38 protein-coding genes (1 of these 38 running past the window's edge) are annotated in these 57,671 nt (G+C 72.0%); 18 read left to right on the top strand and 20 right to left on the bottom strand.

Annotated features, from left to right (window positions below):
• Window positions 1–32 carry the 3' portion of a nuclear transport factor 2 family protein gene (locus tag ACFWPS_RS34390; protein WP_383712427.1) on the top strand. Its footprint begins 436 nt before the window's first position, so 32 of the gene's 468 nt are visible here — the last part of the coding sequence; its start codon lies beyond the left edge, outside the window; it ends in the stop codon at window positions 30–32.
• A gap of 175 nt (window positions 33–207) precedes the next feature.
• Window positions 208–1,737: an APC family permease gene (locus ACFWPS_RS34385; protein WP_383712424.1), complete on the top strand. Its 1,530-nt coding sequence runs from the start codon at window positions 208–210 to the stop codon at window positions 1,735–1,737.
• A gap of 16 nt (window positions 1,738–1,753) precedes the next feature.
• Here the strand turns inward: ACFWPS_RS34385 and ACFWPS_RS34380 are convergent, their stop codons facing one another.
• Together ACFWPS_RS34380 and ACFWPS_RS34375 are read right to left on the bottom strand one after the other, a co-directional pair.
• A complete protein-coding gene (locus ACFWPS_RS34380; RefSeq protein WP_383712422.1) occupies window positions 1,754–2,506 on the bottom strand; it encodes a YoaK family protein in 753 nt (250 codons plus the stop codon).
• Window positions 2,507–2,617: 111 nt separating this feature from the next.
• Complete coding sequence (locus ACFWPS_RS34375; protein WP_383712420.1) at window positions 2,618–3,553, bottom strand: LysR family transcriptional regulator; 936 nt, start codon at window positions 3,551–3,553, stop codon at window positions 2,618–2,620.
• A gap of 44 nt (window positions 3,554–3,597) precedes the next feature.
• Here ACFWPS_RS34375 and ACFWPS_RS34370 point away from each other — a divergent pair, with 44 nt between their 5' ends.
• Genes ACFWPS_RS34370 through ACFWPS_RS34360 form a run of 3 tightly spaced genes read left to right on the top strand, consistent with a single transcriptional unit; the run spans window position 3,598 to window position 5,884 of the window.
• Window positions 3,598–3,924, top strand: a complete 327-nt coding sequence (locus ACFWPS_RS34370; RefSeq protein WP_383712417.1) for a hypothetical protein — start codon at window positions 3,598–3,600, stop codon at window positions 3,922–3,924.
• 30 nt (window positions 3,925–3,954) lie between these two features.
• Window positions 3,955–4,917 (top strand): alpha/beta fold hydrolase, encoded by a 963-nt coding sequence (locus ACFWPS_RS34365; protein WP_383712414.1) that lies wholly within the window; start codon window positions 3,955–3,957, stop codon window positions 4,915–4,917.
• 52 nt (window positions 4,918–4,969) lie between these two features.
• Window positions 4,970–5,884 carry a squalene/phytoene synthase family protein gene (locus ACFWPS_RS34360; protein WP_383712411.1) on the top strand — a complete coding sequence of 305 codons (915 nt, stop codon included), beginning with the start codon at window positions 4,970–4,972 and terminating at the stop codon, window positions 5,882–5,884.
• A 12-nt stretch (window positions 5,885–5,896) separates the two neighbouring features.
• On the opposite strand, the gene ACFWPS_RS34355 is transcribed toward ACFWPS_RS34360, so the two are convergent.
• On the bottom strand, window positions 5,897–7,810 hold the full coding sequence (locus tag ACFWPS_RS34355; protein ID WP_383712409.1) for a glycoside hydrolase family 97 catalytic domain-containing protein: 1,914 nt from the start codon (window positions 7,808–7,810) through the stop codon (window positions 5,897–5,899).
• A gap of 25 nt (window positions 7,811–7,835) precedes the next feature.
• Window positions 7,836–10,151 carry a Tat pathway signal sequence domain protein gene (locus ACFWPS_RS34350; protein WP_383712406.1) on the bottom strand — a complete coding sequence of 772 codons (2,316 nt, stop codon included), beginning with the start codon at window positions 10,149–10,151 and terminating at the stop codon, window positions 7,836–7,838.
• A 241-nt stretch (window positions 10,152–10,392) separates the two neighbouring features.
• Here ACFWPS_RS34350 and ACFWPS_RS34345 point away from each other — a divergent pair, with 241 nt between their 5' ends.
• On the top strand, window positions 10,393–11,055 hold the full coding sequence (locus ACFWPS_RS34345) for a polysaccharide lyase family 7 protein (protein ID WP_383712403.1): 663 nt from the start codon (window positions 10,393–10,395) through the stop codon (window positions 11,053–11,055).
• Window positions 11,056–11,068: 13 nt separating this feature from the next.
• Here ACFWPS_RS34345 and ACFWPS_RS34340 read toward each other — a convergent pair whose 3' ends face one another.
• The gene (locus tag ACFWPS_RS34340; protein WP_383712401.1) at window positions 11,069–12,016 is read right to left on the bottom strand and encodes a ricin-type beta-trefoil lectin domain protein; all 948 of its coding nucleotides are present in this window, start codon (window positions 12,014–12,016) and stop codon (window positions 11,069–11,071) included.
• 304 nt (window positions 12,017–12,320) lie between these two features.
• Between ACFWPS_RS34340 and ACFWPS_RS34335 the strand changes: the two genes are divergently transcribed.
• From ACFWPS_RS34335 to ACFWPS_RS34325, 3 genes are read left to right on the top strand one after another with little or no spacing between them, the layout of a single operon-like run.
• Window positions 12,321–12,893: a sigma-70 family RNA polymerase sigma factor gene (locus tag ACFWPS_RS34335; RefSeq protein ID WP_383712398.1), complete on the top strand. Its 573-nt coding sequence runs from the start codon at window positions 12,321–12,323 to the stop codon at window positions 12,891–12,893.
• Window positions 12,890–14,068 carry a hypothetical protein gene (locus tag ACFWPS_RS34330; protein WP_383712395.1) on the top strand — a complete coding sequence of 393 codons (1,179 nt, stop codon included), beginning with the start codon at window positions 12,890–12,892 and terminating at the stop codon, window positions 14,066–14,068. The genes ACFWPS_RS34335 and ACFWPS_RS34330 overlap by 4 nt, the downstream gene beginning before the upstream one ends.
• A 59-nt stretch (window positions 14,069–14,127) precedes the next feature.
• Window positions 14,128–18,669 (top strand): FtsK/SpoIIIE domain-containing protein, encoded by a 4,542-nt coding sequence (locus ACFWPS_RS34325; RefSeq protein WP_383712393.1) that lies wholly within the window; start codon window positions 14,128–14,130, stop codon window positions 18,667–18,669.
• A 72-nt stretch (window positions 18,670–18,741) separates the two neighbouring features.
• On the opposite strand, the gene ACFWPS_RS34320 is transcribed toward ACFWPS_RS34325, so the two are convergent.
• Together ACFWPS_RS34320 and ACFWPS_RS34315 are read right to left on the bottom strand one after the other, a co-directional pair.
• Window positions 18,742–19,053: a hypothetical protein gene (locus ACFWPS_RS34320; RefSeq protein WP_046730425.1), complete on the bottom strand. Its 312-nt coding sequence runs from the start codon at window positions 19,051–19,053 to the stop codon at window positions 18,742–18,744.
• A gap of 46 nt (window positions 19,054–19,099) precedes the next feature.
• Window positions 19,100–19,957, bottom strand: coding sequence for a hypothetical protein (locus ACFWPS_RS34315; protein ID WP_383712390.1), 858 nt, complete (start codon window positions 19,955–19,957; stop codon window positions 19,100–19,102).
• 171 nt (window positions 19,958–20,128) lie between these two features.
• On the opposite strand from ACFWPS_RS34315, the gene ACFWPS_RS34310 reads away from it, so the two are divergent.
• The 3 genes from ACFWPS_RS34310 to ACFWPS_RS34300 all read left to right on the top strand — a co-directional run bounded on the left by ACFWPS_RS34310 (window position 20,129) and on the right by ACFWPS_RS34300 (window position 36,606).
• Window positions 20,129–33,412: a hypothetical protein gene (locus tag ACFWPS_RS34310; RefSeq protein ID WP_383712388.1), complete on the top strand. Its 13,284-nt coding sequence runs from the start codon at window positions 20,129–20,131 to the stop codon at window positions 33,410–33,412.
• A gap of 37 nt (window positions 33,413–33,449) precedes the next feature.
• Window positions 33,450–35,972, top strand: a complete 2,523-nt coding sequence (locus ACFWPS_RS34305; protein ID WP_383712385.1) for a right-handed parallel beta-helix repeat-containing protein — start codon at window positions 33,450–33,452, stop codon at window positions 35,970–35,972.
• A 61-nt stretch (window positions 35,973–36,033) separates the two neighbouring features.
• Window positions 36,034–36,606 carry a MarR family winged helix-turn-helix transcriptional regulator gene (locus ACFWPS_RS34300; RefSeq protein ID WP_383712383.1) on the top strand — a complete coding sequence of 191 codons (573 nt, stop codon included), beginning with the start codon at window positions 36,034–36,036 and terminating at the stop codon, window positions 36,604–36,606.
• Between the two features lie 40 nt (window positions 36,607–36,646).
• On the opposite strand, the gene ACFWPS_RS34295 is transcribed toward ACFWPS_RS34300, so the two are convergent.
• The 10 genes from ACFWPS_RS34295 to ACFWPS_RS34250 all read right to left on the bottom strand — a co-directional run bounded on the left by ACFWPS_RS34295 (window position 36,647) and on the right by ACFWPS_RS34250 (window position 46,811).
• A complete protein-coding gene (locus ACFWPS_RS34295; RefSeq protein ID WP_383712380.1) occupies window positions 36,647–37,357 on the bottom strand; it encodes a gamma-glutamyl-gamma-aminobutyrate hydrolase family protein in 711 nt (236 codons plus the stop codon).
• Entirely contained in the window at window positions 37,354–38,844 is a 1,491-nt protein-coding gene (locus ACFWPS_RS34290; protein WP_383712377.1) for an aldehyde dehydrogenase, read from the bottom strand. Before ACFWPS_RS34290 ends, ACFWPS_RS34295 begins: the two co-directional genes overlap by 4 nt.
• Window positions 38,845–38,904: 60 nt before the next feature.
• The gene (locus ACFWPS_RS34285) at window positions 38,905–40,350 is read right to left on the bottom strand and encodes an APC family permease (RefSeq protein ID WP_383712374.1); all 1,446 of its coding nucleotides are present in this window, start codon (window positions 40,348–40,350) and stop codon (window positions 38,905–38,907) included.
• A 186-nt stretch (window positions 40,351–40,536) separates the two neighbouring features.
• Complete coding sequence (locus ACFWPS_RS34280; RefSeq protein WP_383712371.1) at window positions 40,537–41,175, bottom strand: TetR/AcrR family transcriptional regulator; 639 nt, start codon at window positions 41,173–41,175, stop codon at window positions 40,537–40,539.
• Between the two features lie 43 nt (window positions 41,176–41,218).
• Window positions 41,219–42,073 carry a fumarylacetoacetate hydrolase family protein gene (locus ACFWPS_RS34275; protein ID WP_383712369.1) on the bottom strand — a complete coding sequence of 285 codons (855 nt, stop codon included), beginning with the start codon at window positions 42,071–42,073 and terminating at the stop codon, window positions 41,219–41,221.
• A gap of 10 nt (window positions 42,074–42,083) precedes the next feature.
• The gene (locus ACFWPS_RS34270; RefSeq protein WP_383712366.1) at window positions 42,084–43,019 is read right to left on the bottom strand and encodes a 3,4-dihydroxyphenylacetate 2,3-dioxygenase; all 936 of its coding nucleotides are present in this window, start codon (window positions 43,017–43,019) and stop codon (window positions 42,084–42,086) included.
• Window positions 43,012–44,472: an aldehyde dehydrogenase gene (locus ACFWPS_RS34265; protein WP_383712365.1), complete on the bottom strand. Its 1,461-nt coding sequence runs from the start codon at window positions 44,470–44,472 to the stop codon at window positions 43,012–43,014. Before ACFWPS_RS34265 ends, ACFWPS_RS34270 begins: the two co-directional genes overlap by 8 nt.
• 125 nt (window positions 44,473–44,597) lie before the next feature.
• The gene (locus tag ACFWPS_RS34260; RefSeq protein ID WP_383712362.1) at window positions 44,598–45,410 is read right to left on the bottom strand and encodes an acetoacetate decarboxylase family protein; all 813 of its coding nucleotides are present in this window, start codon (window positions 45,408–45,410) and stop codon (window positions 44,598–44,600) included.
• Between the two features lie 10 nt (window positions 45,411–45,420).
• Complete coding sequence (locus ACFWPS_RS34255) at window positions 45,421–46,620, bottom strand: NAD(P)/FAD-dependent oxidoreductase (RefSeq protein ID WP_383712360.1); 1,200 nt, start codon at window positions 46,618–46,620, stop codon at window positions 45,421–45,423.
• A 2-nt stretch (window positions 46,621–46,622) separates the two neighbouring features.
• Window positions 46,623–46,811, bottom strand: a complete 189-nt coding sequence (locus tag ACFWPS_RS34250) for a ferredoxin (protein ID WP_383712358.1) — start codon at window positions 46,809–46,811, stop codon at window positions 46,623–46,625.
• 354 nt (window positions 46,812–47,165) lie between these two features.
• On the opposite strand from ACFWPS_RS34250, the gene ACFWPS_RS34245 reads away from it, so the two are divergent.
• Together ACFWPS_RS34245 and ACFWPS_RS34240 are read left to right on the top strand one after the other, a co-directional pair.
• On the top strand, window positions 47,166–48,542 hold the full coding sequence (locus tag ACFWPS_RS34245; protein WP_383712356.1) for a glutamine synthetase family protein: 1,377 nt from the start codon (window positions 47,166–47,168) through the stop codon (window positions 48,540–48,542).
• 30 nt (window positions 48,543–48,572) lie between these two features.
• Window positions 48,573–49,847 carry a cytochrome P450 gene (locus ACFWPS_RS34240; RefSeq protein WP_383712353.1) on the top strand — a complete coding sequence of 425 codons (1,275 nt, stop codon included), beginning with the start codon at window positions 48,573–48,575 and terminating at the stop codon, window positions 49,845–49,847.
• A gap of 31 nt (window positions 49,848–49,878) precedes the next feature.
• On the opposite strand, the gene ACFWPS_RS34235 is transcribed toward ACFWPS_RS34240, so the two are convergent.
• Window positions 49,879–50,433 (bottom strand): cysteine hydrolase family protein, encoded by a 555-nt coding sequence (locus ACFWPS_RS34235; protein WP_383712350.1) that lies wholly within the window; start codon window positions 50,431–50,433, stop codon window positions 49,879–49,881.
• Between the two features lie 182 nt (window positions 50,434–50,615).
• On the opposite strand from ACFWPS_RS34235, the gene ACFWPS_RS34230 reads away from it, so the two are divergent.
• Window positions 50,616–51,230, top strand: coding sequence for a TetR/AcrR family transcriptional regulator (locus ACFWPS_RS34230; protein WP_383712347.1), 615 nt, complete (start codon window positions 50,616–50,618; stop codon window positions 51,228–51,230).
• A 56-nt stretch (window positions 51,231–51,286) separates the two neighbouring features.
• Here ACFWPS_RS34230 and ACFWPS_RS34225 read toward each other — a convergent pair whose 3' ends face one another.
• Window positions 51,287–51,925, bottom strand: a complete 639-nt coding sequence (locus tag ACFWPS_RS34225; RefSeq protein ID WP_383712345.1) for an HD domain-containing protein — start codon at window positions 51,923–51,925, stop codon at window positions 51,287–51,289.
• A gap of 103 nt (window positions 51,926–52,028) precedes the next feature.
• Here ACFWPS_RS34225 and ACFWPS_RS34220 point away from each other — a divergent pair, with 103 nt between their 5' ends.
• Window positions 52,029–53,006 carry a GlxA family transcriptional regulator gene (locus ACFWPS_RS34220; RefSeq protein ID WP_383712344.1) on the top strand — a complete coding sequence of 326 codons (978 nt, stop codon included), beginning with the start codon at window positions 52,029–52,031 and terminating at the stop codon, window positions 53,004–53,006.
• A 150-nt stretch (window positions 53,007–53,156) separates the two neighbouring features.
• Here ACFWPS_RS34220 and ACFWPS_RS34215 read toward each other — a convergent pair whose 3' ends face one another.
• Window positions 53,157–54,047 (bottom strand): NADP-dependent oxidoreductase, encoded by an 891-nt coding sequence (locus ACFWPS_RS34215; protein ID WP_383712341.1) that lies wholly within the window; start codon window positions 54,045–54,047, stop codon window positions 53,157–53,159.
• 125 nt (window positions 54,048–54,172) lie between these two features.
• Here ACFWPS_RS34215 and ACFWPS_RS34210 point away from each other — a divergent pair, with 125 nt between their 5' ends.
• Window positions 54,173–54,592, top strand: a complete 420-nt coding sequence (locus ACFWPS_RS34210) for a winged helix-turn-helix transcriptional regulator (RefSeq protein ID WP_383712338.1) — start codon at window positions 54,173–54,175, stop codon at window positions 54,590–54,592.
• 468 nt (window positions 54,593–55,060) lie between these two features.
• Complete coding sequence (locus ACFWPS_RS34205; RefSeq protein WP_383712336.1) at window positions 55,061–57,331, top strand: M4 family metallopeptidase; 2,271 nt, start codon at window positions 55,061–55,063, stop codon at window positions 57,329–57,331.
• Window positions 57,332–57,671 lie beyond the last annotated feature (340 nt).

Raw genomic sequence — 57,671 nt, 5'->3', positions numbered from 1 at the left:
ACTGGACGGAGACCCGCCCCTCGACGCCCTGAGCGGCGCGGGGAGGCAGAGCGGGCAGCTCAGGGCGCCGCGTTTCCGGGAGATTTCCGGGTGCTATGAGTGCCCAGAACGATGGTCACGACTTGGGACCGACCGCTTGTGTGCTTGTGCGGTGCGGCGGATCATTGGCCGAATTCCGCCCCTCACCCGAGCATGCAGGAGTTCCTGGTGACAGCTGGCCCCATCGCATCCGAGCCGGTCGACGCGCCGGCCGCTGCCCAGGCGGAACGGCAGAAGCTGCGCAAGCACTTCGGCCGTTTCGACATCCTGTTCTTCCTGCTGTGCACCATCGTCGGGGTGGACACCATCGGCGCCGTGGCCAAGAACGGCGCCGAGGCGTTCACCTGGCTGATCGTGCTGGCCGTGGTGTTCTTCGTGCCCTCCGCGCTGCTGATCGCCGAGCTCGGGGCCGCCTTCCCCGACGAGGGCGGACCGTACATCTGGACCAGCCGGGCCTTCGGGCGACTGGCCGGTGCCGTCAACAACTTCCTGTACTGGATCACCAACCCGGTGTGGCTGGGCGGCACCCTCGCCGTCTCCGCCGTCACGGCCTACACCACCTTCTTCAACGACGGGAAGGACCTGAGCACCCCCGCCTTCTACGTCTTCACCCTCGTCTTCGTCTGGGTGGGCGTGCTCGCCGCGATCCTCTCCTTCGACGTCGGCAAGTGGATCCCGACCATCGGCGCCTGGAGCCGGTTCGTGCTGCTGGGCCTGTTCACGGTCACGGTCGTGGTGTACGGGATCCAGCACGGTCTGCACGGCTTCGGCATCGGCGATTTCTCGCCGACCTACGCGGGGTTCGTCGGCCTGGTGCCGGTCCTGATGTTCAACTACGTCGGTTTCGAGCTGCCCAACACGGCCGGCGACGAGATGACGGACGCGCAGAAGGACGTCCCCTACGGCATCTTCCGCAGCGCCGTCCTCTCCGTCCTGCTCTACGCACTGCCGATCCTCGGCATCCTGCTCGTCCTGCCGGTCAAGGCGATCACCGGCCTCGGCGGCTTCGTCGACGCGATCCGGCAGGTCTTCACGGTGTACGGCGGCCATGTCGCCGCCGACGGCACGCCGACGCTCAGCGGGTTCGGCAGCGTGCTCGGGGACCTCGCCGCGATCATGTTCATCCTCACCGTGCTGTCCTCGGGCGTCACCTGGATCATGGGCTCGGACCGCGCCCTGGCCGTCTCCGGCTACGACGGCGCCGCGCCCCGCTTCCTCGGCGTGATCTCCAGCCGGTTCGGCACCCCGGTACGGGTGAACATCCTCAGCGGCCTGGTCTCCACCGGTGTCCTGATCCTGGCCCACCAGCTGACCAACGGCAGCGCGGCCAAGCTCTTCGGCGCGGTCCTCGGCCTCGCCGTGTCGACCACCCTCGTCAGCTACCTGGGCATCTTCCCGGCGCTCCCGTTCCTGCGCCGCAAGTACCCGGACACGCCCCGCCCCTACCGGGCCCCGTTCCCCTGGGTCATCAGCATCGTCCTCACCCTGCTCATCCTCTTCGCCAGCGTGCAGCTGATCGCGCCCGGCGCCGGTGACCACTGGTTCGGCGCCGACTACGTGCCGGACGGCTGGACCCACGCCGAGCGCGGGAAGTACCTGCTGACGGAGCTGGTGCCGCTCGTCGGATTCATGCTCCTCGGCGTCCTGTTCTGGGCGCTGGGGCGGCCGACCCGCCGGGCGGCGGCCGACGCGAAGTAGCGTCGGCGGCCCGTTGTCACAGCGGGTCGGTCCACCTCGCGTCCGAGCGGGTCAGGACGAACGCGTCCAGGGTGCAGCCCGCGAGCAGCACGGTGGCGAGCAGCAGCGGCAGGGCCGGGTCGCTGTGGCGGACGGCGAAGGCGCCGGCGAGGGCTCCGGCGAACATCGCCAGGATCGAGAGGGCGCGGCGGCCCGTCCTGCCGCCCCTGCCGCCGGCGGCCCTGCTGTCGGCGGCGATGCCGGTGATGGTCAGGGTCAGGACGGTCGTGGTCAGGTCGGGTACGGCGAGCGCACGGGCCGTCGCGTTCTGGATGCCCAGGGCCAGGCCGAGGAGTGCGATCAGCGAGTACCGGGTCCCGGCCGCGTCCAGCGGTCCGGTGTACCGGGCGACGACGTAGGCCGTCAGGACCAGGGCCGTCTCCAGGACGAGCGCCAGGTGCAGGACGCGGCCCCGGTGGGCCCGGCGGGCGTGCGCGATGCGGCCGCCCACCAGGGCGCCGGCTCCGAAGGCCGCCAGCGCGGCCAGCGAGGCGGCCAGCGAGAAGCCGGCGGCGCCCGCGACCGCGAAGCCGGAGAAGACGACGTTGCCGGTCATGTTGGCGACGAAGACATGGCCGAGCGCCAGGTAGCTGTAGGCGTCCACGAGGCCGGTGACCACGGTGAGGGCGAGCATCACCGGGGGCAGGGGGCCGTGCCGGTCGGCCGGGTCGGGCAGCACGGTGGCCCGCGCGTCACGCACTACGGGCCGGACCGCATCCTTGATCGACATGGTGGTCCATTCGGGTCGGGAACGGGGGCGCGCCTCGTGCGGTGCGTCCCCTCCAGCCTCCGGCCGACCCGGTCCCGCTGTCCAACATATGGATCCGCACGCAGCGATCGCTCATGCCGATCGATGGGCGGCGTGCCGGCCGAGCACGTCGAGGAAGGCCGCGCCGGCCGGTGCCAGCCGGGTGCTGTCGTAGACCACGCAGATGTGGTGCACGGCCTCGTCGTCCGTCAGGCGCAGCATCCGGGCGCCGCGGGGCAGGTCGTCGGCGGTGTCGAGGCCGAGCAGGGAGCCGGGGCCGACGACGGTGGAGCGGGGGACGACGGTGACGCCCACCCCGCGTACGGCGAGCCGGATCATGTCGTGGATCTGGCCGACCTCGAAGTGCCGGCCCGCCTCGACTCCCGCGCGGGCGAAGGCCGCCTCGACCTGCCGGCGCAGGCCGCTGCCGCGGGAGAACTGGATCAGCGGGTGACTGTCCGGCAGTTCGGCGAGGTCGATGGTCTCGCGGTCGGCGAGGGCGTGCTCGCGGGGTACGACGGCGACCAGCGGGGCGCTGCCCAGCATCCGGCGGTCCAGCCCCTCCGGCACCTGCCCGGGGCCGAGGCCGACCACGGCGACGTCGAGGGTGCCGGCGAGCACCGCGGCGGCCATCCGGGAGCTGGGCGCGTTCGTCACGCGCAGGTCGATGCCGGGGTAGCGGGCGCGGTACTCGGCCGCCACCTCCACCATGTCGAAGGACACGGCCATCGTCTGCACCAGGCCCAGCCGCAGCCGTCCACGGTGCAGCCCGGCCAGCGCGTCGAGGGCGGCCTGGGCGTTGTCGACGTCGGCCAGGATGCGCCGGGCCAGCGGTTCCAGCAGCTCGCCGGCGGCGGTGAGCCGTACCGACCGGCTCGTGCGGTTGAACAGCGGGACGCCGACGTCCTTCTCCAGCCGGGCGATCTGCTGGCTCAGCGCCGACTGCGCCACATGACAACGGGCGGCGGCCTGGGTGAAGTTGCGGGTGTCCGCGACCGCCAGGAAGTACTTGAGATGCCGCAGCTCCATGACATCAATCTCTCCCGGCGATGAATTCCCGTCAATCAATGCGCATGACAGATCCACCTCGGACGGGGTGCTGCACCCGGGCCCGCTGCTGGTCTTCCAGGGCGGCCAGGGCCCTCGCCGCCCCGCTGTGGGGCGCGCTGGCCCAGGGCACGGGGCTGTCAGCCGCCGCCCAGCACCACACCCGCCAGACGGTGACCGACCGGCGTTTCGAGGAACTGGCCCGCTCCTTCCTGCTGCCCGGCACCACGCCCGAGGCCACGCACGCCTTCGACGCCGCCGCCGTCGCCGCGGGGAAGGGCCACATACCGCCCGCGCCACCACCGCCGGCTCCGGAAGTGTCCCCCGCGTCCGGCGCCGGGCAGGACGGGTAGCCGAAGATCATTGCGCGTACGCTCGTGCACATGGTTCAGCATCGAATGGTCGACGTGAACGGGATCCGGCTGCACATCGCCGAGGAGGGTTCCGGCCCGCTGGTCGTGCTGCTGCACGGCTTCCCCGAGTCCTGGCACTCCTGGCAGCACCAGTTCGGCCCGCTGGCCTCGGCCGGCTTCCACGTGGTCGCCCCCGACCAGCGCGGGTACGGCAGCAGCGATCATCCCGCGGACGTCGAGGCGTACAGCATCTTCCACCTGGTCGGCGATGTCGTCGGGCTGATCCGGGAGTTGGGCGAGGAGCAGGCGTTCGTCGTCGGGCACGACTGGGGCGCGCCGGTGGCCTGGCACACCGCGCTGCTGCGGCCGGACCTGGTGCGCGGGGTGGCCGGGCTGAGTGTGCCGCCGCCGTTCCGCGGGGCGCAGCCGCCCCTGCAGACGATGGACAAGAGGTTCGGCGGCCGCTTCTACTGGAACTACTTCAACCGCCCGGGTGTCGCCGACGCCGAGTTCGGCCGCGACCCGCGCACCACGCTGCGGAAGTTCTTCACCATGGCGTCCGGGGAAGGCGCCGGCGGCGGTGAGGTCCGGCAGCCGCTGGTCGACCCCGAGCGGGGCTGGCTCGCGGACATGCCGGATCCGGAGACCCTGCCGGAGTGGTTCACGGAGGCGGACCTCGACGCCCTCACCGAGAGTTTCTCGCACGGTTTCACCGGCGCCCTCAACTGGTACCGCAATCTCGATCGCAACTGGGAACTGACCGCGCCCTGGCAGGGCGCCGTCGTCACCCCGCCCGCGCTGTACGTCTACGGCGACCGCGACCTGGTACCGGCGTTCCCGGGCACGCCCGAACTCATCGAGCGTCTCCCGGCCCTGATGCCCAACCTGGTGCGCGAGCCCCTCAAGCTGGCGGGCTGCGGGCACTGGACCCAGCAGGAGCGTCCGGACGAGGTGAACGCGGCGCTTCTCGACTTCCTCAAGTCCCTTTCCTGAGCCCCCTCGGCGGCCGGGCTCCGCTGTCCGCGGATACCTCTACGATCATCTGGTGAGCGCGTGGAACAAGACCCTGACCGCGGCCGGCATCACGGACCCGGAGCTGCGCCGGGACTACGGCACCCAGCGGCGGGTGGTGCGCCAGTACCGGCGCAGCGCCTACCTGGCCTGCCGAGTGCTGCTGCCGCCTGCCGTGCTGCCCCATGTGGTGGCCGCGACGGCCGTGATGCACCACGGGGACACTCTCCTGGACAGCGGCCCGAAGCCGGAGCGGGCGGTGGCCTGGGCCGCCTGGGAACGGCGGGTGCGTACCGCGCTGGAGACCGGCGCCAGTGACGATCCGCTGATCCGCACCCTGCTGCACACCATCGCCTCGTTTCCCCGGCACCGGGCGGCCGTGGAGTCGTATCTGACCACCGCCGCAGCCGAGTTGGACTTCGACGGCTTCGCGACGGAGGCCGACTACCAGGCCTATGTGGACGCCTACTCGTTGCCCGCCTTTCTGCCGATCGCCGGGCTGCTGGGGCCCGAGAGCGACACGGACGGGCGGTTCCGGGCGGGTTGCCGCACGCTCATCGACGGCAGCCAGCGGCTGGACTTCGTCAACGACCTGGCCGAGGACCTGCGGGAGGGACATCCGGGGATCCCGGCGGAGACTCTGAAGCGCTTCTCGGTCACGGTGGAGGACCTCGAAGCGGGCCGGGCCTCCGACGGGCTGCTCTCCCTCGTGGAGCACGAGGTCGAGACGGCCCGGACCGATCTGCGGTCGGGGCGGGAGGTGCTGGCTCTGATGCCGCCGCCCCACCGGCCGATGGTCAGCGCCCTCATCGAGATCGAGCTGATGACCGCCGAGGCGGTACTGGCCCGCGGTGCGGGGGTGCTGCGGGGTTCGGCGTCACCGTCCACGGCGGGCACTCTCAAGCTGTTGCTCGGTGCCCGCCGGGCGGCGGTGCGCGCTCAGCGATAGGGCGGTGCGCGCTCAGCGGTAGCAGGTGGTGACGCCCGGGTGCCAGGGGCAGGCGATCCCGGCGAAGCCGCCGTTGGCGACCACGTCGACGCTCAACTCGTCACCACCGCGCAGTACTTGCCGGTCCTGGACGAGTCCGTCGGCGCCGTCCCGGACCGTCTCCACCAGCCAGCGTCCCCGGCCGATGGTCAGCGGCACGGTGGCGGTGTGGGCGGCACCGGCGTACACCCCGCCGATGAACCAGCGGTCCCCGCTGCGGCGGGCGAGCACGGCTTCCTGTCCGGGGCTGCCGGCGAGCAGCCGGGTGTCGTCCCAGGCGGCGGGCTCCTGGTCCATGAAGTCCCGGGCGAGCGGCCGTTGGTTGTACGACTCGGGGGTGCCCGCGAACATCTGGAGCCCCGACTCGTAGACGACGGTGAGCCCGGCCTCGGCCGCGTCCGAGTTCGGGCGCAGGCCGACGCGCTGGAAGCCGCCGGGGGTGAAGTCCATGGAGCCGATGACGTTGCGGGTGAAGGGCAGGGTGGTGAGGTGGGCGGCGGTGTTGGTGCGCTTCTCCTCGCCGCCGACGGCCTCCATGCTCATCACCTGGGGCCAGGTGCGCTGGATGCCCTTGGGCAGGGTGGCGCCGTGGAAGTCGACCATGAGGTGGTGTGCGGCGGTGTCCGCGAGGATGGTGTCATACCACTGGAACATGGACTGCGCCTCGGAGTTCATGAAGTCGATCTTGACTCCCTTGACGCCCCAGCGCTCCAGCGTGGGTAGCCACTGGGCGCGTTCCTCGGGGGTGTCGAGGTCGCGCTGGTGGATCCAGACGATGATCCCGACGCCCTTGGCCCGTGCGTAGTCGACGAGTTCGGGCATCCAGCTGTCGGTCTGCCAGTCGGGATCGGTGACGTCCCACTCGTCCTTCTTGAAGTACCAGCCGGAGTCCACGGCCTCGTAGGGCCAGTGGTGTGCGGCCGCGTAGTCGACGTAGGCCTTCTGCGCGTCGAGGCTCTGCCCCGCGGTGCGGCCGCCGGCCAGCCAGGTCCACAGCACGGTGCCTGGGCGGATCCAGGAGGTGTCGGCGACCTTGGAGGCGGGGGCGAGGTCGTCGGTGAGGGTGGACCGGGTGACGGTGGCGAGGTCGCCGGTGATCACGGCCCGCCAGGGGGTGGTGAGGGGCCCGTCGGTGTGGACCTGGCTGTCGGCGAGCTTGATGCGATACGTGCCCGTGCCCTGGGTGTGGGCGAGCCGGGCGCCGGAGTAGGTGCCGGCGAGGTCGGACTCGGCGAGCAGGGCGTAGCCGCCGTCGGTGGCGAACAGGGCCTGGTCCGAGTACTCGCCGGTCGGAGCGGTCGCGGCGGTGTAGTGGTTGAACTGACCCTCGTTGTCGACCCGGTAGGTGCTGAGCCAGGCGCCCGCGTCCGCCGGCAGGTTGAACGCGGAGGTCTCCCCGAGGACGTCGCCGTACCCGGCGGGCAGCACGTACCGGTAGGCGATGCCGTCGGCGGCGGCGCGGACGACGAGGTCGAGCCGGGCGCCGGCGGCGGTGGCGAAGGACAGCCGGGTCTCGTTCATGCGCACCCGGCGGTCCAGGCGCTTGCCGGACTTCGCCCGGTAACGCTCCTCGACCGTACGGTCCTTGCGGTGCAGGAGGCGCAACCCCTGGGAGAGATCGGCCTGTTGGGTGACGATGCCGACGGGCGACGGCTCGATGACGGTACGGCCGTCACGGGAGACCGTGAGGCTGAGACTGCCGGTGGTGTCGTCGAGGGCTATCCGGGCGCGGGGCGCGTGCGCCGCCTCGGCCACGGTCCAGGCAGACGGCTGCCGCGGCTCGGCCCGTGCGGGCGCAGTCGCGGTCGCGGTCGCGGTCGCAAGAAGGGTGGCCGCCAGCCCGGTACAGAGGGCGGTGGCCATGGTTCTGGTGAGGGGAACGGCCATGAGAACCCTGCCTTCCGGTCGGTGGTTACGGCAGTCCCCACGCCGCGCCCGGTTCGCTGACGGCGACGGGGGCGATCACGAGGTCGGGGCGGGAGCCGGAGTGCACGAGGACCTCGCGGCCGCGGGGCAGGTCGATGGCGAGGGTGCCGTCACCGAGGTCGTGGGTGCGGGCCGGGGTGCCGTCGTCGAGCAGGACGGTGAGGGGGCCGGTCAGGCCGTGCCGGAGTTTGAGCGGCTCGCCGGCCAGGCTGCGGATCCGGATGAACCGGGTGGTGCCCGCCTTGCGCACCGCGCTGACCAGGAAGGCGCCCTGGGTGCGGAAGTCGTGCAGGGTGAGGTCCGCCCAGGCGGTCGGAACGGCCGGGAAGACCCGGATGATCCCGCCCCAGCTCTGGCAGAACATGTCGTGCAGGGACTGCGAGGCGGACAGCGGGGTCTCGATGACCGGACCGGCCTCGGTGTAGTGGGTGTTGGCCCGGCAGGGGTAGCGGGTTGTGGGGTCGAAGAACTTCCGCAGGTAGCCGATGGCGGTGTCGCCGTCGCCGGTCATCGCGTACATCGAGGCGGCCCCGGTGTAGCTGTAGCCGCGGTGGGCGCCGGTCAGCGCGTGCCAGCGGACGACGGACCTGGTGATCAGGTCGCGGTTCTCGGGCTGGTCCCAGTTGACGAGGTACAGCGGGTACACCATCAGCAGATGCGAGTAGTGCCGGTGGGACTGGTCGTACGGGGTGTCGGCGCCGATCATGAAGCCATTGGCGTCGACCGGGTACGGGGTGAGCCGGGCCAGCACCTCCTGCCAGCGGGGCTTCAACTCGTCGTCGACGCCGAGCAGTTCGGCGGCGTCGAGGAGCGTCTGGCAGCCCCAGCGGATGAGGGCCAGGTCGTAGTTGGTGTCCTGCGGCGGGACGACCGGGTATTCGGGTGAAAGCGTGCTCGGCAGGTGCAGCTTGCCGTCGCTGCCCGGGGTGAGGAAGTGCCAGTAGTAGTTGATCGTGCGGCGCAGCAGCGGGTAGATCGTGTCGCGGAGGAGGGACTTGTCCATGGAGTGGCGGTAGGACAGCCAGACGTTGTGCAGGGCCCAGGTGAGGTCGCCGGTCTCGGCGCCGGTGCCCGGTCGTCCCACCTCGCGGTTGGCGAACATGTCGGAGCTGCGGCCGACGCCGGAGCTGTCCGAGCGGTAGGCGGTCGGCACGTTGGCGGTGAGCTGTTCCTGGTTCTGGCGCAGGGTGGTGGCGAGGGAGTCCAGTTCCGGGTGGTTGAAGGCGTGGATCAGCCAGTATTCGAGCTGGACGTTGAGGTTCCACCAGACGGCCGGCCAGGGGGTGGGCTCCAGCCAGGGGCCGGAAGTGGCCATGACCGGGCCGTCGGCGCGGCTGGCGGAGGCGACCTTGTAGAGCTGGATCCAGTGGAAGCTCTGCAGCCGCTGGTCGGGGAAGGAGACGAAGCTCTTGCGGTAGAAGGCGTGCCACCAGCGGGTGTGGCGTCGTCTGAGGGTGCTGTATGACATAGCACTCCCCAGGTTCCGCCGGGAGTCGGCCTCCGCGGCGGTGTCGGAGGGGAAGCTGTGGCCGACACTCAGCAGCAGTTCGTCGCCGGTACGGCGACAGGAGGTGGCCGTCTGGCCGCCGCCGGTGAGAGGTTGGAGGACCTGCTCGGTGCCGTCGGCCGTGGTCCGGGTGGTCCAGGGCGGGTTGGCGGTGTAGCCGGCGGGTGGTGACTCCTGGATCTTCCGGGGGCTGATCGCCTCCTCCGGGTGGAAGGTCCAGGTGACGCGCTCGCCGCCGGCGGCCGTGGCGCGTACCGCGAGGACCTCGTCGTGGATGAGGGCCGCGAGGGTGAGGGTGCCGGCGGTGGTGGTGACGGTGCCGGTGAGTTCGGCGTTCCACAGGCTCAGCCGCCAGTCGACGGCGGTGATGGTGCCGGCCGGTTCGAGGGTCAGGTGTCCGACGGGCAGGCGGGCGGTGCCCCAGCCGCTGCCGAACTCCGGGCGGTGGTCCTGGACCCGGCCGTGCTGGACGGTGAGGCGGATCTGGTTGGCGCCCGGTTCCTGGTAGACCATGCTGCCGAGCAGCCCGTCACCGAGGAACGGCCCCTCGTACCAGAGCGTCGGCAGCCTGCTCCACAGCAGGTCCTGGCCGCGCAGGAAACGGTCCCAGGCGCGGTCGGTGGTCATGGTGTCGCGGAGTTTCCAAGGGCGTGCGGCGGCCCCGGCGTCGGCCGGTCCTCCCGCCGGTGCCGCGTGGGCGGTGCCGGGCAGGGCCGCGACCGCCGCGCCGCCCAGGGCGGTGCCGAGCACGGCTCTGCGGGGCACCGGTAAGCGGTTCTCCGGGTGCGAGGTCATCATCGTCCTCCATACCTGACGGATCATCGATACATCGGGTGTATCGGGGAACCTAGGCACCCAACTTGCACCTGTCAACAGCTCCAACATCGCCGAGATCGCGCCGACTTGGCTTGCCCAATGGGTTTGAGCTTCGTGTTCACATCAATAACTTCGACCCAAGTCCTTGACTCATCCGATGTATTGGAGTTGCCTGCGGTCGCGTCATCTCTCTCGGCTCCACCACCGGAAAGGACAGTCGATGAACCGGAGATCCTTCTTACGGGCCGGCACCGGAGCACTGGTCGCCCTCCCCCTGACCGATGCCGTGGCCGTCGCGGCCGTCGCCCCTACCGACGGGTGGACGCAGACCTCGTTCACCTACAGCTGGCAGAAGCCCTGGAACCTGGACCTCGGCGACCGGCACAGCTCCAGCGGGGGCGCCGAGCGCATGTGGGTGTACGCCACCGACGAGCCTTTCGAGGAGGGCAGCGACACCGATCCGCGTACCGAGATGCGCTGGAAGGTCGACTACAGCACGGGCGACCACATGTGGGACGCCGACGTGTATCTGCCGTCCGGCACCGACGGCGCGACCTTCGTCCAGATCCTGCGCACCGTGCACCCCTCGGGCACCCCGGCCACGGACATCATGCTCGACGTCTACGACACCGGAGGGGGCACCGTGCGGCGCTACGACGGCACGGTGCTCAGGACAGCCGCGTACGACGCCTGGTTCAACGTGAAGATCGCCCACCAGGCGAGCACCGGGACCGGGACCCTCAAGGTCTACTTCGACGACTCCCTGGTCCTGACCGTCGCCGACCGGGGTCCGGCCACCCGCTACTTCAAGAACGGCGTCTACAACCACGGTTCCGGCCGTGCGGAGGCCCGTTTCCGCAACCTCCGCTACTGGACCAGGTGACCGGCCGCGGCCGTCAGCTCTTGTGCCACTTCTGGTTGGGGGTGCCGGCGCAGGTCCACAGCTGGAGCTTGGTGCCGTTGGCCGTGCCGTTGTCGGTGACGTCCACGCACTTGTCGGCCAGGGCACTGACCAGGTCGCCCTGCGCGCTGAGGTAGAACAGCTGGGCGCGGTTGCCGCTGCACTTGGCGACCTGGATCGCGGTTCCGTTCGCGGTGTTGGCCCAGGCCAGGTCCATGCACAGGCCGAGCGAGCGGATGGTGCCGTCCGACTGGAAGACCCACTTCTGCTTGGCGGCGCCCGAGCAGTCCAGGATCTCCAGCCGGGTGCCGTCCCCGCCCGCGTCGGTGACGTCGATGCACCGGCCGGATCCGGTGCCGACGAGCTTCACGCCGGGGACGGTGGTGCTCTTCGTACCGCTGCTTCCCGACGAGGAACTGCCGGACGAGGACTGTCCGGACGAGGAGGACTTGGAGCCGCCGGACTTCGAACCGGAGGACCCGGAGGACGTGGAGCCCGAGTCCGAGTTCGAACCGGAGCTGACGGAGCCCCCTCCCGACTGCTGCCCGGTCGAGCCGGTGCCCGTGCCGCCGGCCGACCCGGAGCCGCCGGAGGTGGTCTTCTCGGGCTTGTGGGAAGGAGTCTGCGACGGCGTCGGGGACGAGGACGGCGACGGGGACACGGATTCGGTGGTGCCGGCCAGCGTCGTCGGCTCGCCCGCCGCCACCACGGCGGCCGGTGTGGTGTCCGGGTCGGGGAAGAGGTCCACCCGGCTCAGCAGCGGCACGGCCAGGGCGGCGACGACGGTGAGCCCGGCCGCCGCGCCGACGGTCGCCCACACCCGCACGCCCGGCACGAGCCCGCGGCGGGGCACGGCGGGACGGCGGGCGAAGGTGTCGCTGAAACGTCCCGCCGGAGTGCCGGGCCGTTCCGCCGAGGGCCGGGGTTTACGAAGGGGCGGCACGTCGTCTCCTGAAGGTCTCGTGAAGGTCTCGGAACACCCGGAACATGCAGGGCACAGGAACAGTAACCAAGGCACGGCACCGATCCGTCCGCCCGCCCACGAAGATCCCGCCGAACGTCACCTTCCGTCCACCTGCGCGGAGTTGCCTGTGACGAATCTGTTGAAGTCCGGGGCAGGCGCGACTTCGGGAACTGGCGTTATTCGCGCTAGCGTTCGTGCCTGACACGATTCACAGTGACACAGAGCAACCCGGCAAGACGGCAGAACAGCACAACAGCAACACCGACACCGGAAGGCGGAGGCCGTGAGCCTCATCGACCATGAACGTGCCGACGGCGCGGACCGGACGCTCGGCCTCCTCCTCGCGGAGCGCGACAGCCTGCGCCGCTTCGTGACTGGCATGATGGGGCGCGACCCCCACGGCGCGGAGGACGTCGTCCAGGAAACCCTGTTGCGAGCCTGGCAGTCGGCCGGACGGCTGGACTGGCGGGACCGGCCCATCCGGATGTGGCTGTTCCGGGTGGCCCGCAACCTCGTGGCCGACGGCCGGCGCCGGGACCGGAGCATCCCGGTGGGGATCACGGCGGCGGACTTCGGCAGCGCCGCCCCCGCGCCGGTGCCCGACCACGCCGAACAGGTCGGTGACCGCCGGGTGCTGGTCTCCGCCCTGCGCACCCTCGCTCCCGCACACCGGGAGGCCGTCGCCCGCGTCCATCTGCTGGGCCAGCCGGGCCACGACGTGGCCCGCCAGCTCGGGCTGCCCCCGGGCACCGTCAAGTCCCGTACCCATCACGGCATCCGCGCGCTGCGCGCCACCCTCGAATCCCACGGCTGCCGCCCGGCCGGGACCGAGCATCTCCGGGGAGAGACGCGATGACCTCCGACACCATCACCACCTTGCTCGGCCTCGTCGGCGTCCTGGTGCTGGTCCTCGCCGTCACGCACTGGCTGGTCCGGCGCGGCGGCGGCTGGAAGGCCCTGTGGCGCCGGCTCGGGCGTGAGATCGGCCTGACCGTGAAGGCCTTCACGGGTCCGGTCCGCACGGAGCTGCGTTACCGGCGCGGTCTGCGCCTGCTGGTTCGGCTGCTGCGCGACCCGGCCGTCTGGGCCGACGCCGAGCGCGCCACGGCGCTGGCCGCGGCCGTCCGGCCCGGGGTCCGGCCCTACGGCGTGCTGGCCGGTCCGGAGTGGATGGCCGTGCTGGTCGCGGCGGACGGCGACGCGCTGCGCGAGCCGCCGGAGCCCTGGGCGGCGGACGAGAGCGACCGGCGGCTGTGGTGGATCGACCGCGCCGACCTGACGGACGACGGCACGGAGTCCGCCGTGCCGCTGCTGGTGTGCGTGGGGCACGACATGGGCCATGCCGTGCTGCTCGACGTGCGTTCCGGTCCGCCCGCGCTGTCCGTGTACGGCCCGCCGCGCGCCGCCCGTTCGGCCCGCGCCGTGCTCCAGGCCCTGGCCGCGCAGCTGGACGCCCGGCTGCCGGAGGGCCGGGTCGCCATCGCCGCCGGGGTGCACCCGCGGCATCCGGGGATGCCGGCCGCGGCGGCGGTCGGACAGCCCGGCATCGAGGTCGCGGTGTGCGCCGACCCCTTGGAGCGGCCGCTGCCGTCCGGTGTCCGGCTGCTGAGCCTGGGCGTGGCCCGGGGCCGGACCCGGCTGCTGGAGATCGCCCCGGACGCGGTGCTCACGGTGCACGGCGCGCCCGCCGCCGCCCGGGTCGACGTGCTGCCGCTGTCGCGGGCCGTGGCCCGGACGCTGGCCGCGCTGCCGCCGTGCCCGGACCTGCCGTCCGACGAGGCCGTGGGACAGGCGGACACCCTGGCCGTGACCGACCCCGATCTGCTGCCGGACGAGCCGGACCTCGACGCCGGCGCGGCCCCCGTCGCCGGGCCGACCGGGGTCTCGGCGACCCGCCCGGCCCCCGCGCCCGAGCCGGCCGCCGCGCCGGTGCCCGCTCCGGCCGCCGCCGTCGAGAGCGACGACGACTTCGCGGAACCGAGCACCTCCGGGGCGGCCGGGGTCTCCGCGACCTCGCCGCAGGCTCTGTGACGGCCTGACCGCCGTACCCGTCCCCCGATCCCGTACGAACGAACGCCCGGCTGGGAGCCGTGAACCTCACCATCACCACCGTGGACGCCACGGACGGACAGCGCCGCGACCACCAGGTCCGGCTGCCCTCGAACGCCACCGTCGGCGATCTCGCCGCCGCCCTGACCCACGACGAGGCCGCCGCCACCGGCGGCGCGGACTGGGCGGCGGCCGGTGCGCCGCCGGCCCGGAACCTCTACGCCGGTGACCACCGGCTCGATCCCGGCACGCCGGTGTCCGGCAGCGGGATCCGGGACGGCGGACTGGTCGGGCTCGGCGGCCCGGCCCGCCCGGCCGACCTGGTCCGGGTCCAGGACGACGGCGAGCAGGACGGAGTGCTCGCCGAGGTGCACCTGGTCTCCGGGCCCGGTGCCGGGCGCACCTGGCGGCTCGGTCCCGGCAGCCACGAGATCGGCACCGACCCGCTGTGCGCCCTGCGGCTCGACGCCGCCGACGGGGTGCCGGAGAACGGGCTGTGGGTGACGGTCGGCGCGGACGGCACCGCGGCCTGGCAGCGCATCGACACCGACCCCGGGGCCGCCGTGCGGGCCCGGCTGGCCTCGCCGCCGCCCGATGACGTCATCACCCAGCTGCGCCGGCCCCGCCCGCAGCCGCCGCGCGAACGCCCGGCGGGGCCCGGCCCGGTACCGTGGCCGGCCGGTGAGGACCTGACGGTGGGTCCGGTGCTGCTCCGGATGAGCGGCCCGGTCGAGGCGGACGCGGCCGTCACGCCGTCCGCCGACGGCTATGGCGTGGACTACAACCGGCCGCCGCGGATCGCCCCGCACCTGGACGCCGAGCGGGTCCGGCTGCCGCAGCCGCCGTCGCCGCCGCAGAAGCGGCCGTTCCCGACCGTGATGATGATCTCCCCGATCGTCCTCGGTCTGTTCATGGTCAGCATCTTCAAGTCGTACTACTTCCTGGTGTTCCTGTTCCTCAGCCCGATGATGATGCTGTCGAACTGGGCGACCGGCCGCCGTGCGGCCCGCAAGCAGTTCCTGGAGTCGGAGGCGGCCTACGAGCGGCGCCGTGAGGTCCTGGAGGAGCAGGTCCGGGACGCGGTGGTGGGCGAGCGTCGGGTGCGGGACAAGACCGGCCCGGACCCGGCGGCCGTGGCCCTGATCGCCACCGGTCCCGGCGGCCGGCTCTGGGAGCGGCGCCGCCGCGACCCCGACCATCTGGTGCTGCGCCTGGGCACGGTGGACCAGCCGTCGGTCCGGGAGCTTGAGGACCCGGCGCGGGACGAGAACCACCGCTCGATCCGCTGGAACATCCCCGACACGCCGATCGGCGTCGACATCACCGCGCACGGGGTGGTGGGCGTCGCGGGTCCGGCCGCCGAGGTGCAGCCGCTGGCCCGCTGGCTGGTGGCGCAGGCCGTTGTGCTGCACAGCCCGCGCGACCTGAGGATCGTCGTCCTGACCGAGCCGGACCGGGTGGCGGACTGGGCGTGGACGCGCTGGCTGCCGCATCTCAAGCCCGGTACGGCCGGTGGTCCCGTCGTCCTGATCGGCAACGACCCGGAGTCCACCGCCGCCCGGATCAGCGAACTCGTCTCCCAGGTCCAGTCGCGCCGCCGGCAGGCCGGCAACGAGCGTGACGTGGTCTTCACCGACCCGGACGTGCTGGTGATCGCGGACGGGGCGCGGCGGCTGCGCGACGTGCCCGGCATGGTGCAGGTGCTGACCGACGGCCCGCGGGTGCGGATCTTCAGCTTCTGTCTCGACGAGCAGGAGCGGCTGCTGCCCGAGGAGAGCACGGGCGTCGTGCTCGCCGCCGACGGACGGCTGACCCTGCGGCGGCCCGGCGCGCCCGACCTGCCCGCGGTGCGCGCCGACCGGGTCTCCCCCGAGTGGTGCGAGCAACTGGCCCGTGCGCTGGCCCCGATCCGGGACGTCAGCCCCGAGCACGACGCCGGACTGCCGCAGCGGGTGCGGCTCCTGGACCTCCTTGACCAGGAACCGCCCAACGCACAGGCCCTGTTGGACCGCTGGCAGACCGACCCCGCCTCCACGTCCTTCCTCATCGGCACCGGTTTCGACGGCCCGCTCTCCCTGGACCTGGTGCAGGACGGACCGCACGGCCTGGTCGCCGGTACGACGGGTTCCGGCAAGTCGGAGCTGCTGCAGACGTTCGTGGCCTCGCTGGCCGCCGCCAACCGGCCCGACGAACTCACCTTCGTGCTGGTCGACTACAAGGGCGGCAGCGCCTTCAAGGAGTGCGCGAGCCTGCCGCATACCCTCGGCATGGTCACCGACCTCGACGCCCACCTGGTGGAGCGGGCCCTGGAGTCGCTCGGCGCCGAACTGCGGCGCCGGGAGCAGGTGCTGGCCGCCGCCGACGCCAAGGACCACCCCGAGTACCGGGCCAAGCGGGCCGCCGACCCCTCGCTGGCCCCGCTGCCGCGACTGCTGCTGGTCATCGACGAGTTCGCCACATTGGTCCGCGAAGTCCCCGACTTCGTGCCCGGGCTGATCAGTATCGCGCAGCGCGGCCGTTCGCTCGGCATCCACCTGATCCTGGCCACGCAGCGCCCGGCCGGTGTGGTGACGGGTGACATCCGCGCCAACACCAACCTGCGGATCGCACTGCGGGTCACCGACATGACCGAGAGCCAGGACATCATCGACGTCAAGGACGCCGTCGACATCTCGTCCGGCACCCCCGGGCGGGCCCTGGTGCGGCGGGGGCCGAAGCGGGCGGACCCGTTCCAGACCGCCTGGGTGGGCGCGGAGCGGCCCCGGGAGACCCCGGCCGCCGCGGCCGAGCCGGAGGTCGGTCCCCGCAAGCCGGTGCGCGCGGTGGACGTGGGCTGGGACGCGCTCGGCCGCCCCGCCGAACTGCCCGCCGAGACGCGGACGGTGACGGTCGCCTCCGCGCAGGGCCCGGCCCCGACCGACCTGCAGGTGCTCGTCGAGGAGATCCGCACCGCGGCCGACCTGCTCGACGACTTCACCGCGCAGCCCAGCCCCTGGCTGCCCCCGCTCCAGCGCGAACTGACCCTGGCGGACCTGGACGAGCTCGGCGCCACCCGCGAGGGCCGGCTGGTGATCCCGTACGCCCTGGAGGACGTGCCGCAGCTCCAGCAGCGCCGGGTGGCCGTGGCCGACCTGGCCACCTTCGGGCACCTGTACGTCATCGGGGCGCCGCGCTCGGGCCGTACCCAGGTGCTGCGGACCATCGCCGGGTCGGCGGCGCGGGCGGCGAGCACCGCCGACGTGCACATCTACGGCATCGACGCGGGCGGCGGCGGACTCACCGCGCTCGGTGCGCTGCCGCACTGCGGTGGCGTGGTCTCCCGGCACGACCTGGAGCGGCTGGGCCGGATGCTGCACCGCCTGAACCGGGAACTGACCGAGCGGCAGGACCTGGCGCAGACGCACAGCGCGACCGGCATCGCCGAGCTGCGCAAGCTGCTGCCCAAGGCCGAACGGCCCGCGCACATCCTGCTGTTCATCGACGGCTGGGACTCGCTCTCGGTCATCATCGACGAGCACGACCACGGCCAGCTGGTGCAGGAGGTGACCCGGCTCATCCGCGAGGGTGCCGCCGCGGGCATCCATGTCATCGCGACCTCCGAACGCTCGCTGCTGGGCGGGCGGATGGCCGCGCACAACGACCACAAGCTGCTGCTGCGGCAGGGCGACCGCAGTGACTACCAGGCGGTCGGCATGATGCCGAACAAGATCCCGGCCGACATCCCGCCGGGCCGTGGCTGGCACGTGCTCAGCGGCACCGAGACCCAGGTGGCGCAGCTGGCGGCCGGCGGCGGCACCGAGCAGGCCGAGGCGCTGCGCACGATCGGCGAGGCCGCCCGCAAGCGGGACGCCCAGGTGCCCGAGGCCCGGCGGCCGTTCCAGGTCGCGGTGCTGCCGCGCTCGGTGGAGTTCGCCGAGGCCTACGAGAAGGTCGCGCAGACCGACCGGCGGCCGATGTGGGGACTGCTCGGCGTCGGCGGCGACGAGGGCGGCCCGGTCGGCATCGACCTGGCGGGCTCCGCCTCGGCGTTCGGGGTGTTCGGCCCGGCCGGGTCGGGGCGCAGCAACACGCTCGCCTCGATCGCGGTGTCCCTGCTGGCCGGCGGTACCTCGCTGGTCGTGGTCACCCCGCGCGAGTCGCCGCTGCGCGCCCTGGAGCGGCACGCGACGGCCACCGTGCTCACCGAGAACGACCCGTCGGCGGACACCGTGCAGGCGGCGCTGGACGCGCTGCCGGGGCCGAAGGTGGTGGTGATCGACGACGCCGACCTGATCACCAACTCTGCGGCGGACAAGCTCCTCAAGGAGATCGCCGTCTCGGGCCGCGACCGGGGTCTGGGGCTGGTCTACGCGGCTTCGGCGGAGGGGTTCCAGAGCGGGATGAGCGGCTGGACGCTCGCGGCCCGCCGGGCGCGGCGCGGTCTGCTGCTCGCGCCGAAGAACCTCACCGAGGGCGACCTGGTCGGCGTACGGCTGATGCCGAGCGTGGTCCGGGCGACGACGCACCCGGGCCGGGCGTGGACGGCCGGTCCGAGCGGTGCGCTGCTCGCCCTCCAGGTCCCGCTCACCCCGCTGCGGGCCTGACCACGCCCGCCGCACCGCACGAGAAGGGGCCCTCCCGGGAAGTCCGGGAGGTCCTCTTCTCGCGTACGGGCGTTACGAGTTGTTCTGCAGGCTGCTGCTGATGCCCTGGTCGAACTGGATCGCGTTCTCCTTGATGCCGTTGAACATCTCCGAGAAGTCGTTGATGCCCTTCACGGCGGCCAGGAGGCTGGTGTCGAAGTTGTTGTAGGTCGTGCGGATGACCTCGCTGGACTGCTGGAAGACCATGCCGTCGTCGACGAGGGTGTTGACCCGGTTGCGCAGGTTGCTGAGCACCGGCAGCAGGTTCTCGTGGGCGTCGTGCAGCAGGCTCACGACCTCCTCGATCTTGTGGTAGTCGAGGTTGATGCCGTTGTAGCTGGCCATGGGGGTCCTGTCCGTTCCTGTCGGTCTCGATGCGGTTGTCGGGTGGTCACCAGGCGGCGGGTGTGGAGTTGTAGTCGTCGTTCCCGCCGCCGCCGTCGTCGTCGGTGTTGCCGCCCACCTGCTGCCAGTCCGGCTGGTTGCCGTTGGCGTCCTTGGGGCCGCGGGTGTACTCGGTGCGGTCGCCGTCGCTGCCGGTGGTCACCATCGTGCCGCTGCCGTCGGAGTTGAGGTTGGTCTCCGAGTGCACGGTGCTGCCGTCCGGGTACGAGGTGTCCGTGGTGTAGTGGTTGCCGTCGCTGGAGTAGTTGGTGACCGAGGTGTAGGTCTTGCCGTCGTAGGTGACGGTGGACTCCTCCTTGATCACATGGCGCTGGTCGTCGAGCGTGAGGTGCGTGTGGACGCTGCCGCGGTCGGTGGTGATCGTCTGGTCCAGCGGCGGGGCGCCGGGGTCGGTGGCGGAGCAGAAGTCCGGCATCTTGCCGTCCGGGCCGGGCACGCACTGGTCGAGGTGGGACTGCTTGTAGTCCCACAGGTCCTTGTCCCGGAAGTAGTTCTGCAGTCCCAGGTTGCTGCCGGTGATGCCCATGCCCTGGGCCAGTTCGGAGTCGAACGACAGGAACGCCTCGCCCACCGAGCCGAAGGCGCCCGCCAGTTCCTTGAGGCCCTTGTCCGCGTGGGACATGGTGCTGCTCGCGTTGGAGTAGAAACCCGAGAGCGCGTCGGCCAGGGTCTGGTCGCCGAGGACCGTCACGGCCTCGGTGGAGGTGTATCCGTCGTAGTCCGTCTGGCCCAGCCGGGAGAACGTGCTGTTGTCGAGGAGCGGACCGATGTCGCCGGCCAGGTTCTCCAGGTCCCGTTTGGCGTCGTTGAGCACGTTGTATTCGATTTTCAGGCCATCGGCCATGCATGGGCCTCCCAGTCGTGACTCCGGTCAGTTGGACCACGCCGCACGCGCCCCGCCGGTTCACCCGGGACGGCGGCTGTAACCCAGATCACGTGAACCGCGGCGGCCGCTGTGGCGTGGTCAGTTGGGGAGTGACCGCCCCGAGCCCCGCAGCTTCCGGGAGGAACCCGTATGCCACGCCCGAGCGACTGGAACGCGATCGGGCTGGACAGCGATCCCACGCCGGGCGAGCCCGACCAGATCCGGACGCTGTCCACCGAGCTCAACCACCTGGGTTCCGAGGCCCGGCGCATCAGCACGGCGATCGACGCGGTCATGAACACCGCCGGTGACAGCGTCTTCGTCGGCGAGGCCGCGGACGCCCTGCGCGGCAAGGTCAACGACCGGCTGCGCGGGCACATCGAGGACGTGGCGCAGTCCTTCGAGAGCGCGGCGACCGCACTGAACACCTGGGCGGACAAACTGGTCGACCTCCAGTCCCGTGCCGACGGCGCGCTCAACTCGGGCCGCGGGCTGTCCGAGGACGACCCGGACCGGGAGACCTACGCCTCCACGGCCCGGCAGGCCGGCACCGAGCACGGCGAGGGTGCCTCCGCCGCGGCAGGCAGCATCTCGGGGGTCTCCAACATCCAGCTGCCGATCTCCGAGTGCCAGATCTTCTGGGAGGCGTTCCAGTGGCTGGCGATCATCCTGATCATTCCGGCGCTGATCTTCGGCGGCCCGATCGCGCTGCTCGCCCTCGGCGTCAACCTCACCCTCTTCATCAAGACGATCGTCGACTTCGCCAACGGCAACGCCAGCTTCCTCGACCTGTTCCTGGCCGGGCTGGGCATCCTGGCGCCCACCACCAAGGCGCTGCCGATCTTCCAGATCATCAAGGGCGTCGCGACGAGCGCGTTCGCCAAGGGCTTCGCCAACATCGCCCGCGGCACCTTCCAGGCGCTGCGGAACCTGTTCACCAACGGCTTCCGCCCCACCACCCTGCTGCTCGGGCTCAAGGACCTGGTGCGGCTCGGCAGCACCTGGGTCTACAAGGGCGGCCTGTGGGTGCTGGACGGCATCCACAACCTGCCCAACGTCATCAGTCACGGCGTCAACTCCCTGAGTCTGACGGTCGTGCAGGGCTTCAAGGCGATCCCCGGGTTCGTGCGGGGGCTGCCCGAGACGCTCTCCCGGGGCTGGCAGGCCACCAAGGAGTGGGTGGGCCAGGAGTTCGGTGGCACCAAGTGGCTGCGGATCCTCCTGCCGGTGGACGCGGCGGAGATCGGCGAGTACGGCTTCGCGCGCGCCCTGCGCATCGGTCTCTTCGACCGCGGTGTGCTCGGCCAGCACGTCTTCGGCGCCCCGATCACCAGCGGCATCGGCCGTACGATCAGCTCGGTCCCGGTCGACCCGCGTACCGTCGACGCCTTGGTCGACATGCCCCGCATCCAGCTGAACGAGGTGCGGTTCGGGGCGGGTTCCGGGCAGAGCAGCATCCGCAACCTCGACCTCAACATCCCGAGCACGCATCTGGACGTCACCTCCACCCTGCGGCCGCCGTCCCTGAACCTCGGTGACGTCGGCGCGATCGCCCACCGCGGCAACTTCGGCGTCCACGCGGCGCGCACGGTGGACGCGCTGGTCGACATGCCGCATGTGCAGCTCGGCAGCGTGCGCGTGGAGAACTTCGGCGCGCTGGGCGGGCACGGGGAGCTCGGGGTGAGTGCCGGCGCCATGCCGACCATCACCACCGCCTCGGGCCTGCACGTGCCCGCCTCGGCCGGGGTCCCCGGCGCCACCCACGGCATCACCAACACGCCGGTCACCACCGTCTCCGGGGGCGCCCACACCACGCTCACCGGGCTGCCCCCGACGCCCACGAACCTCACCTCCCACGCGGACGTGCTGCTGCCGGGCGGCGCGCACAACACCACCCACGGGCCGACCGGCACGGTTCTCACCGGCACCCACGGCACGCCGCCGCCGGTGGCGGCCACGCTCGGCGACCTGTCGACCGCCAACCCGACCGCGGGCACCCTGCACTCGGCGTTCACCGGCACCCCGGGCGTGGGCACCGTGCACGCGCCGGGCACCCCCGGTATCGGCGCCGCCCACACCACGCTGACCGGCACCCCGGGCACGAACATCGCCCACACCGCGCTCGACTCAGCCCCGGCGCCCGGCGCCCCGCACGACGTGACGGCCCCGCACAGCCTGCTCACCGGCCCCACGACGGTCGCGCACCCCTCCCCGACCGGCCTCGGACACGGCGGGCCGGGCAACGTCGACGCCGGGGTCTCGGCCTTCGACCTGCTGGCCGGAACCCGTCACAACACCCCGCACACCCCCGTGTCACCCGGCACCGGCGACGCCCTCGCCGAGCGCACCACCAGCGCCCTCAACGCCAACCAGACCCGCCTCCACCTCGACGAACTCGTCCACCAGCCGGGCTCGCCGCGTCCCGGCACCCCGGCGGAGCGGCTCCCGCACGGCTCGCCGTCCCCGACGCCCGGGACACCGGACCGGCTCACGATCACCCCGGCCACCCCGGACCGCCTGACGACGAGCCCGGCCACCCCCGACCGGCTGACGACGAGCCCGGCCAACCCCATCACCTCCGACCGGCTCCCCGTCAACGGCGGCACCCACGAGCCTGCCCCCACGCCCGTCGGCGGCTCCGGGCACCTGGGCCCCGACGGCGACCACAGCCGCTCGGCCCTCGACCTCGTCGACACCGGCCGCAGCGCCCGCACCACCGACGGCCCCGCCTTCGCCGGCGCGCCCGCCCACACGGACGCCGACAAGGGCCTGGCGGGCTCGGCCAACGGCACCTCCGCGCATGTCCCCGAGAACCTGCCGACCCACGCCGCCCCCACGCCGCCCGACACCCGCACCCCGCCGCCGGGCCACTCCTCTCCCACGCCGGCCGCCCACACCGCCGACACCACCGGCGCCTTCGACGACCTGCTCAAGGACCGCGACGTCGTCAGGGTGCCCGGCGACCATCAGCTCGCGGTCAGGACACCGAGCGGCGGCACGCCCGAACTCCACGGCAGCGCGGTCGAGTCGGGCCTGTACACCGTGGAGAAGCAGGGCACGGGCTTCGTCGTACGACAGTTGGACGCCGTCGGCGGCACCGTGGCGCACAGCTGGACGTTCAAGCGGCTGGGCCGCTTCCGTCTCGCCGAGGAGACCGTGCGGTTCGGCGACGGTCCGTTCGGCGGGGTGAGCGTCAAGGTCGCGGGCAGGTCCGTGGACTCAGTGAGCGACGGCGCCGGCACCTGGCCGGCGAAGCTGGGCGGCGAGGACGAGATCGTCGTCGCCTCCACCTCCGGCACCCATGTCTACAGCCGCTCCACCGGCGACCTGCTGCGCTCCGCCACCCCGGACGTCACGCTGCCCCCGCGCCCGGCCGGCCTCACCGGCACGTCCGCGGACAGCTGGGACGCCGCCGCCCACGCGGCCCGCGGCCACATGGGCAAGGCCGCCGCCGACAACGAGACCAAGCTGTTCATGCAGGGCGTCATCGGCGGCGCGTTCACCTCGAAGAAGGGGTACGGCGGCTTCGTCAACCCCAGTGCCCTGGAGGCCAACCCCGGCCTGGTCGGGAAGGTCAAGCAGTTCAACAAGGTCGCCGGCGACCTGATGTTCGAGGGTCCCAACCAGCGCATGACCGTGTGGCGGGGCGTGTCCATGGACCCGCGGGCCGCCCAGGCCGACGTGTTCGTCGAGCGGCTGCCCGCCTCCACCTCCAACCAGCTCGGCTTCCAGGCGGAATGGGCGAAGAACGGCGTCAACAGCAACCGCGTCGTCTTCGAGATCGAGGTCCCGGCCGACCACGGCAAGCTCGCCATGGCCTACCCGCCCGGCTACACCAAGGCCGCCGACGACGCCCTCGCGCTCAACCAGGACCAGTGGGAGATCACTCTCTCCCCGACCCGGCTGCACCGCACCGGCCCGGCCCGCGTCGAGGACGGCATCACCGTCATCCCGGTGCGAGCCGAGCAGATCCCGGAGGGCCAGCTCGACAGTCTCATCAACGAGAAGTGGTCCGGGCTGCCCTCGGGCGAGGCGTTCGAGGACTTCGGCCGCGCCTTCGGGCAGGACGCGATGCGCCGCTGGGAGGGCCTCGGCGACGCGCTCGTACGGGAGGGCGGTGACGGCCCGAACGTGAAGACGTTCACCGTCGGCCGGCCCGGCCACGCGGACGAGATGACCATCACCGTCACCCACAAGGTGGACGACAACGCGGTCTCCGTCACGATCACCGGCGGCGACCGCACCTTCACCAGAGAGTGGAGCGGCACCGGCTTCAACGACTTCGCCGCCGACCTGCGCGGCCACGTCCTGCACAACAACGAACTGCTCAGCTCCCTGCCGACGCCCACCTCATGGGGCAGGGAGCTGCCGAGCCCGGCCCACCCCACCTCTGCGCACACCGACACGCCCGTCCCCAGCCCGACCCGGTCCACCCCCGACACCACACCCACGCCGCGCCCGGACACCGCACACGCCGGTGGTCAGGAGCTGCCCGGGCGCGGGCCCCGGCTCACCCCGGCCGAGATCGAGCAGGCGTGGTTCCGGGACGGCGAACGCGTCGACGCGCTCTTCGGCCACCTGGACGACCCGTTGCGCGGGGCCCGCCGCGAGGCCTGGCGGGACCATGTGCAGGCGCGGTACGACCTGGGCCGGGCCGAGGATCTGGTGCCGCACAACGGGCACGCGGGCAGCTCCCGCGGCCCGACGCCCGACGAGATCCGCGCCCGCGAGAACGTCGACGCCGCCCAGCAGCGGTACGACGCCACGCACCACCGGCTGACCGAACTCGGGGTCGACCCGGTGCGGATGGAGGCCGATCTCGGCGCCCTGCGTCAGCTCAGCCTGCAGGAACGGCCCCGGCTGCTCGGCGGCATGGTCACCACGGCGAACGACGCGCCTCCCCCGCCCGCGACCGCCGCCCCCGCCGTCCACGGCGAGGATGGCGCGGCCTCCGTGACCCCGCCCAGGCGGCTCAACGAGATCCTGGCCGACCAGACCAAGGCCCATCAGGAACTGCAGCAGGCGGAGATCCAGCACGCGCAGCCCGCCAAGGGCAAGATCGCGGAAGCCAAGACGAACCTGGACGCGGCGGACACCAGGTTCAAGGGCGTCACCCGCGAACTCGACGAGGCGCTCCAGCACGAACTCGACAACCGTCTGCTCTCCCAGCGTGAACTGAACCTGCTCGTCGACCAGTTCGCGGGCGCCGGCGACATCGACCGGGCCCTGAAGCTGCAGACCCACGCACGGAACCTGGACGCCGCCTCCCGCGGCGCGGGCGACGGTCCGGTCCGCGCGGACCAGTTCATCCGGACCGGCGAGGAGATCCGGTCCCAGTCGGTCACCGTCCGGCGGCTCGCCAACGAACTCGAGTCCCTGGTGAAGGCGGGCAGGACTCCGCACAGCGAGCTGAAGGGCCTGGCCGAGGGGCTGGAGCAGGCCGCCAAGGACCTGGACGCGGCCCTCCAGGGCCATGTCACGGACGCCGCCCGCTTCGGGGGCACCTACACGCTGCGCAACGAGCACACGCCCGTCTCCGCCGTGGCCCACCACCTCGCCGAGCTGGTCGACGACGCCGTCAAAGCGGCGAAGCCGGGCGACAACCTCGTGCTCAAGGGTTTCCTCGGCACCGACGCCTCCGTCGAGCGGATTCAGCGCGGCATCCCGGACCTCCTGCGGCGCTATCGCGCGAACCAGGCGTTCGGCGAGGTGCACACCGGAGAGCAGTGGAAGGCGGTACTGCCCGGGACCGAGGCCCAGTGGCGGAGGGTGTTCGAGGACTTCGACGGCTTCGACAAGCTGTCCAGGTCCCAGCAGCACGACTTCGTTCGCAAGCTGTCCGAGAAGAACATCACGGACCTGCGTGCCGACTTCGACAACCTGCTGAAGGACCTGCCGGAGGCGGACCGCCTGAAGTTCCGGCAGCTGCGGGACAGGCTCCAGGACCTGCCGTACCGGATCAAGCACGCCACTCCGGCCTACCACGCCATCGCCAACAGCGGTGTGATGTCCTCCCAGGGCGACCTGGCCCGACGGGGCGTCAGGTTCCTCGCGTCCGGGAAGAGTTCGGCGAAGAACATCTCCAACCTGGGCAACGACGACTTCGTGTTCTTCCGCATGGAGGTCGGCGACAAGCCGATGGCGACCCGGTACGGGCCGACCACACTCGTCTTCGACGCCAAGGTCCTGGAGGAGAAGGGCGGCTGGGTCTCGCTCCACGACCAGCTGCACCCGCTGGACCGCGACACGATGAACCAGCTGAAGTTCGGCGACGACGTCGTCCGCCGCGCGAAGTACGACGACGGCTTCGACGCGGTGGGCAAGCGGGGCCGCTGGACGTACGAGTACCCCGACCACAGCACTCGGCAGGTCTCCTTCGAGCAGGAGGTCTTCCACGGCGAGCACGTGCAGGAGGCGCTCGCCCTGTCGGTGGTGCGCGAGGTCCATCTCATCGGGGGTGCCTTCAAGGACGACGTCTTCAGGCTGCTCGCCGACGCCGCCCGTCCGGAGGAACTGGGCTCGGTCGTCTCCAAGCTGTACCGCCCCGAGGCGAAGTTCGGCTCGGGGCTGCCCATCAACCCGCTCGGCAGCCATGCGACGAGCGAATGGCCGTCGCCGCTGGCGGTCCACGACGCGGAGGGCGACGGACGCTATCTCGCCGACGGCACGGTCGACCCGGCCGCACGGGCCGCCGGCAAGGCCTTCGACGAGGCCTCGGACCGGATGCGGCAGGCGGAGAACGCCGTCAAGACCACCAACGACAAGGGGCTGCGCTACAACCTCAACAAGGCGAAGCCGCACGCCGAGCAGTCGGTCAAGCTGACCCAGGACTTCCACGCGGCCGCCGTCGGCGAACGCAAGGACATGGCGAAGACCCTGCTCGACCAGCGCGAGCAGCTCCTCAAGGACATCAACACCCGCCTCGACGACCTGAAGTCACAGGCCAAACCCGAGGGCGCGACGCCGCAGCCCCGGCCGGGCAAGAACCAGGGCGCCGGGACCTCCTCGTCGACCGCCGGGGCGAACGGCCCCAACGTCAGCGAACTTCCGCAGTCGGCCGAGGACGCGCTCAAGTCCGTAGAGGGCATCACCGACCATATGAAGAAGATGATCCGGGCGCTCGGCAACTCGGACGGCTTCCGGTCCCTGCCCGACTCCAAGGTCGGCGCACAGACCACGGCGGCCGTCGACCTGGGCAGAACGGCCTTCGACAAGGCCTTCAAGCACCTCTTCAGGGCAGGACTGGTCAAGGGTGACACCACAGGCCTGCACTTCACGGACGAGGGCCGCCGGCTGTTCCTGCCGCCGGGCGGCGACGCCAAGACAGCAGCGCCGTCCGGGTCCGGTGCGACCGACGTTCATACGGCCCCGGCCGACGTCCGACCTCAGCTCCCCCACACCCAGTTGGGCCCGGACACCAAGGCCCCCGCCGTCACCGGCGACAGCCTCCCGTCCCACAGCCAGGACACCAACTCCCCGGCACCGCACAGCCTCGGCACCGACTCCCCGGCACCCCACCACGCCGAGCCGGACACCATGTCGCCGACGTCCCACGACCTGGACACCAAGTCCCCGGCGCCGCACGACCTCGACACCAAGTCCCCGGCACCCCACGGCACCGACACGCAGTCGCCGGTACCGCCCCGCATCGCCGACAGCGAGACGCGCACGCCCCACCTCACGGACACGGACACCACCCCGCCCCACCCCACGGAAACCGACAAGGCCGCACCTCACCTCGACGACGTCCACCCGGCAACGCCCCACCATGGCGACGACGGCGACTTCGCCTCGATGCCCCCGAGGGACGACACACGGCTCGGCGGCGGGTCCACGCGGCCGCTCGGTGACGCCGTCCTCGATGACGTGCTCAGGCCGCCCCGGCGGACCGGCGACACCACCGCGACACCGGCGCCCGGCACCGCTCACCAGACCGCGCCCGACCTCCTCGACCGGGCCGCGTTCCGCCGAAACACGTACCGGGAGCACGGCATCCGCGCCCGCTCGCAGATCCGGCACGTCGATCGCGCTCTCGACGCCTTCCACCGCGTCCCCGCCGACCAGTTGGCGCAGCGGGCCCAGTCCCTCGACAACCTGGGCGACGCCGCACAGCGCTTCCTGCGGGACCGCCCGGACTCCGTTCGCCGCGCCGGAGTGGAACAACTGCTGCACCAGGTGCGGGCCGAGGCGAACGCCTACCGGCTGCTCGACGACTTCCGGCGGCTCGGCGGCGACGGGGACGGGTTGGCCGGCCGCGTCCGTACCGCGCTCGCCGACGGCGGCACGACCCCGCACACGCAGACCAGGCTCCAGACGATGCTCGACGGCATGGACAGGTCCGCGCAGGCCCGGCGGCAGATCGACGCGCTGAGTCTGCTGGACGGCACGCCGCCGCTCCGGAACACCGGTGACACCACCCTCGCCGTACCCTCCCGGCAGCCCGGGGAGACGCCGTGGGCCGCGGAGTCGGTGCGGATCGACGAGCTCCTGGGCGGCGACGGCAGGCCCTTCCGGGAGGCCTGGGTCGAGCTGTCGTCCGCCCGGGTCGAACTGAACCGGGTCGAGGATCTGCGCGGCGCACCGGGTGGAGCCGGCACGTCGCGGGGTCTCAGTGAATACGACGTGCAGCTCAACCACGAACTGACCTCCGCCCAGGAGCGGTTCCGCACCGCCTACACGAACCTGGAGGACCTCGGGATCCATCCGACCGAGATCGAGGCCCGGATCCAGGAGATCCAGCTGGGGGCCACCCGCCGCGGCGCGACGCTCGGCGCGGGCCAGTTCGACACGCTGCCCGACACCGCCCCACCCGGGGTCAACCACATCGCTCTCAACAACTCGGGCGTGAGCGGGCCGAACGGCCTGAACATCGAGCGGAGCGTGGGCCAGGACAACGCGGTGACGCTGCGGGTGGTCGACACGCAGTTGCACCCGGACCCGGCGCGCACGGTCGTCGCCCGGCCGGACGGCGGTTTCGACGTCCGGCACACTCAGTCGGACACCGTCGACACCTACACCGCCAACGGCGACCGGATCGCCTACGACATCCCGCTGCACGGGGCCGACGGCAGGCCGACGGGGCTGCGTCTGCACACGGACATCAACGGCCACGGGACGCCCCAGGCCCTGACGGTGCACGGTCCCGGAGCGGAGCGGCTGACCGCCTTCCCGCTGCCCGGCGACGCGACGCGGATCACCCATCTGGACACCGGCGTCACGCAGCGCGTGGACGCCCTGGGCCACCGGCTCGACGAGGGCATCCAGCTCACCGGCCGGGACGGCGTCCCCGCCCCGGCCGACCGGGTGTGGGTCACCGACGGCGCCGACGTCCATGTCACCGATCTCGCGGGCAACCGTCTGGACCTGCGGGTGCAGGACCTCGGTCACGGGAACGGCGTCAGAGTCACCGACGAGACGACCGGGGTGTCCGTACGCCACGACGGTCAGGGCCGTCTCCAGGAGACCGGTGTCTCGCTGACCGACCCGCGGGGCACGCGCGGGGAGCGGTTCCTGGCCGACGACGGCGCGGGCCGCTTCACGCTGACCGATCCGTCCGGTGTCCGGCAGCCCCAGACGGTCACCGTGCTGCCCGGCGGATCCGGCTTCCGGGTGACCGACGAGGCGAGCGGCGCGACCAGCAGGTTCACGGCCGACGGCCGCTATCAGGACACCGGCCTCGCCCTGTTCGACCCGGCGGCGAACGCGCGCAGCGGGCGGATCGTCGTACCGGACGGCGCGGGCGGTCACCGTCTCACCGACGCGGCGGGGCAGCCGCTGCCCCAGCGGGTGGTCGCGGTCGGCGGCAACCGGCCCCGCACGATCGACCACGTCACCGGCGAGTCCGTGCTGCACGACGCCCAGGGCCGCCCGGTGAGCACCTCGACCGCGCTCGCCGACCCGGCAGGCGGACCGCGCGGCACCCGGTTCGCCGAGCCGGACGGGGCCGGCGGCCACCGCCTCACCGACGCCGACGGCCACCGCCTGCCCGGCACCGTCACGGCACTCCCGAACAACGGCGGTTTCCGCACCGTCCACGACGCCGGTCACCGCACCTTCGCGCCCAATGGCGACCTCGCGGGCGACGGGCTGCGGCTGACCGGACGGGACGGCGCGCCGGCCGGGCATCTCGACCGGCCGCTCGGCGCAGCTCCGCACTGGCTGGACGACGCGTTCGCGCCGGACCCGGCACGGGCGGTCACCTTCGACCCGGCGGGCCGCATCGAGATCGCCCGCCCCGGCGGCGGCCGGCAGGTCTTCGACCAGAACACCGGACGGTTCGCCGAGGAGACGGTCCCGCTGCCCGGCGGCGGTCACCAAACCACTCTGGCCGACGGGACGTTCACCCGGTACGACGCCCAGAGCGCCGTCACGGCCACCGGCACCCCGCTGCCCGTGGGACACGGCGGACGCCACCTCGTCGTCGCTCCGCCGACCGCGCAGCACCCCGGCGCCTGGCTGGAGGACGCGGCGGGCGGCAGGCTCGCGCGCTGGGGCGCCACCCAGCGGGGCGACGGCACCACCCGGATCGTGTTCGACGACCGGACCAGCCCGCGGCACGGCGAGTTCGTGCACCTGGCCGCCGACGGCAACGTGGCCCGGCAGGGCTTCAACGTGCTGGACAACGGGCGGCGCACGGACTACCGGTACGTCGTCGACCACGCCACGGGCACCTGGGAGCGGACCACCAGGTCAGGCGCGCCCGTGGCGGCCGGGTCCTTCCATCACGGCACCGCCGACCTGTCCGGCGCCGCGGGCGGCCACATCAAGCTGCTCAGCTCGACCAAGAAGGAGGTGCCGGTCTTCGAACGCCGGGTGCTGCCCGGTGCCTCCGGCGACGTCGTCGACTCCTTCCGGCGGACCGACACGATCGACTTCGCTCGCACCAACCCCCGTACCCACTGGGTGCGCTGGGACGACACCGGCACTCCGGTCGGCACGGGCAGCCGGCACTACGACACGGCGGGCACCGGCTGGCGCGACACCGACGGCTGGGGCCGCACGGTGCGCGAGTACCGCGACGGGCTGCAGAAGTTCAACGGCCGGACCGGCCACACCCTGGGCATCGACAACGGCAACGGGGCCTGGACCTGGCACCGTTACGACGGCGACGGCAAGGTGATCGCCTCGGGGCCGCGGACCCGGGAGCGCATAGGCAGCGGCTGGACCGACCGCACCGCGGACGGCCGGATCGCCCAGCAGCAGTGGGGCATGGCCGAATGGCCCGAGCGGGCCGGCCAGTACCAGGAACACGTCCTGAACCCGGCCGACGGCTCGCTCCGCGCCACCTGGGAACGGCACTCCCCGCACGGCAAGGAGGTCGGCAAGCACGAGGCTTTCGGCGACGGTTTCCTGACCACCGACCGCTGGCGCGAGCAGCGCCCGCCCACCTGGGTCCGCACCCGCTGGCTGGCCGGCGCCGAGCACACCCGGCCGCCGTACGCCCATGTCAGGGGCGACGACACCTACCAGCTGTTCACCTGGACGAAGGAGGCGGGCGACGGCGCCACCACCTCCGGGGTGCGGTACGTCGGGATGGACGGGAGCGCGCTGGACCTGGCGGCCGACGGCACCTTCGCGCGCTTCAGCGGCAAGCTGCACGACGGCACGTCCCTGAAGGTCGGCGACCACGCGGCGCGCCCCGGCCATCCCCCGGCCAACCCGGGCGACCACCCGTGGCAGGCCGGCGACCTCAGGGGCTACCGCCAACCGCTCGCGAACGACCCGCAGGGCAGGCTCTGGCAGGACGTCCACCAGGACGCCGACGGGGTCACCCGCACCGCCCGCGAGGGCCGCCCGGACGGGGTCGTGCGGGAGTTCACCGGTGACCGCACCTGGGTGGACCGCGACCCGCACGGCAACCTCGTCGGGCAGAGCCACGCCAACCCGGACCGCACCGCCGGACGCGTCATCCAGGGCTCCGGCCGCGCCGACTCGGGCCGCTGGACCTGGCGTGAGCTGGATGCCCAGGACACCGAACTCGGCCACGGCCGACGGGAGTTCTTCCGTGGCTCGAACGACTCGCGGCTGCCCTGGGACGACTCCTACCGGGACTACGACGGCAACGGGAACCTGGTCCGCGAGCGCCGGATGCTGGACTCCGGCCGGTACGTCGACGCCTGGCGGGACAACCAGGGCGACTGGCACGTCAGTACGCACGAACGCAACGGCACGCCCGTCGCCGTGGGCAACGGCGAGCAGGTCCGCCGCTGGTGGAACGGCCACGCCTGGCAGGACCGGTGGACGGACGGCGCCCGCCACTTCCGTGACGAGCTGCGCGTGCCCGGCCAGGCCGCGCCCACCGTCCTTCGCGAGACCCCGGTGCACAACGGCGGACCGCTGCGGGTGCGGGCGTACAGCACGACCGTCACGCAGAACACCCCAGCGGGCTCGGTCTGGAAGGAGTTCGACCACGGCAGTGTGGTGCGGGAGCGCAAGGCCGACGGCGGCGGGTTCCTGGAGACCGACGCCTGGCGCGGCCAGTGGAACCGTTACAACAGGAACGGTGATCTGATCGCCCAACGCACCGACAGCGGCCTGGTGTTCGAGCGGGACACGTTCAACACCTGGCGGCTGGTCGGCAACGAGTACGACTTCCGAGGCGCGCTGACGGAGATCCGCGGCTGGGGCCGTACGACCCGTGAGGCCCAGCGCATGCCGTGGTCCGGCACGGTCCTGCCCGACGGCGACGCGGCGCTGCGCGAGGCGCGTTACGAGCCGTACTGGCAGTCCGTGGCCAAGAAGGCGGCGCTGGAGTTCGGCCAGGAGTTCATCCTGGAGTTCGGCGCGAACCTCGCCGTCAACGGGATCGTGGCCGCCGTCCAGAACAAGCCGTTCACCGGCAAGGACGCACTGAAGTCGTTCGCCAACGCGGCGGTCGGCGCGACCATCAAGACCGGTCTGAGCACCGCGGTGCACGAGAACCGGGCCCTCGGGTTCGAGAAGCTCGGCCAGTTCAAAGCGGGCATCGCCAACATCGACGGCGGAAAGCCGTGGACCCGGCGTCCGCTCAACCACGACAAGACCTGGGTCAACGAGTGGGCGGGCAACGAGACGCCGACCCGCTGGCGGGGCGGCATGTACGACTTCTCGTTCGGTGTCATGAGCAGTGCGCTGTCCGGCTGGGTCAACGGCAGCATGAACGCGGCCGTGTGGGGCGTGACCGACGCGGACGGGCAGACCGTGAAGCTGCACGGCGGGGACGCGGTCTGGGAGGGCGGGATCAACGCCGCCGCCTCGGTCACCACGGCGGCCACCACCGGACTCGTCAAGAACGTCTTCGTGATGAGTACCGGCAGCCGGCTCTTCCACCGCCAGGGCTTCGCCGACTTCTGGATCCAGCTACCCTTCAAGATCTTCGAGAAGACGATCCAGTCGCTGTACCTGACCAGTACGTATCGTGCGAGCATCAACCCGACGTACTACCAGGCACCGTGACCGGGCAGCGGCGAGCACCGAGGACTGAGGAACGTAGATGACCACCCGTCACACCGTGGCGCCCAAGGGGCAGGGCGGCCGGGGCGCGTACCGGACCATCGGCGAGGCGATACGCGCCGCCTCGCCCGGCGATCTGGTGGTGATCGCCCCCGGCACCTGGACCGAGAACCTGGTCCTGGACCGCGCGGTGGTTCTCACGGCGGAGCACGGCCGGGGCAGCGTGGTGATCGCGGCGCCGCCCGGTGAGGCGCCCGCGGTGACCGTGGACGGGCCGGACTGCGCCCTGCACAACATCACGGTGTGGGGCTCGGACGCCGGCCTGCCCGCCGTGAGCGTGTCGCCGGGCGCCGGGCTGGTCCTCGAGGAGTGCTCGGTGGAGGGCGGCCGGGTCCAGGTGAAGGGCCCGGAGGACGAGGAGGGCGGTACGACGGCCGTCGTGCTGCGCCGCTGCCGCCTGGAGGGGGCCAGGCTGGCCGGTCTGCACCTGGCGGGCGGTGTCCGCGCCCGTCTGGAGGACACGGCGGTGACCGGCGTCGACGGCACGGGCGTGGTGCTGTCCGGCACGGCGAGCCTGGACGCCGTACGGTTGCGGCTGGAGCGTACGACCGGGTCCGGGATGCGGCTGCGCGGCCGGTCCCGGCTGCGGCTGACCGACTCGGTACTGGCGGGCAGCGGCCGGGCGGGGCTGCTCCTGGAGGACTCGACGCAGGCCACGGCCGGGGAGTCGCGGATCGAGACCCCCGGGGCGGCGGGGGTGCATCTGACCGGTTCGGCGCGGGCCGAGCTGACCGACTGCCGGATCCGGGGGGCGGCCGCCAGCGGGCTGGTCGTGCAGGAGACCGCGCGGCTCAGCGCCTCGGGCTGCTCCGTCGCCGACGCGGGCGCCAACGGGCTCCTGGTCACGGGTTCGGCCGAGGCGGACCTGGCCGACTGCCGGATCGACCGGAGCACCTTCAGCGCGGTGCACCTGGCCGGTTCGGCCGTCGGGCGGCTCGCCGACTGCCGGGTGCGGGGCGGCTCCGAGCACGGGGTGCACGCCACGGGCGAGGCCCGGATCGAGCTGACCGACTGCGGGATCACCGACGTCGCCATGACCGGGGTCAGCGTCCTGGAACGGGCGGTGGCCACGCTCACCGGCTGCCGGGTCGCCGGGTCCGCCGCCGGGATCGGCATCGGCTCGCCCGCCGGCAGCACGGTCGCGGACACCACGGTGACCGGAACGAAGGAGATCGGCGTGCAGGTCGCCAAGGGGGCGGCCGTCTCCCTCGCCGGAATCCGGATCAGCGGCGCGGGGGCGGCCGGCCTGGTGGTCGACGAGGGTGCCGAGGCGACGGTGACCGGCGGCCGGGTCGAGGACTGCGCGGGCTCCGGCGCCGTCGTGTGGACCGGCGCCAGGCCGGAGGTCACAGGTCTGCACATCGACCGGCCGGGCAAGAACGGGGTGTTCCTGGCCGAGGGCGCGGGCGGCACGTTCACCTCGCTCGACGTCACCCGGGCGGGTTTCCCGGCCCTGCACGTCGCCAAGGGCGCCGACCCTGTCTTCCGGCACTGCCGGATCCGGGACTGCGCGGAGGCGCTGGGCACCGACGAGGGCGCCAAGCCGGTCCTGGAGGACTGCATGGCCGACGGCATCCCGCTGACCTTCGGCACCCCGGCCGCGGCCCCGGCGAACGGCAGACCCGGTGCCGCCCCCTCCTCACCTTCCGCCGCCAAGACGGCCGGCGACTCCGACGAGCCGGAGGAGGAGAACCTGGAGGACCTGCTCGGCGAGCTCCACGAGCTGGTGGGCCTGGACCGTGTGAAGCAGGACGTCGGTTCCCTGGTCAAGCTCATGCAGACGGTCCGCCGCCGCGAGGAGGCCGGGCTGCCGGCCCCGCCGCTCAGCCGCCACCTGGTGTTCGCCGGCAACCCCGGCACCGGCAAGACCACGGTCGCCCGCCTCTACGGCCGCCTGCTCAAGGCCCTCGGCCTGCTCCGCCGGGGCCACCTGATCGAGGTCGACCGGACCGCGCTGGTAGGCGAGTACGTCGGCCACACCGGCCCGAAGACCACCGCCGCCTTCAACCGGGCGCTCGGCGGTGTGCTCTTCATCGACGAGGCCTACTCGCTTGCCCCGGCCTTTGCGGGCAACGACTTCGGCACCGAGGCCGTGGCGACCCTGGTCAAGCTGATGGAGGACCACCGCGACGACGTGGTGGTCATCGCCGCCGGCTACCCCGGTGACATGCACCGCTTCGTCGGCTCCAACCCGGGCCTCGCCTCCCGTTTCGGCCGCACCCTCCTCTTCGAGGACTACGAGCCGGGCGAGCTGGTGTCGATCGTCGAGTTCCAGGCGGGCCGGCACCGCTACGAACTGACCCCCACGGCCCGTACCGAACTCTTCTCCCTCTTCCAGGCCATGCCCCGGGGCGAGGGCTTCGGCAACGGCCGGTCGGCCCGCCAGATGTTCCAGGAGATGACCGAACGCCAGGCCCAGCGCGTCGCCGAGCTCACCGCACCGACCGCGGAACAGCTGATCAGCCTGGAGGCCCACGACCTGCCTCACCCAGCCGCCCACTGACTGACGGCACGCTGCGTTCCGTACAATTTGAGGCCGAACGAGAGTCGAGAAGGAGTCACCCGTGCCCGGTCAGCGGTCGATCACCGAAGCCGAGAAACTCGCCTCGGCGAAGCTCGGCGGCATCCCGGTCCGCCGGGAGCAGATGGCGGCCGTGGCGAACATCCACCGGGCCGCCTCCGCCGTGCGCCAGCACCTGGAGAACTCCGTGCTGCGCGGCTCGGATCTCACCTGGACCGCGTTCGTGGTGCTGTGGGTCGTCTGGGTGTGGGGCGAGTCGGAGACCCGGCATGTGGCGGAGGAGGCCGGGATCTCCAAGGGCACGCTCACCGGCGTGGCCCGCACCCTGGAGTCGCGCGGGCTGCTGGGCCGCGCCGGGCATCCGGGCGACGGCCGCCTGGTCCTGCTCAGCCTCACCGACAAGGGCGAGGAGCTGATGCAGCGGGTGTTCCCGGCGTTCAACGAGGAGGAGGCCTTCGTGACCTCCGGGCTCAGCGACGCCGAGTGCCGGACCCTCGCGGAGCTGCTGCGGCGGGTCGTGCTCCAGGTCGAGGACCACGGCGAGGAGCGGCGGCGGGAGCTGCTCGGCGGCGCCGAGCCCGCACCGCGCCGCAGCGGGCGGCGCCCCAAGGCCTGATCAGGACGCCTGATCAGGGCGCCCGGTCAGGCCCCCTTCGCTACGCTGCCGCCCGTACGAACGCGTCGAACAGCCGCTGCTGCACCGGGTCTTCGTGTGCGGTGTCCTCGGGGTGCCACTGCACGGCGGTGAACCAGCCCCGGCCACCGGCCAGTTCGAGTCCCTCGACCGTGCCGTCCGCCGCGGTGGCGGTGACGGTGAGGCCGGTGCCGAGGCGGTCCACGCGCTGGTGGTGGTAGCAGGAGGCGTCCACCTTCTCCTCCCCCAGTGCCTGTTCGACGCGCGAGCCGGGGCGGACGGTCACCGGATGACGGAGGTGCCGGTGGGTGCGGTCCGGACCGCCCATGTCCTGCTCCAGTGTGCCGCCCAACGCCACGTTCACGGCCTGCAGCCCCCGGCAGATCGCCAGCAGCGGCATCCCCGACTCCACTGCGTGGCGGGCGACCTGGAGGTCGAAGGTGTCCTGGAGGTCGTCGACGTCGTAGACGGTGTCGTGGGTGTCCGTCGCTCCGTAGCGGTGCGGGGCGAGGTCGCCGCCGCCGGGCAGCAGCACTCCGTCGAAGCGGGCGAGCCGGGCGGGCACGTCGGTGTCGGCGGGGTGGATGCTCGCGGGTTCGCCGCCGGCCCGCCAGACGGCCTCGATCAGGGCCCGGGCGTTGACCTCGGCGGCGAAGCGCAGCGCCGAGGTGGTGGCGGAGAACCGGGCGGGTACGGCGATGAGCGGGCGGGGCGGGCGGTGCGGACGGGTCACAGCTGGATCCAGGTCGTCTTGAGTTCGGTGTACTTGTCGATGGCGTGCGCGGACTTGTCCCGCCCGTTGCCGGACTGCTTCATCCCGCCGAAGGGAACGGTCAGGTCGCCCTCCTCGTAGCAGTTCACCCAGACCGTGCCGGCCTTCAGGGCCCGGGAGACCCGGTGCGCGGTGGACAGGTCGGAGGTCCACAGACCGGCCGCGAGGCCGTATTCGGTGGCGTTGGCGAGCCGGACCGCCTCGTCGAGGTCGTCGAAGGCGAGGACGGAGAGCACCGGGCCGAAGATCTCCTCCCGGGCCAGCCGCATGCCGGGGCCGACGCGGTCGAAGACGGTCGGCCGCAGATAGCTGCCGCCGCTCTCCGTCAGGGCGCGTTCGCCGCCGGTGCGCAGCCGCGCCCCCTGCTCACGCCCGGCGGCGATGTGCCCCTGCACACGCTCCAGGTGTGCCTCCCCGACCAGCGCACCCATCTCGGTCGCGGGGTCGAGCGGGTCGCCGATACGGAGTTCCTCGGCGCGGCGGACGATGGCGTCCGTGACGCGCTCGGCGATCGAGGAGTGGACCAGGAGCCGGGAGGGCGCGGTGCACATCTCGCCCTGGTTGAAGAAGATCCCCCAGGCAGCGGTGGCGGCGGCCCGGTCCAGTTCGGGGGCGTCCGGGAGGATGATGTTGGGCGACTTGCCGCCCAGCTCCAGCCAGACCCGCTTGAGGTTGGAGTCGGCGGAGTAGCGCAGGAAGTGGCGGCCGACGGCGGTGGAGCCGGTGAAGGCCAGTACGTCGATGCCGGGGTGGAGGCCGATCGCGCGCCCGGCCGTGGGGCCGTCACCGGTGACGACGTTGAGGACGCCGGGCGGAAGTCCGGCCTCGGTGCCGATCCGGCCGAGGAGCAGGGCGGAGAGCGGGGAGGACTCGGAGGGCTTCAGGACGACCGTGCAGCCGGCCGCGAGCGCCGGGGCCACCTTCCAACTCGCGAGTGTCAGGGGGAAGTTCCAGGGGACCACCGCGCCGACGACGCCGGTCGGTTCACGGGTGACCAGGGCGAGGGCGTCGGCGGCGGTGTGCGGGGACTCGTCGGTGAGTTTGTCGGCCAGCTGTCCGTACCAGCGGAAGGTGGTGATCGCGGCGCGCAGTTCGATGGCGTACGCCTCGGTGATCGGCTTGCCCATCTCCAGGGTGACGGTGAGGGCGAGCTCCTCGCGATGCTCTTCGAGGAGTTCGGCCATGCGCAGCAGGATGCGACCGCGGTCGGCGGGCGCCAGGCGGGGCCAGGGTCCGGAGTCGAAGGCGCGGCGGGCGGCGGCCACGGCGTGGTCGACCTCGGCCTGTCCTGCGTCGGCGACCTGGGTGAGGAGCTGTCCGTCCCGGGGTGAGACGACGTCGAAGGCCGCTCCGCCGCCGGGCTCGTCGGTGCCGTCGATGTGGTGCTGTGCGGGCAGGTCGAGGGCCTTGGCCCGGCCGGTCAGCTCGTCGGGGGTGAGGTCCAGCATGGTGTTCCCAATCGGAAGGCGGGGGCCCGGCCGTGCGGGGGCCGGGCCCGGCGGGGTGCGTCAGCGGCGGTGGACGAGCCGTGCGGTGCCCGCCCCGAGAAGCAGTACGGCGGGGACGGCGAGGACGAGCCAGACGGCCGTGCTGGTGGCGCCGCCGATGAGGGTCGTGAAGTTGGCCAGGATCACCCAGATCATGGCGGCGATGCCGAGGGCGCCCAGGGCCGGGGCGATCACCGTGTTCCAGGGCCGGGTGTCGAGACGCTCGCGTCGGAAGAAGACGATCACCGAGACCGAGGTCAGGAAGTACAGCAGCATGCAGGCCAGGACGCCGACGCCGCTGAACCAGGAGAAGAGGGTGAGGACCGGGTCCTTGCCCGCGAGGGCGAAGGGCATCACCAGGAGCACCGCGATCGCCGTCTGGACCAGGCCCGCGACCCACGGCGAGTGCCGGTGGTTGAGGGTGCGCAGCCGGCCCGGCAGCAGGCCCTCGCGGCTGAGGGAGAACAGGTAGCGGTTGGCGGAGTTGTGGAAGGCGAGGATGCCGGCGAAGAGGGAGGTGGCGAGCAGGATCGGCAGGACGTCGTTGACCCAGCCGCCGAACTGGTCGGCGATGGGTGCGAAGACGAACACGGTGGAGTCACCGCCCGCCAGCGCCTTGCCCGCGGCCGCGGTGACCTTCGAGGGGCCGTACGAGGAGACCAGCATCCATGACACGAAGGCGAAGAAGCCGGTGACCACGGCGACCGAGAGGTAGGTGGCCCGGGGGACGGTCTTGCGGGGCTCGCGGGCCTCCTCGCCGTAGATGGCGGTGGCCTCGAAGCCGAACATCGAGGCGACGGCGAACATCAGGGCCACGCCGGGCGCGCCCTGGAGTACGGCGCCCGGCGAGAAGGTGCCACCGAAGTCGAGGCCCTCGGGCCCGCCGCCCTTGAAGAAGGTGACCAGGGCGAAGACCAGCAGGATGCTGAACTCGGCCAGCACGAACACCGCGAGCACCTTGGCGCCCAGCTCGATCCCGGCGGCGCCCAGCACCTGGACCACGACCATGGTCAGCAGGGCCCACACCCACCAGGCGATGTGCGCGCCGGAGTAGTGCTCGACGAGCCCGCTGACGGTGTACCCGTACAGGCCGTACATCGCGGCCTGGACCGTGCAGTAGGCGAACAGCGCCACGGCGGCGCTGCCGCTGCCGGTCGTCCGGCCGAGCCCCTTGCCGATGTACGTGTAGAAGGCGCCGGCGTTCACGACGTGCCGGCCCATGGCCACGAAGCCCACCGAGAACAGCAGGATCACCGCTCCGGCGAGGGCGTAGGCGGCCGGTGCCCCGGCGCCGTTGCCGACGGCGACCGCGATCGGCACGGCGCCCGCGATACCGGTGAGCGGTGCCTGGGCGGACAGGACGAAGAAGAGGATGCCCAGGACACCCAGGGCGTTGCGTTTGAGGGTGGCCGCGGGCTGGTTGTCCGCTCCGGCCTGCGGAGAGGCGTCGACCGTCTGACTGTCCACTCGGATCACCTGCTGAGGGGAAGGGAGAGTTTTCGTTTTGAGCCAAACGAGTTGCCTCATGGTGGGCCGGAACTATCCATCTGGCAAGGGGGTGGGAGGGGGAATTTACGCCAGGGAAACCGCTGGGCCCAGGGCATGGCAAACCCCCCGGCGCGACCGCGACGGGGGGTTCCGGGACGGGCACGCTCAGTCGCGGTTCTCCGGCGGCCGCTCACCCAGGGTGCGCAGGAGGGCACGCAGCTCGGCCAGGGCCGCCTCGGTGTCCGCGCGGTCGCCGATGCCGGTGAGCTGGTGCAGCACCAGGCCGTCGAGGGCGGCGAAGACCAGCCGGTTGAAGGCGGGGCTCGCGTCGCCGGGCAGTATGCGGTCCAGCTCGCGCTGGGAGGCGCCGAAGTACTCGTCGTAGAGCGCGCGGACCTGCGGGAGCAGCTCGGGCCGGCGGCGGGCCTCCAGGAGCAGCTCGTACTGGTATGCCTGGCCGTCCGCGTCGTCCTCGACCATGTCCGTCAGACCGGCCACGAAGTCCTCGGGCTTCCCGGTGCCGGGCTCCAGCAGGCTGCTGCTGAGGCTGAGGCGCACGGCGTAGGCGAGGGACTCCTCGATCAGCGCGTCCCGGGAGCCGAAGTGGTGGACGACCAGGCCATGGGTGACCCCGGCCTCCTCGGCCACGGCACGGTAGGTGAGGTGCCGCAGCCCCCGCGCGCCGACGACCCGGACCGCGGCCCTGAGCAGCGCCTCGCGCCCCTCGCCGTAGCCGAGCCGCCTGCGCGACCGGGCATCGGGCTCGTCGTCCGGCAGGTGGGAGGTCTCGGCGGGTTCGGTCATGGTCGCGACCCTACCCGCCGGGTCCCGGCGCCTGCCGTGGTGTCTACCTGCGGGGCGCGCGGATGCCACGGAACTCCCAGTCGCCGCCGAGCGCGGTGGACAGCACTTCCTCGGACTCGGTGGGCTGTGCGCCGACGTCGGTGCGGACGGGGGTGGGCCCGGTGACGATGTGGTTGGTGAGGCGCCCGAGGCCCTCCACCTCGACCTCGACGACGTCGCCGGGCTGGACGGGCCGCGAGTTCGCCGGGGTGCCGGACAGCAGCACATCGCCCGGGTACAGGGTGATCGTGCGGGCGATGTCGGCGACGAGATAGTGCATGTCCCACTTCATCTCGTCGGTCGAGCCGTCTTGCACCACCTCGCCGTTGACGTACGTGCGCAGCCGCTTGCCGTGGAAGTCCCAGTCGGTGACCAGACCGGGGCCCAGCGGGCAGAGCGTGTCCGAGCCCTTCACCCGCAGCATGGAGCCGGCGTCGGTGTCCCGGAAGTCGTGCAGACCGTAGTCGTTGGCGACCGTGTACCCGGCGATGTACTCCCCCGCCTCGGCCGGGGAGACGTTCCGCGCGGTCTTCCCGATGACGATGGCGACCTCGCCCTCGTAGTTGAGCCACTTGCAGCCCTCGGGCCGGACGACGGCGCCCCGGTGGGAGTTGAGGGCGGAGGTCGGCTTGTGGAAGTAGGTCGGGGTGTCGGGCAGCCCGATCCGGAACTCCTCCACGCGGCTGCGGTGGTTGAGGTGGACGGCGATCACCTTGGACGGCACGACCGGCGGCAGGTGCTGCGCCTCCTCGGTCCTGACGCGGCGCCCGTCCCCGGCGACGAGCTCGCCCCCGTCGACGGTGACCTGGACGGCGGCGCCGTCGAGGAGGATACGGCGATACTCGGAAAAGACAGCCATGGCGGCCTTCCTAGGGACGACGGTGCGGGTGGTGGGGCGCGGCGCTCGCGGGCGTGTCGGTGCCGGTCCAGCCGTCGGCGGGCCGGTCGAACCAGAGGTGGACCTGGCCGGTGCCGATGGAGTTCTCGTACTCGCCGTACTGCCGGGCCGGGGCGGCACAGGACTGCTCCCCGAGGGCGCCGGCCAGCATCAGGTAGTGGGAGAACCTCGCCTCGGGCTTGAACTTCCAGAACTCGTCCATGGTGTCGAGAACCTTGTCGTGCCGGCCCTCCTTGAACCACTCGATGCGGTCGTGGTCCGCCTCACCCGCCTCGGGCGTACGGATGTGCACCGGGTCGCTGGCCTCGTGGTCACGCAGCTCGCGCAGCGGCCAGAAGGTGTGCGAGAGGGCGCCGGAGGCGATGAGCAGGACCCGCCGCCCCGGCAGGGCGGCGATACCGTCGGCGAGCGCCCGCCCGAGCCGCAGATGGTCCTCCATGTCCCCGGTCTGGCACACCCCGATGGTCACCCACCGCTTGTCCGGCAGGCCCTCCCCCAGGAACTTCCAGAGGTTGACGGTGGCGTAGTAGATCGGCAGGTACTCGTCGTCGATCGGGGTGATCCAGGTGCCGTGCCGGTCGGCGAACGAGGCGATGCTGTGGGCGAGTTCCGGGTCGCCGGGAAAGTCGTACGGCATCCGGCACATCCCGCGCGGCAGTTCCTCGGAGGTGAACAGTCCCGCCCTGCGCTGCTGTGCCGTGACGACGAACTCGACGGTCGTCGCCCAGTGGGAGTCGAGGACGACGACGGTGTCGTAGTCGTCCCGTTCGAATACGTCCTTGCGGAGCTGCTGCAGGCCGGTGACAAGGGTGATCTCCTTGCCCTCGTTGAGCTCCAGCCGGTCGGCCTCCGGCAGCACGATGGTGGGGACGTGGGCGAGGAGCCCCGCCCCGACGATCTCACCCATGGTCCTTCCATCCCTTCGGTGCGGTGACGGTGTTCTTCAGGTCGCAGTAGAAGTCGAAGCTCCAGGTGCCGCCCTCGCGCCCGACGCCGGAGAGGCGGGAGCCGCCGAAGGGGGCCTGGAGGTCGCGGACGAAGAAGCAGTTGACCCAGACGGTGCCGGCGACCAGCCCTGCGGTGACCCGCTCGGCGCGCTCGGGGTCGCCGGTGGCGAGGGTGGCGGCGAGCCCGAACCGGGTGTCGTTGGCGAGCCGGACGGCCTCGTCCTCGTCGGCGAAGGTCTGGAGGGTGAGGACGGGCCCGAAGACCTCTTCCTGGACGACCTCACTGTCCTGCGCGACGTCGGTGAGCAGGGTGGGCGCATAGAACTGCCCGTCCCGGCGGTGCCCGCCGATCACGGCCCGCGCGCCTTCGGCGATCGCCCGCTGCACGAATCCGTCGATCTTCTCCAGCTGACGGGGGTGGATGTTGGGCCCGATGTCGGTGACCTCGTCGCGCGGGTCGCCCTGCCGCAGCGCGTCGGCCTTCGCCACGAACCGCCGGGTGAACTCCTCGGCGACCGACTCCTCGACCAGCAGCCGAGTGCCCGCCAGACAGACCTGTCCGGCGTTGTCGTACTGCTCCACCGCCAGGTCGACGGCGAGCTCCAGGTCCGCGTCGGCGAACACCAACAGGGGTGATTTACCGCCGAGTTCGAGGCTCAGGGGCGTCAGGTTGGCGGCGGCCGAGGCGGCGATGCGCTTCGCCGTGGGCACGGACCCGGTGAAACTGATCCGGCGCACGTCCGGATGGGACGTGAGCGCGTCGCCGATCTCGGCGCCGTACCCCTGCACGACGTTGAGCACACCGGCCGGCAGCCCGGCCTCGGCGGCGATGTCGGCGAGGAGGGAGGCGGTGAGCGGGGACCACTCGGCGGGCTTGAGGATCACGGTGTTGCCGGCCGCGAGGGCCGGGGCGACCTTCCAGGTGGCCAGCATGAGCGGGGCGTTCCACGGGGTGATCAGCACGCAGGGCCCGGCGGGGTCCCAGCTGACGTGGTTGGTGTGTCCGCGGGTCTCGAAGTCCTCGTGCTCCAGCTGCAGCAACCAGTCCGCGAAGAAACGGAAGTTGTGGGCGACGCGTGGCATGACGCCACGGCGGTGGGAGCGCAGGAGGGCGCCGTTGTCGGTGGTCTCGACGATCGCGAGCTCTTCGACGCGCTTCTCGACACCGTCGGCGACGGCGTGCAGGATCCGGGCGCGCTCGGCGCGGGGGGTGGCGGCCCAGGCGGGGAAGGCGTCACGAGCAGCGGCAACAGCGGCCTCGGCCTCGGGTGGCCCACCGCGGGAGATCTCACCGATCGGCTGCCCGTCGATGGGCGAGTGATCGGTGAACGTCTCTGCAGAGGCGACGCGCCGGCCGCCGATCCAGTGCCGGGTGTCGACGGACACACCGGCGACGTTGATGTTGTGGGACATGAGCAGGGGTCCAATCTCGGCTAAGGGGGTTACCACTTACCTAGGGGCGCGGGGCTGTGTTGAATTTGCGGCTACCGCCGCGTGGGCGCGACCGGCCACGAACCACCCGCACCCGACCACGCACCTCACTCGGCCGCCACTCCCGACGTGCCGGACTCAAGAAGCCGCCCCCCGTCCCAAACCACCCCGACCTGCCGGTAGTACGCAGCGATCGGCTCCCGAATCTCCAGCCGAGCCAGCTCTTCAGTAGGCGCCTCGAGGAGTTCCAACTCGGCCTCTCCGACCCACGGTTGACCGCCCTCGAAATCCGCGGCCCCGGATTCGATCAGCTCGTCCAGAGCCAGTCCCTTGCCCTTCTCGATCGCCGGCAGCCACCGGTGATGAGCCATCGGATGCCCGTTGACGAACCCGTTCGTCACGGACGGCTCCCGCAGCGTCACCACCACTTGTGCCAGCCGCCGGTCGGCCGCCGCCAGCGTCGCCCCGAACCGCGCCCCGGCCTCGATCCGGGGAGCCGGCCCGTAAGGGTGCGGCCGTGTCTGGTGAATCGACCCGAGCTTCTTGGGATACCCCTGGTGCAGCCCACGGGCGATGGCGAAGTCCTTGTCGACCCAGATGTAGACGCACCGCGAGTACGTCTGCCCCCGGTACTTGCAGCGCACGACCGCGAAGGCCTCCTTGTACTGCGCGCGCACCGGATCGAGCAGTTCGTCCCCGGATGCCGAGCAGGACTGCCAGTCGGCCCAGATCAGGGCGACCGCGCCGGGATCCTCGTCGGCCAACTCCAGCGGCTCGGGGAGCAGTTCACGCACCCGCGCGGGATCCGTCCGGTACTCGACGGTGAGCAGGTCACCGGAGTACCGCCACGGCGGCGCCGGGATCAGCGACGACGCTCCGCTCGCCGTCCTGGGGTGGAAAAAGCCACGCACACCGGTCACTTGAGGCTCCTTAAACAGTCATGGTCAGGGCGGGCTGCGTGAGCAGCTCGGCGCGGTAACGGGCGGCGGACGCGGCCACGGCCTGGCCGCCGAGCGCGACGACGCCGACGAGCCGGCCGTCGTGGTGGTAGCCGACGAGCACGTCCCCCTCCGGGTCGCCGTCGAGGACGCGGACGTCCTCCTTGCCGAGCACCGGCGCCCCGAAGGACTGGAGCCGGAAGTCGTGCTGGTCGCTCCAGAAGGAGGGCAGCGGCGCGAAGGGCACCGGCGCGCCGTCGGCGACCAGCGTCTTCGCCGCGTGCTTGGCGGTGTCGGTCGGGATGCACCAGTGCTCGACCCGGCGCGGCACACCGTCGTAGCGGGCGTTGGGGAACCGGGCCACGTCTCCGACCGCGACCACGTCCGGCCGGCCGCCGGCCCGCAGGCAGGGGTCGGTGAGCACACCGTCGGTCAGGTCGAGCCCGTTGCCGTCGAGCCACTCGGTGTTGGCGACCGAGCCGACCGACTCGACCACCACGTCCGCGGGCAGTACCGAGCCGTCGCCCAGGACCACGCCGGTGACACGGTCTTCTCCGGTGAACCCGGCGACCCCGGCGCCCAGCACGAAGCGCACCCCGCGTTCCTCGTGCCGTTTGAGCAGCGCGCGGCCCAGCAGTTCACCGAGCGGCCCGACCATCGGCAGCGGCAGCGGGTCTACGACGGTCACCTCGGCGACGCCGAGACCCACCGCGGTCGCGGCGACCTCGCAGCCGATGAACCCGGCGCCGACCACGACGACCCGGGCGCCGGGCCGGGTCAAGGCCTCGCGCAGCCCCTGGGCGTCGTCGAGCGTGCGGACCGTGTGGCGACCGGCCCGGGGTCCCGGGCAGTTCAGGCGCCGGGGGCGCATCCCGGTGGCGACGACCAGTCCGTCGTACGCCAGCTCGGTGCCGTCGTCGAGCCGAACCGTCCGCTCGTCCAGTTCCGCGGCGACCACCGTCCTGCCCAGCCGCCATTCGACGTCGGACACGCTGGCGCGCGGCCGGAAGGCGAGGGACTCGAAGGGGGCCCTGCCGGCCAGGACCTCCTTGGACAGGGGCGGCCGGTTGTACGGCATGTGCGGTTCGTCGCCGACGAGGGTGATCGCGCCGCTCCAGCCCGTCGCGCGCAGCTGCTCGGCGGCGCGCAGGCCGGCCATGGAGGCGCCGGCCACGACGATGCGCGCGTTCACGGTCAGGCCTCGATCCGGATGGCCTGGAGCGGGCAGACGTCGGCCGCTTCCTCGACGTCGTCGCGCAGCGCGTCGTCGGCGTCGGAGACGTGGACGAGGTGGCCTGCGTCGTCCAGGGAGAAGACGTCGGGGGCCGCGAAGACGCACTGGCCGTGGTCCTGGCACTTGTTCATGTCGACGACGACCTTCATGGCCGGTCCTCCTGAGGGAGCGGGAGCGAAGGGAGAGGGGAAGGAAGTGGGCCCGGCCGGTCGTGCCGACCGGGCCCTGCCAACGGGTTGCGGCGGACCGCGTCCCGGACTCGTTTGGCTTCAAACAAGGTAGGCAGCCGCCACCCCCTGGTCAATACCTATCCGTATGGATAAATTCTTTGCGTCGCCCTCTTGCGGCAAGGTGCACCCCTGCCTACCGTTTGGCTTCAAACAACAGGCCGGAGAGCTGTCCGCGTCATCGCGCCCCGGCCGTCACCTCCCCCACCACCCGCCTCCCGGCTCCCCGGATCCCGCAGGTGGTGTCCCGACGTCCGTCCGCCCGAGGAGACAACGGTGAGCGATCAAGACCATGCAGAAGTCCGCCGGCACCTGGACCGGCTCGCCGCCGACGGCATCGATGTCGTCCGGGTGACGTATCCCGACCTCATCGGCACGGACCGGGCGCGTGACGTGCTCGTGGAGGAACTGCCGCGGGCCCTGGAGCACGGGCTGGCCTTCTGCCGGGCCGTCTACCACACCAGCCCGCAGGGCGACGTGGTCCCGGTCAGCGGCGGTCTGGACGCCGGGCTGCCGGACGTCTGTGTCCGGCCGGACCTCGCCACCCTGGTCGCGCTGCCCTGGGAGCCGGGCGTGGCGGCCTGCCTGGCCGATGTCACCGATCCGGCCACCGGGGCGCCCGCCTCCGAGTCACCGCGCGATCTGCTGCGGTCGGTCCTGGAGCGGTGCCGTGAGCACGGACTGAGTCCGGTCGTCGGGCCCGAGCTGGAGTACTTCCTGTGCGAACCGGACCAGGCCGGCGGCTGGCGGCGCTACGGCAGCACTCCCGGCGTCGTCTACACCGCCGGCCTGCGCGCCGACCCCGACAACCATCTGCTGCGCACCCTGCGGCAGGTGCGCGACCTGCGCATCGGGGTACTGAGCGGCAACCACGAGTTCGACGGCGGCCAGTTCGAGATCAATCTGCTGCACTCGGAGGCCCTGTCCGCGGCCGACCGGGCGTTCCGTTTCAAGGCCGCGGTGAAGGAGCTGGCCCGGCGCGAGGGGCGGCTCGCCACCTTCATGGCGAAGCCCTTCAACGACGCGGGCGGGTCCGGCTTCCACCTGCATCTCTCCTGCGCCGAGGGCATCGACGGCACTGACGGCACCGACACCCGTGGCCGCAACGTCTTCGACGACCCGTCCGGCGCGTACGGCCTGTCGGCCACCGCCCGGCACGCGATCGCCGGCATCCTCGCACACGCGCCCGCCCTGGCCGCGCTGCTGAACCCGACCGTCAACTCGTACAAGCGCTTCGGACCCGACACCCTCGCCCCCTGGCTGATCGACTGGGGCCTGGACAACCGCAGCGCGATGGTCCGCGTGCCACCCGAGCGCGGCGCCGGCGCCCGGCTCGAACTGCGCCTCGGGGACGCGAGCGCCAACCCGTATCTGGCGATCGCGGCGACCACGGCGGCCGCACTCCTCGGCGTCCTGGCCGGCGAGGAGCCGCCCGCGCCGCTGGAGGGCTACGGCTACGACGCCACGAAGGCGGCCGTGCTCCCGATGGACCTGTCCGCCGCGCTGGACGCGCTGGAGGCGGACACCGCCCTGGCCGAGCTGCTCGGCAAGGACTTCACCACGTCGTACCTCACCTACAAGCGCAACGAGGTCGAACGCTTCCAACGGCACGTCACCGACTGGGAGTTCACCGAGTATGCCTACCACCTGTGACCACCAGCGAGCACTTGTGAAGGACCAACGATGACCACAGCCACCGGCGTCGAGACCATGCGCCTCGCCGATGTCGACCTCGCGAACCTCGACAACTTCACCGACGGGGTCACACCCTGGCGGATGCTCCACACCCTGCGCCACCAGGACCCGGTGCACTGGCAGCCGGAGGAAGCTCCCAACTCCGGTTTCTGGGCGGTGACCCGGCACGCCGACATCGCGCGGGTCGACCGGGACGCCGAGACGTTCACCTCCACCCGGTTCGTGAACCTGGAGGAGCTCGACGGGGACCAGATCCGCAAACGCGCCTCGATCCTGGAGCTGGACGGCGTCCGCCATCGCGCCCTGCGCAGCGTGATCCAGCGGCAGTTCGGGGCGGGGGTCATCAACAGCTACACGGACTTCCTGCGCGGGCTGACGGCGAAGACACTGGACGCGGCGCTCGCCAAGGGGACCTTCGACTTCGTGAAGGAGGTCTCCGCGGACTTCCCCATCAACGTCCTGGCCCGCCTCCTGGACGTCCCGCCGGAGGACAACCAGCAGCTCATCGACTGGGGCAACCGCATCATCGGCAACACCGACCCCGACTACGCGGACGTCCTGCTGCACAGCGCGGAGAGCGAGAAGTACCGCGACCTGCCGTTCCGCTCCCCCGCCTCGCTCGAGGTCTTCGAGTACGGGCGGGAGCTGGCCAGGCAGCGGCGGGGCGGCGAGGGGACGGACCTGGTCTCCAGACTGGTGAACACCACCCCGCGCGACGGGGTCCCGCTCTCCGCGCAGGACTTCGACAACTACTTCCTGCTCCTGGTGGTGGCCGGCAACGAGACCACCCGGCACACCATCACCCACTCCATGCTGGCCCTTCTCCAGCACCCCGAGCAGCTGGCCCGTCTCAGGGACGACCCGTCACTCATCCCGACGGCGGTGGAGGAGTTCCTGCGCTGGGCGTCCCCGGTCTACCACTTCCGCCGCACCGCGACCCGTGACGTCGAGCTCGGCGACAAGCGGATCAAGGAGGGTGACAAGGTCGTCATGTGGTACGCCTCGGGCAACCGTGACGAGGAGGTCTTCGGCAACCCGTACGACTTCGACGTGGCCCGGCAGAACAACGACCACGTCACCTTCGGCAAGGGCAGCCCGCACCTGTGCCTGGGCAACCTGCTCGCGCGCACCGAGATCCGGATCATGTTCGAGGAGCTGATCCCGCGGCTCGCGGACATCCGCCTGGCCGGCGAGGTGCCGCGGGTGCGCTCGAACTTCGTGAACGGCATCAAGAAGCTGCCGGTGGAGGTGACGCTCGCCTGACAGCCCGGGCCGGGATGCGGTCCGAGCGCGGTCAGAGTGCTGCCGCCCACGCGTCGACGGTCGTGACCTCGGCCTGCTTGGGGAACACCTTCTCAGTGAGCACCCGGTGCACCTCCGGGTCGGAGTCGAGGCAGCCGTCGGACAGCACGGTGAGCTCGAAGTCGAGGTCGGCGGCCTGGCGCAGGGTGGACAGCACGACACCGCTGGTGGCGATGCCGGTGAGGACGAGGTGATCGATCCCGCCGGCCCGCAGCACCATGTCCAGGTCGCTGCCCGCGAAGGCGCTGACGCGCCGCTTGGTGACGACCGGCTCGCCGGGCGCGGGAGCCACGTCGGGGTGGACCTGCGTGGCCCGGTCGTCCCCGGCCGGACGCGCCGCGGCGCCCACCAGGCCGCGGAACATCTTGTTGCGGGCGCTGACCTCCGGGTAGCCCGGGCGGAAGCCGACGACCACGTAGATCACCGGGACGCCGCCGTCCCGGGCGGCGTCGATCGCCTTGCTCAGCCGGGGCAGGTACTCGGCGTCGGGAAAACGGTCGACGACGACCTGCTGGACATCCATGACGAGAAGGGCTTGCTGAGGCACCGTCTCTGTTCCTTCCACGCGGCCCCGTCGGTCATCAGGCGATCACTCATCAGACGATTAGTCATCAAGTGATTACTTGGCAACGTAGCCCGCACTGCGGGACCATGTCAACGCATGATTACTTGGTGGCGGGACCCCGTTCCGCCGAAGGGTCCGTGGTGGCGTTGACGAGAGGAGCCGCTGTGTCGTCGGACGACGTGACCGGTCAGGCCGCCGACGGGCCCCGGCGCCGGGACGCCGCGGCGACCCGCCATGCCCTGCTCCTGGCCGCCCGCGCCCGGTTCACCCGGCTGGGCTACGACCGTACGACGCTGCGGGACGTCGCCGCGGACGCCGGGGTCAACCTGGCGCTCATCAAGCGGTACTTCGGCTCCAAGGAGGGCCTGTTCAAGGCGGCGCTGGCGTCGACGCCCCGGTTCCTGGGCGGCGAAGGGGAGTTCCCGCGCGACCGTGCCGCGCTCGCCGGGGCGCTCAGCCGGCAGCTGGCGGCCGGGGCGTGGGCGGAGTTCGGCGAGCATCCGGTGCTGATGCTGCTGCGCGACTCCGGCGACGACCAGGTGGCGGAGCTGCGCCGGCGGGCCCTGGAGGAGTTCGGCCGGCAGGTGCTCGAAGCGTCGGGCGGCTCATCGGCACCCGACGCCGAGCTGCGGGCGGAGCTCCTGGTCGCCCTCGGCGTCGGGGTCGCCGTCGTACGCTCGGCCGTGGGCCTGCGGCCCTTGGCCGACGCGACGCCCGAGGACCTTCTGGGTCCCCTCCACGACATCGTGGAGGGGCTCCTCAAGCCGCCGCCGGGCTGATCCCCCCTTCCCCCCGGGTGATCCCTCCTCCCGGGCGGGTCACTCGGGCCGGCGGGTCACTCGGGCCAGGCGGAGGTCCTGATGACCTCGACGAAATCGCCGCGCCGGAAACCGGGGACGTAGTGGGCGAGCACATCGGCCTTCACGTTGCCGAAGGTGGTGTCGGGGCGGTCCTGGATGCCCTCGGTGAAGGCGGCGAGGATCTGGTTCTTGAAGTCGGGGCGCGGGTGCGCCGCGACGACCGCCGCGCGCTGCTCGTCGGTGACGTCGTGGTAGCCGATGCCCAGCACGTCCAGCTCGACCCCGCGGGTGACCAGGGCGATCTCGGGTGCCATGTGCAGCGGGATCTCCGGGGTGGTGTGCAGGGCGATGCCCGTCCAGACCCGGTCGGCGGGCTCGCCGGTGACGCCGTGGGCGTGCAGGAAGGCGCGGGCCTCGTCGGCGCCGTCGATCTCGAAGCGCTGGTCGGTACGGCGCAGGCTCTTGGTGAGCCCCAGGTCGTGGAACATCGCGCCGACGTACAGCAGCTCGGGGTCGAAGGCCAGCCCCAGGTCCCGGCCGCGCAGCGAGCCCCACAGGAAGACCCGCCGGGAGTGGTCGAACACCAGCGGCGTGGCGACGTCCCGGACCATCTCGGTGGCCTCCCGCACCAGGGCGGTGTCCGGGATCCGCACGCCTGCGATCTCTTCGCTCATCGTTCCTCAGCCTCCATGCCGGATAGGTGATGTGCCTCCAGGGTTCTCCGGGGGACGTAGGCTGGGCCATGTCTCTACTGCCAGGAAAACCACGGATTCGGACATGGCGCATCGAGTGGGCTTTGTGGTCTTCGACGGGGTGACCATGCTCGACGTGAGCGGGCCGTCGGAGGTGCTGCACCAGGCGGGCCGGCTCGCCGACCCCTACGAGCTGGTGCTGGTCTCCCCTGCGGGCGGCACGGTCACCACCTCCGCCGGGCTTGCGCTGACCGGCACGGTCCGGGCGGCCGACGCCGGCCCGGTCGACACGGTCCTGGTGGCCGGCGGTGACCGGCTGGCCGAGCGGCCGATCGAGGACGGGCTGCTGGCCACGGCCCGCGACCTCACCGGGCGGGCGCGGCGGGTCGCCTCGGTGTGCACGGGGGCGTTCGTACTGGGCGAGCTGGGCCTGCTCGACGACCGGCGCGCGACGACCCACTGGCGGCACGCGGCCACGTTCGCACGCCGCTACCCCCGGGTCCGGGTCGAGCCGGACGCCATCCACATCCGCGACGGGCGGTACGTGACCTCGGCGGGCATCAGCGCGGGCATCGACCTCACCCTCGCCCTGGTGGAGGACGACCACGGCGCGGACGTGGCGCGGGACATCGCGCGTGAACTGGTGGTGTTCCTGCAACGCCCGGGCGGCCAGTCGCAGTTCTCCACGGCCATCACCACACCACCGGCCCGCAGCGACCTGCTCCGCACCCTGATCGCGTCCGTACTCGCCGATCCGACCGCCGACCACAGCCTGCCCGCCATGGCCGCGTCCGCCGCCGTCAGTGCCCGGCATCTGACGCGGCTGTTCACCGCCGAGCTGGGCACCACACCGGCACGCTGGGTCGAGCGGGTCCGCCTGGACCGCGCCCAGCAGCTGCTGCTGGCGGGCCACAGCGTCACCTCGGCCGCCCAGCACAGCGGCCTGGGCACCGACGAGACCCTCCGCCGGGCCTTCGCCCGCCACCTGGGCACCACCCCGACCCACTACCGCAGACGCTTCACCACCACCGGCCGCCCGGACCAGCCGGACCGGCCCGGCTGAGCGCTCCGCTGGAAGTGCCGCGAGATGCCATCAGTCCACTGCGGCACCGTCGTGGCTGGTCGCGCAGTTACTCCCCCAGCCTTCGGCCGGGGGTACCCCCAGCGCCCCTTCGGGGCGCTGCCCGACGGCAGCGGACTTCGCCGGCCCCGCTCAGGGAACCAGCACCAGCCGCCCGCGTACCCCTCCCTCCGCGAGGCGGGCGTGTGCCTTGGCGGCCTCTTCCAGGGGGAACGTCTCGGCCACCCGCAGCGTCAGCGCACCCTCGTCCACGAGTCCGGCCAGTTCCGCGAGGCGTGCCCCGTCGGCGGTCACGGCGACGGCGGTCGTCCGTACCCCGCGCACCGGCGCCGGCTCGCCTCCGGGCCGGACGCCGACATAGCCGCCTCCGTCGCGCACCCACTCCAGGGCCGTCTCACCCAGAACCGCCGCGTCCAGGACCGCGTCGAAGCTCCCTGCCTCGACTCCGCCCGCCGTGAAGTGCGCGGCCCCCAGCGACCGGACGAGCTCCTCGTCGGCCTCGCGGGCCAGCGCGGTCACGGATATCCCCCGGTGCGCGGCCAGTTGGACGGCGAAGCCGCCGACAGCGCCCGCCGCGCCGGTGACCAGGAGGGACTGTCCCCCGGCCGACTCCAGCAGGTCCAGGGCCTGTACGGCGGTCAGCCCGTTCAGCGGCAGCGTCGCCGCGTGCACCGCGTCGACCGTGGCCGGTGCCGTGGCCACCGCGTCCGCCGCCACCACGACGTACTCGGCGTGCGTACCGAGCGGTCGCACCATGCCGGGGTCCAGCGCCACCACCTGGTCGCCGACGCCCCAGGCGGTGGCGACGCCGGTCGCGTCCACGGTCCCGGCGACGTCCCAGCCGAGCCCGATCCGCTTGCCCGCGCCGCCGAAGAACCCGGCCCGCACCCCTTCGTCCACGGGGTTCAGCGCGGCCGCCGCGACCTTGATCCGCACCTGACGGGGACCCGGCTCGGGCCGCTCGGTCTCCACCACCTCCACGACCTCGGGCCCGCCGAACCTGTTCACCACTGCTGCACGCATGACGGCCTGCTCCCTGTGTGACGCTCTCGCTTCGGTCTCTCCTCAGCTGTCTGCAACCCTAGGAAGAGCTACTATCCTTTAGTAAGTAGTTACCTGAAGGTGCCTAGGTCCCCCAGAGGTGAGCGATGCCGACGACGACGGCGGCCCAGCGGCGCGAGCAGGCGCGCGTGGAGTACGACGCGTTCATCCGGTCCTGCCCCACCAACCAGCTCCTCGACCGGATCAGCGACAAGTGGGTCAGCCTCGTCGTCTGCGCACTGTCCCCCGGCCCGATGCGCTACAGCGAGCTCGCCCGCAAGATCGCCGGCGTCAGCCCCAAGATGCTCACCCAGACCCTGCGCTCACTGGAACGCGACGGCCTCCTCGCCCGCACGGTCACCCCGTCCGTCCCCGTCCGCGTGGACTACGAACTCACCCCGCTCGGCGACAGCCTCTCCCTGCTCCTGGCGGGCGTGAAGGACTGGGCGGAGACCCACATCGAGGCGGTCCACGAGGCGCGCGAGCGCTATGACACGGAGGCCGAGGGGCAGGCCGGGAGTTCTTGAGCCGACCCGGGCAGTGGCGCCGTTCACGCCGCTTCCGGCGCATCTCCGGACTCAAGACCAATGCCCGGTCGTTGATCACTGGTTGACCCTCCGGTCCTCCTGAGGCCCAGGACCCGCCCACCCAAGTCGCCCTGTGCGATGACTGGAGCCGCGCCGGAACAGCGGCCGAAAAACACTGTTCAGGCGCTCGAACCCGCCGCTCGCAACCGCCAGTTCAAGCCGTTGTTCTGATGCGGTCATGACATTCGTGGTTCCCGGGTGTCAATCTGCTCTCCGCAAGTTCACCGTCTCCTCACAGGTTGTCCCACACAACTCCCGTGTCCGACCCCTGTCTTCACCCCGCACGGCAGCGAGGACCTGACCCCCCTCGCACCGCGCCACCCACCCGCGCGCCGCCGGACGGCCTCACCAGGCCGACCCGCTCTCCCGGGCCCCACCGGGCCCGATCACCCCACAGAAGGAGAACGCATGTTCCGGCAGGACCGTCATCAGCATCGCACCAGACACAGCGTCGCCCTGGCGCTGACCGCGGCAAGTGCCATGCTCGTGGCCGGAATCCAGCACGGCACCGCCATGGCCGCATCCGGCGGTCACGCCCCCGCCAAGATCCTGGCCACCCCCGACGCCGGCGCGGCCTCCGCCCCGCTCTCGCCGTCGAGGCGCACGGCGCTGCTCAAGAGCGCCGCGACGGACGCTCGCGACACCGCGAGGACCCTCGGCCTCGGCGCCGGCGAGAAGCTGGTCGTCAAGGACGTGACCCAGGACGCAGACGGTACGACGCACACCCGCTACGAACGCACCTACGCGGGTCTTCCCGTCCTCGGCGGCGACCTGATCGTCCACGACAGCGGCGGCCGCCTCACGGTGTCGCGAGCCACGAAGGCGGCCCTCGCGGTCCCGTCCACCAAGGCGAAGATCTCCTCGGCGACGGCGAAGGCCCATGCGCTCACCACCGCCGCGAAGGCCGGCGCCGAGCGGCCCGCGATCGACGGCGCCCCGCGTCTGGTCGTCTGGGCCGCCTCCGGCAAGCCCGCCCTGGCCTGGGAGTCCGTGGTCGGCGGCTTCCAGGACGACGGCACCCCCAACGAGCTCCACGTGATCACCGACGCGGACTCCGGAAAACAGATCTTCAAGTACCAGGGCATCGAAACCGGCACCGGCACCGGCCAGTTCAACGGGACCGTGCCCCTCAGCACCACGCTCTCCGGTTCGACGTACCAGCTCGTCGACGGCGACCGCGCCGGACACCGCACCTACGACCTGAACCAGGGCACCTCCGGCACCGGCACGCTCTTCACCGACGACAACGATGTCTGGGGCGACGGCACCCCGGCCAACCGGCAGACCGCGGGCGTGGACGTCGCCTTCGGCGCGGCGGCGACCTGGGACTTCTACAAGAACGTCTTCGGCCGCAACGGCATACGCAACGACGGCGTGGCCGCCTACAGCCGCGCCCACTACGGCAACAACTACGTCAACGCCTTCTGGTCGGACAGCTGCTTCTGCATGACGTACGGCGACGGTTCGGGCAACACCCACCCGCTCACCGCGCTCGACGTGGCCGCCCACGAGATGAGCCACGGTGTCACCGCGGCCACCGCGGGCCTCACGTACTCCGGCGAGTCGGGCGGCCTGAACGAGGCGACCTCCGACATCTTCGCAGCCGCCGTCGAGTTCTACGAGAACCTGCCGGCCGACGTCCCGGACTACCTGGTCGGCGAGAAGATCGACATCAACGGGAACGGCACCCCGCTGCGCTACATGGACAAGCCCTCCAAGGACGGTGCGTCCAGCGACTACTGGAGCTCCTCACTGGGCGGACTCGACGTCCACTACTCCTCGGGCCCGGCCAACCACCTCTTCTACCTGCTCTCCGAGGGCAGCGGAGCGAAGACCGTCAACGGGGTCGCCTACGACAGCCCCACCTACGACGGCCGGCCGGTGGCAGGCATCGGCATCGACAACGCCCAGCGCGTCTGGTACCGGGCACTCACCACCTACATGACGTCGAGCACGAACTACGCGGGCGCGCGTACGGCCACGCTCCAGGCTGCGGCCGACCTCTTCGGCGCCTACAGCCCCTCCTACCTCGCCGTCGCCGACGCATGGGCGGCGATCAACGTGGGCAACCGGATCGCGCTAGGCGTCAACGTGGCACCCATCACGGACCAGATCAGCGGCATCGGGCAGGCGGTGTCCCTCCAGACGAGCGCGTACACCACCAACTCCGGCGCGGGCCTGACGTACACCGCGACAGGTCTGCCGGACGGACTGACGATCAGTGACACGGGCCTGATCTCCGGCACCCCGACCACCCTCGGCACCAGCGCCGTCACCGTCACGGTCACCGACGACACCGGCGCGAGCAGCACCGTGAGCTTCGCGTGGGAGGTGGCCTACGTCTACGCCAGCACCACCCGCGTCGACATCCCCGACAACAGCTCCGCGGTGGAGTCGCCGATCACCGTCACCGACCGCACCGGTAACGCCTCGACGACCACCCAGGTCTACGTGAAGATCATCCACACCTACCGGGGCGACCTGACGGTCGACCTGGTCGGTCCCGACGGAACGGTCTACTCGCTCCTGAACCGCAGTGGCGGCTCCGCCGACAACGTCGACCAGACGTTCACCGTCGACGCCTCCGCACAGCCCCTGACCGGCACCTGGAAACTCCGCGTCCAGGACCACGCCGCGATCGACGTCGGCTACATCGACCAGTGGCGGCTCATCCCCTGACGCTGTCCCGCCCAGCTCCGGAGCCGTTGTGCCGGGTCGCCCACGTGGCCCGGGACAGCGGCTCCGCCCGGGTGCCGACAGCACCCGTTCGGCGTAACGTGTTCGTGGGAAATGAACCGGTCGCGGGCCATGCGGTCCGATGTTGTCCGTCGGCCCGGTGGTCTCCGTGGCGTGCACCCGTATGAGTCAGGAGCGCATCGTGGGGACACCTGTTCGTCGGCGCGCGCGCGGCGGCTCCGCTGCCCGGCGCACCACTGTTGGACTCGTCACCACCGTGCTCGCCGCCGGTGTGTGCACCGTACCGGCCGCGGCCGAAACCGTGTCGGCGCAGCCGGCCACC

The organism is Streptomyces sp. NPDC058457, from assembly GCF_042720695.1.
Taxonomy (GTDB): domain Bacteria; phylum Actinomycetota; class Actinomycetes; order Streptomycetales; family Streptomycetaceae; genus Streptomyces.
Note: the sequence above shows the minus strand (reverse complement) of the source record. Positions and strands in the feature narration are given on the sequence as shown.

What these genes read in the sequence shown, in the direction of transcription:
- ACFWPS_RS34265 (WP_383712365.1), bottom strand. Translation starts at nt 44,472, where the DNA reads ATGTCCCACAACATCAACGTCGCCGGTGTGTCCGTCGACACCCGGCAC.
- ACFWPS_RS34270 (WP_383712366.1), bottom strand. Translation starts at nt 43,019, where the DNA reads ATGGGTGAGATCGTCGGGGCGGGGCTCCTCGCCCACGTCCCCACCATC.
- ACFWPS_RS34365 (WP_383712414.1), top strand. Translation starts at nt 3,955, where the DNA reads ATGGTTCAGCATCGAATGGTCGACGTGAACGGGATCCGGCTGCACATC.
- ACFWPS_RS34215 (WP_383712341.1), bottom strand. Translation starts at nt 54,047, where the DNA reads ATGCGTGCAGCAGTGGTGAACAGGTTCGGCGGGCCCGAGGTCGTGGAG.
- ACFWPS_RS34275 (WP_383712369.1), bottom strand. Translation starts at nt 42,073, where the DNA reads ATGGCTGTCTTTTCCGAGTATCGCCGTATCCTCCTCGACGGCGCCGCC.
- ACFWPS_RS34210 (WP_383712338.1), top strand. Translation starts at nt 54,173, where the DNA reads ATGCCGACGACGACGGCGGCCCAGCGGCGCGAGCAGGCGCGCGTGGAG.
- ACFWPS_RS34305 (WP_383712385.1), top strand. Translation starts at nt 33,450, where the DNA reads ATGACCACCCGTCACACCGTGGCGCCCAAGGGGCAGGGCGGCCGGGGC.
- ACFWPS_RS34290 (WP_383712377.1), bottom strand. Translation starts at nt 38,844, where the DNA reads ATGCTGGACCTCACCCCCGACGAGCTGACCGGCCGGGCCAAGGCCCTC.
- ACFWPS_RS34370 (WP_383712417.1), top strand. Translation starts at nt 3,598, where the DNA reads ATGACAGATCCACCTCGGACGGGGTGCTGCACCCGGGCCCGCTGCTGG.
- ACFWPS_RS34355 (WP_383712409.1), bottom strand. Translation starts at nt 7,810, where the DNA reads ATGGCCGTTCCCCTCACCAGAACCATGGCCACCGCCCTCTGTACCGGG.
- ACFWPS_RS34375 (WP_383712420.1), bottom strand. Translation starts at nt 3,553, where the DNA reads ATGGAGCTGCGGCATCTCAAGTACTTCCTGGCGGTCGCGGACACCCGC.
- ACFWPS_RS34250 (WP_383712358.1), bottom strand. Translation starts at nt 46,811, where the DNA reads ATGAAGGTCGTCGTCGACATGAACAAGTGCCAGGACCACGGCCAGTGC.
- ACFWPS_RS34315 (WP_383712390.1), bottom strand. Translation starts at nt 19,957, where the DNA reads ATGGCCGATGGCCTGAAAATCGAATACAACGTGCTCAACGACGCCAAA.
- ACFWPS_RS34345 (WP_383712403.1), top strand. Translation starts at nt 10,393, where the DNA reads ATGAACCGGAGATCCTTCTTACGGGCCGGCACCGGAGCACTGGTCGCC.
- ACFWPS_RS34320 (WP_046730425.1), bottom strand. Translation starts at nt 19,053, where the DNA reads ATGGCCAGCTACAACGGCATCAACCTCGACTACCACAAGATCGAGGAG.
- ACFWPS_RS34380 (WP_383712422.1), bottom strand. Translation starts at nt 2,506, where the DNA reads ATGTCGATCAAGGATGCGGTCCGGCCCGTAGTGCGTGACGCGCGGGCC.
- ACFWPS_RS34240 (WP_383712353.1), top strand. Translation starts at nt 48,573, where the DNA reads ATGACCACAGCCACCGGCGTCGAGACCATGCGCCTCGCCGATGTCGAC.
- ACFWPS_RS34330 (WP_383712395.1), top strand. Translation starts at nt 12,890, where the DNA reads ATGACCTCCGACACCATCACCACCTTGCTCGGCCTCGTCGGCGTCCTG.
- ACFWPS_RS34350 (WP_383712406.1), bottom strand. Translation starts at nt 10,151, where the DNA reads ATGACCTCGCACCCGGAGAACCGCTTACCGGTGCCCCGCAGAGCCGTG.
- ACFWPS_RS34205 (WP_383712336.1), top strand. Translation starts at nt 55,061, where the DNA reads ATGTTCCGGCAGGACCGTCATCAGCATCGCACCAGACACAGCGTCGCC.
- ACFWPS_RS34225 (WP_383712345.1), bottom strand. Translation starts at nt 51,925, where the DNA reads ATGAGCGAAGAGATCGCAGGCGTGCGGATCCCGGACACCGCCCTGGTG.
- ACFWPS_RS34220 (WP_383712344.1), top strand. Translation starts at nt 52,029, where the DNA reads ATGGCGCATCGAGTGGGCTTTGTGGTCTTCGACGGGGTGACCATGCTC.
- ACFWPS_RS34280 (WP_383712371.1), bottom strand. Translation starts at nt 41,175, where the DNA reads ATGACCGAACCCGCCGAGACCTCCCACCTGCCGGACGACGAGCCCGAT.
- ACFWPS_RS34310 (WP_383712388.1), top strand. Translation starts at nt 20,129, where the DNA reads ATGCCACGCCCGAGCGACTGGAACGCGATCGGGCTGGACAGCGATCCC.